Raw genomic sequence first — 56,581 nt, 5'->3', positions numbered from 1 at the left:
CAAGGAGCAGCACACGATCATTTCTTGCAGGCTTTGTCGCGACCGTAGCACTGCAGAGTTCTACGGCCACAGCGCTGATGGTCTCTTCATTTGTTGAGCGAGAACTGATCAAGCCGCGCATGGCGCAGGTCGTGCTGCTGGCAGCCAATGTCGGCACCGCAGTAACAGCATGGATCGTTGCTACCGGAATCGAATGGGTTTCGCCTGTCTTGCTTGCTGTGGGAATCATTCTTTATCGAGGCGGAACAACGTCGCGTCAGGGCGCTGGAACCGCCCTTATCGGTATTGCGCTGATGTTGCTTTCTCTTCATCTTCTCAGTCCAGCGACCGAGCCGCTGCGCCATTCAGCAGCGCTTGCGGCCTTCATCGGGCTCCTCGACAACGCATGGCCGGTCGCCATTATCCTCTCGGCGGCGATTGCCCTTGCATCGTCCTCAAGCCTCGCTGCGGTCGTTCTTATCCTGTCGATGGCGTCTACCGGCATTCTATCCGGCGGCCTTGTCGTTGCATTGGTTCTAGGGGCCAGTTTGGGTGGCGCTGTTCCGCCGGTGATTGCCGCATTGTCGGGATCGGTAGCCGCCCGGCGTGTGACGCTCGGTAACTTGCTCGTACGGGCCATTGGCTGCGTCGTTACCCTTCCCGGAGCGGGAATTCTCGCCGACTGGCTGTCCATGTTACCCCTGCCCTACTCCGAGCTTCCCGTCGATGCGTACCTGGCCTTCAACATCGCCCTCGCGTTGCTCAGATGGCCCTTTTCGCGGCTCATCGCACGGTGGATGACCATTCTAATCCCTGATAAGGCCCAGACGGAAAACGGTCCAAAATTTCTCGACGCCGACGAACTGTCGACACCGATCGTGGCCCTCACCAGTGCTACACGCGAGGTGCTTGGTGTCGGAGATCTGATCGAAAGAATGCTTTTGAAAGTCTCTGATGCTTTTGAGCAGAATAACGCATCGAGGCTAAAGGATATTTCTCAGATCGAACATCAGGTCGACCGGTTGCAACAGGAGGTCAAGGTCTACCTTTCCAAACTTGGTCGGTCCGGATTGTCAGAAGACGAAGGGCGCCGTTCGATCGTCATCATCGACTACGCCACAAACCTCGAACACATCGGCGACATCATAGAGAAAGGTCTCTTGCAGGCGGTAACCAAGAAGATCGGGCACGGCCTCAAGTTCTCCGATGACGGCTTTGTCGAGCTTCAGCAGTTTTTCCAGCTGACCATAGACAATCTCAGGATCGCACAGACGATCTTCGTCACCCGCATGTCAACCTTGCCCGCCAACTCATGGAACGCAAGATCGAGGTGCGCCAGATGGAGAAACGATCTTCCGAGCGTCACCTTGAGCGGTTGCGTCACGGACGCGCCGACAGCCTGCAAACCAGTTCGCTTCATCTCGACATCCTGCGCGATCTCAAACGGATCAACGCCCACCTCGTATCCGTCGCCCATCCGATCATGGACGAACAAGTACTGCTCGGTGAAAGCCGTATCATTGCTCGCGACTCGATAACCTGACCTACACTGGATCAATACGCCTCGTACCCACGCAAACCATCGGAAGTTCAAAATGAAGAACAAAGTACAGCTATTCGCCTATGTCGACCGGTTAAGTGGTGGAGGCTTTCCGAACCTCAAGACCTTGATAGAGAGCAAGTTTGCTGGCTTGTTTGGTGGTCTTTATGCCCTCCCCGCTTTTGCCACGATAGATTTTTCCAACGCCGGTTTTCATCCCATAGATCATACGACGGTCGATCCCCGACTGGGAAGATGGCGGGACGTGCGACGCTTTGGCCGACCTGATTTGGAACACTCCACATCGCTCCCGATCGGCAGCTGTCGGACAAACAATGACGACAAGGATAATGGCAACGATTAGACGGAGATGAAGAATGCAACACTGGCTGGACAAGCTGACGGATCTTGCCGCGATCGAAGGCGATGAATGCATCCTGAAGACGGGGCTGGCGGATATCGCAGAGCATTTCGGCTTCACAGGTTATGCCTATCTCCATATCCAGCACAGGCATATCACTGCCGTGACCAACTATCATCGCGAGTGGCAATCAACCTATTTCGACAAGAAGTTAGTGGCTCTCGATCCGGTCGTCAAACGCGCAAGGTCCAGGAAGCACATCTTTACCTGGTCGGGCGAGCAGGAACGACCGTCGCTGTCGAGAGACGAGCGTTCTTTCTATGCTCGCGCAGCCGATTTCGGCATCCGCTCCGGCATCACCATACCCATCAGGACTGCCAACGGCTCGATGTCGATGTTCACGCTGGCATCGGATAAGCCGGTGATTGATCTGGATCGGGAAATCGATGCAGTTGCATCGGCATCAACCATCGGGCAGATCCATGCCCGCATCTCATACCTTCGCACCACGCCTACGGCAGAAGATGCCGCATGGCTCGATCCGAAGGAGGCGTCTTATCTCCGATGGATCGCCGTTGGCATGACGATGGAGGAGATCGCTGACGTCGAAGGGGTCAAGTACAACAGCGTCCGTGTCAAACTTCGCGAAGCCATGAAACGCTTCGACGTCCACTCCAAGGCGCATCTGATAGCGCTGGCAATCCGACGAAAACTCATTTGAAAGTCAACGCAACAATCGCGACGTGACACGGTGATCGCAATACGCTTAGGTTGTCCAGTTATGTCTCGAAAAAGAGTCGGCGATGAGCCGGGTTGCGTCACACGGAAGGAGGGCTGTGGCCGCGTAATCCTTTGGCATTTGTGGCAGGTCAACTTCTCCCATACCGTCTGGATGCCTGCCCACTGACGCAGGATCACTTCCAACTCTCGGTTATGTCCTCAATACGCTTTGACAGTTGGGCGGAGCCGCAGCGGGCGCGTGGAGTGACGACGAGGACGGCCACGAACTGTCGTGCTATCGATCATGTGTGCCAGTCATCCGTCAGCCCAAGTTCGAACAAGGTCTCAAGGAGAGCGTCCCAAATACCCCGTTCGGCCCAATGGCAGAAGCGTACATAAACGGAATACCATTTTCCGTGGCGCTCATGCATGTCGCGTCAGGGACAACCGGGCCGGAGAACATGCAGCATGCCGTTCAGATACTGCCGATTATCGTGCGACGGTCGAGACTTTCTACCGCGTTCGTTGGGCAGTAGCGCCTCGATGATCCATCATTCCATATCCGTGAGGTCCCCGCGAGCCGAAACTGCCTCCTCAAAGGCAGTCATGAATCCCGCTTCTGGTGACCACTTTGTCATCAGAGCCTAAACCATCGGAAATGCCTTTCGCGACCGGCTGATTTTTCTGTGGAAGGAAGAGTGGTACATCGTGCCAGTCAGACGGCAGGAATCGAGAACCTTTTCCTCACCGGGGCTAGCGGCTTTGATAGCGAGCGGTCCGGTTTTATATCCAACAGCGGTGTTCCATCCAGGCAATCAAGACCACGTACAACAATCGAGTTCCCAGATACCCTCTCCACTTTCACAATCGATGTTCCGATCGGATTGGGCCTCACAGGTGCTCGTAGGGAGAAAGCACCGTGAATCTCTCCATCGTCAGCGGGACTTAGTAGGACGATATCGCGTGGTGACTCGTGCAACCAATATAGAACCTCAAGTTGCGAATACGCCTCGACCCCCTTTAGCGCCACGGCCCACGGTTCTGAAATTTCAAGTGTGCATAGTGGCCCGGATTCACTGCCCTGCCGAGGAGTGTCAGCTCGACTTTTCCAAGGGGTCCGGATCTTTCCAACAAAGAAAAGCGATGCGTCGCCTTCTTCGGGTAGCGTGACCGCGACTTCGTTTGTTCGCAATCTGGTTGAGTGCATGACAGCTCCTGCCAAGTCTAGTGAGCCAACAGATAGAGCTGGCTCGGGAAATCTGCACAGCGGGGATAAGTGGAATTTCTGCCTGACTTCGGCTTAGATGCCGGGAACAGGAGATACCATGACGAGACGACCGCGCCGGAACCACAGCCCGGCTTTCAAGGCGAAGGTGGCACTTGCCGCCATCCGAGGTGAGCAGACGCTGGTGGAACTATCCCAGCAGTTCGACGTGCATGCCAACCAGATCAAGCAGTGGAAGGACCAACTCCTTGAAGGGGCGACAGGCGTTTTCGGCGACGAAGGGAAGACGGAACCGGCAGGCCCGACCGTTGACGTCAAAACGCTGCACGCCAAGATCGGCGAACTGACGCTGGAAAATGATTTTTTGTCCGGTGCGCTCGGCAAGGCGGGATTGCTGGGCGGAAAGAAATGATCGACCGCGAGCACAAGCTATCCGTCGTGCGCCAGGCGAAGCTTCTCGGCTTCAGCCGTGGCACAGTCTACTATCTGCCTCGTCCAGTGCCTGACGGTGATCTTGCCCTGATGCGCCGGATTGACGAGTTGCATCTCGACTACCCCTTTGCCGGAAGTCGGATGTTGCAAGGGCTCTTGAGAGGAGAAGGGCTGGAAGCTGGGCGGCTGCATGTCGCCACGCTGATGAAGAAGATGGGCATCGAGGCCATATACCGTCGCCCGAACACATCCAAACCAGCACCCGGTCACAAAATCTATCCCTACCTCCTGCGCAAGCTGGCGGTGACCCGTTCCAACCAGGTTTGGGCGATGGACCTGACATATATTCCGATGGCTCGCGGCTTTGTCTATCTCTGCGCCGTCGTGGACTGGTTCAGTCGGCGGGTTCTGTCGTGGCGGCTGTCGATCACGATGGAAGCAGCCTTCTGCATCGAAGCAGTCGAGGAAGCGCTGGCCCGTTATGGCAAACCCGACATATTCAATACTGACCAAGGATCGCAGTTCACCTCGATGGACTTCACGGCAGTGTTGAAGAAAGCCGAAATCGCCATCTCGATGGATGGCAAGGGCGCTTGGCGGGACAATGTCTTCGTGGAACGCCTTTGGCGTTCGATCAAATACGAGGAGGTCTACCTCCACGCCTACAAAACCGTGTCCGAAGCCCGCGTCGGCATTGGCCGATATCTGACCTTCTACAATAGTCGACGCCCACATTCATCCCTTGACCGGCAGACGCCGGATCAGGCTTACTTCAACGCGCTGGCACCAATGATGGTGGCGGCATAATCGAGGCGGAAATCCACTTAACGAAACGCCCGAAACTGTTCAGACGAACCGAGCCACCTCTGATATCGCTTCGCTCGCAGAATCTTGTAAGAGGTGAGTTAACGGGTTATTTCAGGTTCGCCGCATTTGATTTCAGTTGTAACATGCTTCTGCCGAGGCAGGCTGTGCGGCATTGCGGTACTCAACCCGCACCGCTCGGCAACGATGACCCCAGATAATCCCGCCTCGCGCAAACGAAAGGGTGCCGTGACAGCCGTTCAAAGCTGATCACTTCGTTGGCTTAGAATATGCGCGGTAACGCCGACAAGGTGTCGTCATTTAACGCTGGAGACCACCAGGTTGACCCCACGCCCGTTGAAGCTTGTTAGAATTTCCGCGCGGCGTAAGGAAAACTAAGGCTTCTTTTTAAGCATCGTTGACAAGGCAAAAACCAGTAATCCCATTATCCAAAAAAATGAGAACTCCGTATAGAACTGACAAAAATATGTATCTCCTGAATCTTCACTATAAAGAGTGAGCAAAATTTTATATAGTGGAAAATATATAAATCCTGGAGTGAAAATTATCGCGGCGTAGACAAGCATTTTTTTGGTCGACGTTTTCATGTTTGCCTCATTCGGCTGCAAGACGCGATGGAGTAATTATCGATAGCAAGAGATTCGTTTCGTTAATAAACTTGGATTAAACACAGCAGTGTTAACGTGCTACGTAGGCCGTTTCCCAGTGGATCAGTATCGCGGCGCCGGACAAGAGAACAATCATCAGACTGCTCATCAATTGGTTCTCGTGGACATGCATCTGGCCCAGTCTATGTTGAAGACGCCGCCTAATTCAGTCGACATTTAATCGCGCGCTACACATGGCGTCGAAATGCTTAAGTGCCCGCTTCGACGTAGGCATCCGTTGAATGCCGCAGTCCAGGCTCTTGATCGTGCATGTTATGCTTCTGAAGCAAGGCTAGGGCACGTTGAACGACTGATGGCATCCGCTTTCAGCCCTTCCCGACATATGTGCGGCAATTTCAATGTGAATATGATGTAGTAGAGCTACGAGCGTAGCTCTCCTTCTTTAGAGAGGTTTCAAGTCTATTAGATCCTCAATATCTTCTAGAATGTGCGTGGGATTGCTGCACGCCAAAGCCTCTCTCTTAGCATAACCCCACGTAACTCCCGCGGAGGCAACGTTTTGACTCATCGCTGCCTCAATATCACGTACCTCATCTCCGACAAGAAGCACTTCATTCCGGGACCTTTCAAACCGACGAAGTATCTTATTGATCCTTTTGCCCTTCCCAAATATTGGCGAGCTGCCCTCTATATAAGCAAAGTATCTCTCCAATGGCCCGAGCACGCGCTGAATATTTTCAACGCTGTTCGAACTTAAGATTGCAAGCTCGACCCCTTGATCTTGGAGGAGAAACAAGACCTTTTCTGTCCTAGGGAACATATCGAACGTGGCTTCGCGAGCCAGATTACGCAAGTCTCTCACGATCAGAGGAATGCGCCACACCGGTACTCTCATCCACTTCAGAACCTGGCAAACTGAAAGGCCCCGCAGATATTCAATCTGAGTGTCGCTGGGCGATACGAATCGGTGACGTTCGGACATTTCCCTCAGAGCGCGTATCATCCAGGCGCCGCTGTCGGCCAATGTACCATCAAAATCAAATATAATTAGCTTATAAGCATCATTTTTAGCCATTCATACTTTCCATATTTCGTATGCACGCCATATTTCCATCAAAAATATATCAGGAATACTAGGGTTGTTCCTGTTGGCGGCGATCTCGCTTCAGGTCTATCACTCCCTGAATGCTGGTTAAACAGAAACTGTGTTTCAACGGTAACATTCGCGATCGGTTTGCTGCCGGGGTATGCTGGGAGCGACATCCCTCGTTACTCAACGCTAACGAATTAAATCACACGGCTAAGAAGTATCTGGTGAGTCAACGCGCACCACCTTTGTGACGGCGCGCTAGGCCAAAGACGGAATTTGCAGCAGTTCGACCATCAAATCGAGCACGCCATCTTTCGACCCCTCATGCGAACTCGGTGGAACAAAGGAGACCGACCAACTTAACGAACGTTTGGAACGCCGGCGAAGTATGTAGCCTTGCTTTTTGTTTCTGCTCGGAACCTGCCAAAATAAATTCAGTGTTTCAGTTGAAACGCGGTTTTTTCCAACATGCATTGCTAGGACTGCTCAATGCACCAATATGCCGACCCAGAAAGAGGGCCAAGCATTGATGTGCAAATTTCTTGAAGCAGCAAAAAGCCTGTTGATGAGACCATGGCGGGTGTCCGTCAAACGGGAAAGGTCATCAAACTCTTCTTCGTGCACGATTGTGTATATCTGTGAGGCAGAGTTGCAGGTAAGAGATTGCGTGCAATTATGCATTGATCGAAAAGTCGACTATTTGATAGTCGAAAAATTTAGCCACCATCGTTTTGATAGACATTCTGTTTTTGTCCGCGGGTATCGCGAGCTTTGCATTGAGGTCGAATTTGCTGACCTTCTCGTTATTGTTCGTGACTTTTATGACAACGGATTTGACGTCCAAGACGTTTGATTAGGTGCACCGACAGATCGCGTTCCGTAAGGAGATCGATCAACATATAGAGCGAAGTCTTAGCCGTCTCAATTCTTGCGCTGGGTACTATGGCCGACCGCGGCGGAAGGCAAGTATGCCCATCATCAAGTCCGCCATCCACGTTCCATCACAACTTTCGCCACCCAACTGGAACCAGTCATGTTCAATACCAGAAGACCCTTCGAGTCTGCGCCGCAAGGAAATCTGATGGTGACAAAACACCTGAATGCCGACAGCGCCGCTGCAAGGGTTGGCGACGAAAGTGTCCAGCAATTTAGCCGCGAATATGCTCGAATGTTCGAGGCTCCGCCCAAGCGGGATGGGATGTGCAAAGCGTCTGGCGCGGCCTACCGTAAGTGCGAGCAACATGTGCACCGACACAAATTCCCGAAGTTTAGATCGCCGGAGGCGTTGAAATCGACGGTATCCTTACCTTGGCAGACGCTGGATTTGATGTGCTAGGAGAAGTTTCCTTCTTGGGGGACCTTCGGTTGATCGAGGCGAATTTCTGTGAAACAAAGCAAACCTGAGTGGACAAATGATATTGCGGCTCGGTGAGCCAAAACGTCTCACGTACCCCACGAGAGCGCCTTGATCTTTTCGCCAACACTGTCGATAACGCCGGATCGCGCGACACATGGTTCTCGTCGTCGTCTCGTAGTTCGCAACAATTCTACGAAATAATTGAGGTTACCTCCCTCGGACGTCGGGGGCGCGGCTTTTGAGTTCTTCACGCGCGAGATTGAGGGTGTCACTTATAGTCTGTTGCAGGGGCCTTGCAGAGCGCATCTTCTCAAGGTCACTGCCTTGACCGAGGCTGAGATTGCTTCTAACTGAACTTTCTATGTCTGCCAGCCGCTCATCGACAGTTGGCTTTTGCGTGGAGCGCCAAGTGGCCTTCTCGTACTCATCTTGCGCCCTCAACCAATCATAGCGTTCCTTCTGCGATTGAATGAGTGCTGCCATATCAGGATTATTGACCACGGTATCAAGCATCCTCGCCTTCAGGCTATCTTCCATGTGGGGCAATGCCTTGAACAAGGCGTAAGTTCCACTGAAGTTTTCATCGCTTGGCAACTCATCGGTAAAGGGGGTGGAAAAGTGCTCAAGCATTTTCTCGACAAGACGTCGACGATCTTCCGAGCTAAATTCACCGACATGGGGCGCAACATACTCAAGCGCGTGACCTTGATCGTACGGTTCTGCGATATTCAATATATGATCTACGAGCGCTGATTTTCGTTGCGGTGTTTGCAGCTTTAAAGTTCCCCCGATTGCATCAATTCTCTCCCCGGCCAGGGCGTAGTCCCTTGGCAAGGCTGGACGAAACTCAGGATGCTCAGAGAATCCTTCTGTGGGAACCGCGTGGTCATATAAGGCCTTGCTTGCTGCGCCAAGTCTATTGATTTGTCCGTGAAATCTTCCTCCAGCACTACGCTCAACACTTTCCTTTACAGATTTATTAGAGAGCTTAAGGTTTGAGATATTCCTTGCAGTCTCAACAGGATCGTTAGTGACCATGCCATCCACGATCCGGGAGATCAGATCGTCGCTCATTACGCGATGGAAGGGTGACACCTCTTTTTCTATGGGTTGCCGCTGTGTCTGTGAATTGGATACAATATTCTGCATATATCTCACTCCGCGGAAATCTTGCGATCCGACCACAATATCAAATAAGACCGCGCCGGTTATAAGAATAACGTTTCAACTGAAATTTCTGTTTGCCGTCATGCCGCGCTGTCTGAGTGATTTTCGAGCGGATTAGGCTGTTGAACTGGAAAATCGAAGGGGGCCTCGACGCTGGAGTCCGAGCCATCAAACCTATCGAATATAGCGGTGGATCGTAAGCGTCCGGTGAGCCTGTAGTAGAAATTTTCATCGAACATCGGAAGTTACGTCCATAACTTTGTCGTCAGCGACGTCATCGCGGATAAACTATGGACCTTATGAAGATTTTGACAGGGGTCGAGCGTCGGCGTGACTGGTCTGATGACGATAAGCTACAGATATTGGAAGAGGCTGCCGCTTCAGGCGCAAGGATCGTGGATGTCGCCCATCGGCACGATATCCGTCCCCAGCAGATTTACACCCGGCGCAGGGAAGTTCGCGGCGACCAACCCAGTGGTTTCGTTCCTGCTGTTGCGCTGATTGCGTCGGAGCCGATCAGTGAAGCGGAGCGGCCGAATGCGACGGCCAAACCTACGACTGCGAAGCGCTCGGTAAAACCATCGCGCATTGAGATCGGTTGCAAGGGCGTTTGTGTTTTGAAGGTCGAGGCTGATACCGCACCTGACGTGCTGAAGGCGCTGATCCGCTCGTTGAAGGGGCATGATAGTGAAGGGTGCAAATTCCCGGGTCACTCTTGCCTGCGGCGTAACCGAGATGCGCAATTTAGCGCCGCCAATAATTATGCGGAGTCGGAGACGACGATGGGCGCAGGAAGGGTCACTGTCAATCGGGCCTGTGATTGTGACTTAGTCAATTCTGTTTTGTCCGAGCCGGGGTCATGGTCCTTTACTTTTACGAGAGTTCGGATGCCGCCGGTGAGGCAGTTCACCAGTTCAAGCGCGAGGCGGCCGAGTATCCTGAATTTGGAAATCGGCTTATCTCGTGAAAATTCAGATCCGCGCAATTTCGCCGGATGTGGCGCGTGTGTCACTGAATGAAGGCATCTAGAGGCTCATCAAAACCTACGAAATAATCGAAACGATTGACGACACAGATCAAGCCGGCACCCGCTGAGGAACACGATGGGCGACGCCACCACTAGACGCGCAGCTTAAGCACGTAAACCAAGCGATACAGCCATATCCGCCCTCACACGATGATTGTCCGCACTTGACTTTGCCAGCTGTCAGTTGACGACGACCTTGGGAATGAAGCCAAGAATACTGATCAAGGTTTTCACGGCGCTCATCTGCGCATGCATTTCGATGATCGCTTCAATGTATCGAACATGCTGTGGGCCGCCGGCTTCTTTTCCGGTTTTGTAGGTCTCCGGGAGAGCCTGGAAGAGTTCATCGGCTTTTGCCACCAATCGCCGGTGCGTCCTGATAGCGTCAACCGTGATGGTTTCCAGATCCGCCGGAGGTAATCCTCGCGTCAGCCCGATCAATGGGCGGAGCTCGACCTTATTCGTTACGATTGCATCTTCCAGTTCCATTCCTCACCTAACCCTGGTTGGCCGCGGTACGCCCCCGCTGACGTTGAACCCTGTGAACCCTTGCCGGGGGTTAGAATCCGAGATGAATCGGCCCTGCGACCTTTAGCCGGAGCCTGGACATACGCCGCAGGCCCCCGGACACAAAGTCAGAGGGTTCCTGGCGCCATTCCGGTCAGCGCCAACCGTTCATCTGCGGATTCTAAGCCGCAACGCAGCGCGTACTGCGTCAACCACCCTTATAAGAGTCATTCCATGGAGAAGCCAGTCGTGATGAGGATCGCGTAGGTGCAATTTTTCACGAAACCGCCGTCAGAGATGATTTCACGCGCCTGTCGGATTAGTTTTGAGCTAATTTTTCGCTTTCACGTTGCTCGCGGCGCTGCTTGCGTCGTTCCTGAACGATCAGGAAAGTCTGACGGGCGTTCAGCCGATCCTCATCTCTGACGGCGCCGAAGGGTTCACCAACATATCATGGCGCAAGGCATCCGGCCGCGCGGTCGCATAAAGATACGCCGCACTGTGCGTGTACCGGCGCAGCGCTTTGTGCAGATCCGACAGTGCCGCACCCGGTCTCAACAATCTCTCGATGTCATCATTGATCCCGATCCTGAACGGCAGGACTATCTCCCCTTCAGCCGAAGGAAGAACTGCAATTGGCCCAGTTAACAAGGCGTTTACCGCCTTGGCCGGTCCAAACGAGTACCGGTCGACCTTGATCGGACCGCGGGAGGCTTTCCATGGGCTGAGAGGCTTCGAGTTGCTGCCGTTAATTCATCCTGCCTTAGACGCGTTAGAACTAACTGAAATTCGCTGGATTGTCGAAGAACGCTTCGCATTTCGCCTTGTTAAGCCGCACATCAAAGCTCCCAAAATAGAAGTATTTGAAGCTCTTGATGAAGTGCTTGTATCCAAGTTTGTCGTAGTCCCGCGTCTGGCGGACATATGCGAAATCGAGCGTCGGCGAGCGGGAAGTCCTGCTTGAGCCGACATGCGGTGCGCGATCAGCCTCGACAATGTCGAAATGCGCGAACTTACCGTCGGGTGTCAGAAAATACTCGACGCGCCAGTTAGCGGGATCCGGTTTGGGGATCTTGATGCGGCGGGCTTTACGGAGGATGTCGGCTGCCTGCTTTGCAAGACCGCCCCTGAAAAAGTCATCCTGCTCCATCGCCCAGAAAAAATAGTCCGGGTCCGTCAGCAACAACTGCGGTAGCGTTTTACCCTTATACTTACCTATTGGCATCTCTAACCACATGATCGCCTCCGCATACACCGTGCGAAAGATATTGTGTTGATCTGGAGCGTCTTCAATGATCCGTCCGAGCTGAATATGCTGCAGGCAGCGGCAAGCCTGCAGGGAGTCCGGGTGGCGCGATTCCAATTTCATCGCACTCTGGCGGCAGGCTTAACGCTCTTGAGCGCCGATCCCCGACAGGTCGATCCTGATGCCGGCCTTGTTTGGATCAGACGAGACAGCTTCGGATGAAGCATCTTCATCTCTTGGATTTTCGCGAGAGTCGTTTTTTGTTTCGGCTTCGTCACTTTGGGTTGAAGCGGGTTGAGCAAGTTTTCCCTGACCAGGATCTTCGGCCCGAAACACCGCCAGCCCCTCAAAATATCCCGTCTGCCAAGCGATGACCGCATCATCCATAACCTGTGGCAGGACGTCTTTTGCTGTGGGATTGCCGTACCATTTAATGACGATGCGAAAGACCTTGGCAAACAGTGCTGTCCCCATGCGGATATTCTCACAAGGCTCGACCATTTCCGGCTTCAATTGACCGGCCTCGACGATTCCGACCCCTGCCGGATACTGGGTGATGCCAACGCGAACGGTGTTGCGTCCGAGATTGTCGCGGATGAGAGCCAAAGCCTCTTCCGGCGTTGTCGGCTTTGGCACCAGAACCATGCTGTTGCCTGAGCGCACGGTGACAGCCAGCGGATCCTGCGATCCTGCCTTCGCGATGAATTTCTCGACGATTGCTGGCTTCAGGGAGGGGTCGGCGCATTGCTGGACAAGGACGGCATCGAGCATCCCGGGTACTCCCTATGTGTTGAAGGTCATAACGACGGGCAGGTCAAAGAGCCTTGCCCAGGCTGAGACGCTCGCTTTTTGGATTGCGACGATCGATGTGTTTTCCGTCCACCAGCCATTGCCGACGGCAACGATCACCTCGGGCGAGTGCAGCATCGATTGAAGGATCGGCCAGAGAATGAGCTGCTCGTAGCAAATCAGCGGCGCGACCCTTGCTCCGTCAACCTCAACCACCGGATTGCCGAAGAAGTCGGCCCGCGCGCCACCTCCTTGCCCGGTCCATGGCAACCATGGTTGCCACATCGATCCGGGAACCGGCATGCGCTCGCGATAGAGGATGTTCGATTTATCGGCCGATATCGCCACCATCACATTGTCGTAGCCTTTGGGATCGACGACGGCAGCACCAGCGATGACGATGCGGTCCGAGCCGCGGAGACCTTCACGCCAGAGCCGCGCAACGGTCGGCGTCCAGAAGCCGAGCGCACTTTCGGGCAGCACCGCAACATGTACGTCCGGCTGCTCAGCAATCGTCCGACGCACTGTCGCGATCAGGTCACGGTGATAGTTAAGCGAGCCATCGCGCCCAAGGTCTCCCCCTCGTTTCAGATCGACGGCCATCCATCCGGGTGTTAGTTTCGGGGGCGTCCAGTTCGTGGCGGACCAGACGTAAAGTCCTCCGAGGACTGCGACCGCGATTTGCCATCTTCGACCGGTCATGAGGACCAACAGGATCGCGGTCGCGCCAAGGCCTGACCAACCCCGCCCGGGAAACAAGACGCCGGCGGCTGTCAGCGGATGCGCCCAGCCCGTGATGCCAAATGGCGGCAGTCCTGTCAGCGCCATGGCGAGCAGATAGCGGAGCGCTCTCGCCGCGTCCGTCCCCCTCTTCCCCGAAGAGTCTCCGCCACGAGGTTTCGTCCAGCACACTGCATGGACGATGACGAAGGATGCGGAAGCCATCACCCAAAGCGCCAGACCGGGCCAAAGATCGGCGGCATAGAAGTTCGCCACGCCCTGCGGCAATCCGCGCGAGGCCGCCAGGAAATAGCCCGCCGCAACAAGTGCGGCGATCATACGTGACGGCGCCATTGCCCAGAGCAACGGAAAGAACATGGCGAGCGGGAGAAGAAGCACCTCGCCGCTCCAGCCGATCCTCCCACAGGCAATCGAGGCGATGATCAGAAGGATGGGTTTCCAGCGCTCGTTCCTCTGGTCGTCACCGCGATCACGGATCGAAGGTGAGGACCGGCCGCGCCAGGCCGACCAGACCGGAATCCGGAACCGGGCCAAAGTATCGACTATCATAGGAGCTCGCGAAGGATGAGTGAAGGAAGAGATGATACGGCGGCACAACGCCGCCGGGATCAGGCAAGAGCATCCTGCCCTCGCCGTCCGTGCGCCACACAGACGATGCGGGAACCAGACGACCGTCGATGAACACGCGATCGGTGATGTCGACACGCTGTCCGGGAAGTGCTGCGACCGTCTTGATCAGCGGCGCAAAGCCGCCGGCGCAAAGCCCTCGGCGCAGATATCCGCGCCGCCATGCGTCTGCGAAGACAGCTGTCATGGGTGGGCATAAAAACACCAGATCGCCGATCGCGACCGGACGCTGAAGCTCTTCGATACGCCAGAGGCCGAGCGGCTCGCTTGGGGTCAGGTTCAGGCGATAGCCACCCGTGAACGCCGTCGCCGTCACTACGGACATGACGACGGCGGCGCCCGCGAGAAACTGAAGAATCCTCTTCCGTCTCATTGCTTCAGCACCGGTGCCTGGCGCTGGGTTAGACGCTGTTCCTCGGCTTGCCTTAGCGATTGAGCGGTGCGCTCGTGGGCCGCGAGCTGTTGCGCTGTCCGCATCACCGGCCAGGCTTGTTTGAGCTGCTGCTTCTGCTCCGGCGTCATGCCCTCAGAGAGTTTTTCGTACAGCGTTCCGGAAGGCTCGCGCGCGGCGTTGTTCAGCAGCGTTCGTTCCCCGAACCGCTCCGTAACCGACTGACTGAACCCGTCGATTTCGAGCTTGGTTTCACGATTGCTGAGCGCGTAGGCCATCGCCGCCGGAAGATCGTTGCGGTCGATGGCGTCACGCACCCGCTCCAGCACAACACGCGCTGCCGGCGACAGTGCCGGAATGTCGATCGAGACCCGCTGGCGCAGCGTCTGCTCGTCCGCCTGGTGCCGCATCGTGGCAGTCTCGCGCATCTGAAGATATTGCTCAAGATCGCGCTTGAGAGAAGGCACATTCACCTCGGCGATGCGACGTGCCTCGCGCTCTGCCTTGCCTGCCAGAATGCCGGTCTTGCCCTTCAATGGACCGATAGTCTCCGGCTCCGCCTCAAGCTTTTGGAGGACCTGCTTCGCCATCTCCTTATCTGCCAGAACCGTATCGAAGTTGATGGCGCGGAAGGCGGTTACGGGATCGGCGAAGACGTAGCGGAAGCGCGCCGAGACCTCCTCCCATTGCTGCTTCAGCGTGGGATCGGCGCCGAGCTTGTCACCGATCGTGTCGGCAACAGAGCCGGAGAATGTCTTGATGCCTGCGACCATGGGCGCGGCCTCCTTCATCGTTTGGGTTTTTGGGGATTGGTCGGAGCCGAGGCGCTCACCGAGCGCACGAAGCCTATGAACGAGATCGGAAACCTTTGTTTTTTGGCGCAGCGTCCAGTCGAGCCGGTCGCGCAGCATTGTTCGAGCCACCTGCATGATGTGCAGGCCACGGTTTTCGGCAAAGCGGAGGGCCTCGCGGTAGAGTTTGCCGCGCTCGTAATCGAGCGTCGTCTCCTTGGCGTTCTTTCGAGAAAGAACCTTTGCCAGGCCACCGTTGAAGGCGAAGGAACGGCGCCCGTAATAGAGCTGAAGATCCTCGCGATGGCGGGTCATCGCGACATAGGTCAGATGCCGATCGAGCGACAGAGAGGCCAGCACCTTGACCCTGTCGACAGTGGCGCCCTGAGACTTGTGGATGGTCGTCGCATAGCCGTGATCGAGATTTCTGTAGAAGCGTTGTTCGACCACAACATGCCGCCGATGATCCCGATCCCCGACCACCGCAACGATGCGGTTCGGCGCAGCCTCAACGACATGGCCGATCATGCCGTTCTTTACCCCAAGTGAGGTCTCATTCTTCAGGAAGACGATCTGATCGCCTGCGTCGAAACGGCGTTCGCCGTCAGCCGTTCTAAAGACGTGGCCCTCGCCGACGATGCCGCGCTCGACCAGCTTCTCGCGCGCCATGACGTTGAGCATGCGCACGTCGCGGCGCAGATGGGCGAGGATCAATGTCGTCTTCGTCTGGTCGTAATCATGGTTCCAGTGGGCGATCAGGCGCTCAACCGCTTCCGCCTTCAGACGTTCGCCAACAATTCCCGCATTGGCATTGTAGAGCGCCAACGCCTTCTCGACATTGCCGCGCGCCAGATCGAGCGACGCCTTGCGCATCCAGTCCTCGCGCTGGCGATAGATCGTTTCGAGTTCAGCGTAACCAATCCGATCGACAATGGCGCGGAAGGCAGCGCCCGCCTCAATGGGCTGCAGCTGTTCGGGGTCGCCGACCAGCACGATCTTTGCCCCTGCCCTGACGACGGCATCGACAAAGCCCGCCATCTGTTTCGAGGCTACCATGCCGGCCTCGTCCATGACGAAGACGGTCTTATTGTCGAGCACGTCACGACCGCGGTTCCAGCGCAGCTCCCAGGATGAGAGCGTGCGGCTCTCGATGCCGGCTTCGCTCGAAAGGCCCTCCGCCGCTTTGCCGGCGAGCGCGCCACCAACGACACGATATCCGGCCAGCTCCCACGCCTCCCGCGCCGCCTTCATCATCGTGGTCTTGCCAGCACCCGCGCGTCCGACGACGGCGGCGATACGGGCAGGTCCTGCAATGCGCTCGATCGCTGCTTTCTGCTCGTCGGACAGCCGCTCATGCCGCTTGAACGTGGCTTCGAGAGCGGAGTGGGAAACGCCCCTTCCCTCCCGGTTCGACAGCCATGTTGCCTGCCACGCCATCGTCGCTTCCAGCCGAATCATCGCTCGCGTCGAATAACGCGCCGGCACTTTCTTTGCGGTCGCAAAATCGATCGTTTCGCGCTGCAGCCGCAGCACTTCCGGGTTCAGGATGATCCTGACCATGAGTTGTTGGAAGAATGCGGGATCGTCGATATAGCGATGCAATACCTTGGCTATATCGCGCTCATCGAAGACGCTCTTCTCGCGCGTAATCAGGTCAAGCACGATGGCTGGGTTGTTCAGAATGCGGCGCGTGTTTTCGCTTCGCCGCTCTTCGTTCAATTCGATGCGCTCAAGCTCTGGCCGGACGCCCTGGTCCTGCGCCTTGCGCTCGATCGCCTTGGCGCCAACGCCGAGATGGATGGTGGGCTCAAGTTCGATACCCTGCTTCTCGTAGGAGCGTCCATCGATGCGAAGATCGATCTCGGCAAGCGCCAAATGATGGTTCAGCCGTTCGAACCAACCGTCGCGCAGCACGTTGAAGTCATCCGTCGATCCGGCCCAGAGCTCATAGAGGATTTTCCCGGACTTCGTGCGGACAGGCTGGCCGTCCTTGGCGGTGACCGCCACCTTCTTCGATCCGAAACCATCTTCGGTCAGCGGCCGCAATGTGGTCATCAGGTGGATATGCGGGTTGCCGGGATTGTCGTGGTAGACCCAGTCGGCGACCATGCCTTTCGCCCGGATGTGTTTCTCGACGAAATCACGGACCAGGGCGATGTTCTGCTCGGGTGTGAGCTCCAGCGGCAGTGCAATCGTCAGGTCGCGGGCCAGCTGCGCGTCGGAGCGTTTTTCGAAAGCCTCGACCTTGTTCCAGAAGGCTTCGACCGCGCCCGAAACCGCACGATCCGCAATGAGCGCTTTCGCCCATTTCGGGGCATCGGCAGGAAGCATGAATTCCTCATGCAGCAAGCCCTGCTTGCGCGTGTAGTCGATGGTGCGGGCTTCACGCTCGTATTCCATCTTCGCGCAGTGCCGGTAGGCCGCGGACAGCACCACGCTGCGGCCGTCGCCGCGGCTGATGATGCTGGCTGAGAAGTGTGCGATGGCCACGGCGATAAAAGCTCCCGGTTCGAACCTTGTTCGTCGGGAGCGGCCAGGCGATTCCGGGCCTCTGAGCAAGACGTCGCGCCACGACGTATAATTGCGCCCTTGGACCCTTGGAGCCATTCCTTCGGAACAGTCGGGATCATCCACCAAAGCGAGCGATCTGCCGATGTGCAGATCTGCACATGTCTTTTCCAGCGCATCCGGGAGACTCTGGGCGTCGCAAGAGCAACGCCCAGAGTTCAAAGGAGCAACCGGAATGAAGAAGCCGTCATCGAAGATCAGGGAGGAAATCGCAAGACTCCAGGATCAGCTCAAGCAGGCCGAGACCCGTGAGGCCGAACGCGTTGGTCGCATCGCACTGAAAGCCGGCCTCGGGGAGATCGAGATCGACGAGGCGGACCTTCAGGCGGCCTTGGAGGAGATCGCCAAACGGTTTCGCGGAGGCAAAGGTATTGCAACCGGAAAGAAGGATTCCGGAGATGGCCGAAACGCAAGCGGGGCCTCCACGGCGCAGTCGTCTGGCGCGGATGCGGGCGGCATTGGTGAGGCTTGAGCGGATGGCAAAGACGATAACATCAGATGCGCGCAAGAAGGGCACGCGCGAAAAAATCGAACTCGGCGGCCTGATCGTCAAAGCCGGACTGCGCTACGAGAAGCGTTCTCTGCTGCTCGGCCTGCTGATCGACGCCAACAGACGGATCAGGGGCGACGAGACGGAGAAGGCCCGGCTGGCGGCAATCGGCGCGGAGGCCTTTGGCAATGAGGGCGAATAGGCTGCTACTGGCAATCCTGCCCGCGGCGATCATGCTCGCGGCGATGATCCTGACGTCAGGCATGGAATATCGGTTGTCGGCGCTCGGAACATCAGCGCAAGCGAAGCTGATGCTGGGAAGGGCTGGTCTCGCCCTGCCTCATGTGGTGGCTGCCGCGATCGGCGTCGTCGCGCTCTTTGCCGCCAATGGTTCGACGCATATCAAGGTGGCCGGTTTGAGCGTTCTGGCAGGAAGTGCTGTGGTCATCATCATCGCCATGACACGCGAAACGATCCGCCTGGCTGGTGTTGCCGGCAATGTGCCAGCTGGCCAAACGGTTCTCGCATATGCCGATCCGGCAACGATGATTGGCGTTGGCGTCGCCTTCATCGGAAGCGTCTTTGCCTTGCGGGTTGCGATCAAGGGGAATGCAGCCTTCGCAATGGCTGCACCAAAGCGGATCGGTGGCAGGCGTGCAGTCCATGGCGAGGCCGACTGGATGAAGATGCAGGAGGCCGGAACGCTGTTTCCTGAGCACGGCGGCATCGTCATCGGCGAGCGGTATCGCGTTGATCGCGATAGTGTTGCCGCCATGCCGTTCCGGGCCGATGACAAGCAAAGCTGGGGCGGCGGCGGCAAGGCGCCACTGCTCTGCTTCGATGGTTCCTTCGGCTCGTCGCATGGCATCGTCTTTGCCGGTTCCGGTGGATTCAAAACGACCTCAGTAACAATACCGACCGCGCTCAAATGGGGCGGCGGTCTCGTTGTGCTGGATCCGTCAAGCGAGGTTGCTCCGATGGTCAGCGAGCACCGGCGCCAGGCCGGCCGGAAGGTGATCGTGCTCGATCCCACAGCGTCTGGTGTCGGCTTCAATGCGCTGGACTGGATTGGCCGTCATGGCAATACGAAGGAAGAAGACATCGTCGCCGTCGCCACCTGGATCATGACCGACAATGCACGCACAGCGTCCGCCCGCGACGACTTCTTTCGCGCCTCGGCCATGCAGCTTCTAACCGCACTCATCGCCGACGTTTGTCTGTCCGGCCATACCGATGAGAAAGAGCAGACGCTGCGCCGTGTCCGGGCTAATCTTTCCGAACCGGAGCCCAAGCTTCGGGCACGTTTGACGAAGATTTATGAACAGTCGGAATCCGACTTCGTGAAGGAGAACGTCGCGGTTTTCGTCAACATGACGCCGGAGACGTTTTCCGGTGTCTACGCCAATGCGGTCAAGGAAACACACTGGCTGTCGTACACGAACTATGCCGCCCTCGTTTCTGGTGACAGTCTCTCAACTGACGATCTCGCCGAGGGCGGAACGGACATCTTCATCGCACTTGATCTGAAGGTGCTGGAAGCGCATCCCGGCCTGGCGCGTGTCGTCATCGGCTCGCTGCTCAACGCCATTTACAATCGCAATGGTGATGTGAAGGGGCGCACGCTATTTCTGTTCGATGAAGTGGCCCGTCTCGGATTCCTGCGCATCCTTGAAACGGCCCGCGATGCCGGTCGCAAATATGGCATCACGCTAACGCTGATCTTCCAGTCGCTCGGCCAGATGCGCGAGGCTTATGGAGGGCGTGATGCGACGAGCAAATGGTTCGAATCCGCATCCTGGATTTCGTTTTCTGCAATCAACGATCCCGACACCGCCGACTATATCTCGAAGCGCTGCGGCGACACCACCGTTGAGGTCGATCAGACCAACAGATCGTCCGGAATGAAGGGATCGTCGCGGTCGCGGTCCAAGCAGTTGAGCCGCCGACCACTGATCCTGCCGCACGAGGTGCTGCGGATGCGCGCCGATGAACAGATTGTCTTCACCTCGGGCAATGCACCCCTTCGATGCGGGCGCGCCATGTGGTTCCGGCGCGAGGACATGAAGGCCTGTGTCGCAGAGAACCGGTTTCAGAAAAACTCTTTCGGCACGGACAATCCGGCTTTGAATTAGATCGAGGGAGCAACCATGAGATATTGGGAAGCCTGTGAAGCACAGGTCACAGCTGAAGAGGCAATCGAAGAATGCCGCATCCACGAGATCGACGCCGTTGCCCGCCAGCTCGACAGCGCCATCATCGATCTGCAGACCGGTGATGTCATCGCTTATGTCGATGAGGCGGGAGAATATTCTGGCGCCGATATTCTTGGATATCTGGGATATTGATGATGAACGGTGAAGTGAGGTCCATGGCCTCGATGGCAAGGAACGAAACCTGTCAACCAGCTCACAAAATCCGGCGTTCGTCACGGAAGTCAGTGTGGTTGCTCGTGCTGTTTTGCGCAATGATCGGGACGGCACAAACGGGCGATCAGCTCCGAGCGTCGTTCACGCTGTGCGATACGGGAAGACGGACGACCTGCGTTGTGGACGGGGACACCTTCTGGCTGGAGGGCGTCAAGATCCGCATTGCCGATATCGACGCGCCGGAAATCTCGCAGCCGGCCTGTGAAGAGGAACGCCTGGCCGGCGAAGCAGCAAAGTTGCGATTGCTCCAGCTGCTCAATGCGGCGGCCGAATTTTCGCTGGTGGCTGGTGTACGGGACGAAGATCCTTATGGCCGAAAGCTGCGTATCGTTTCACGCGCAGGCAAGTCGCTCGGCGAGCAGCTGGTGCGGGAGAAGCTTGGCCGACGCTGGGGCAGCCCCCGGATCGATTGGTGTGGCGGCGATATGCACTGAAAGGTCGCCTGCCTGCATCCGCCGTAGTGTTTCCGCGAGAGGATCGTCACCGGAATCGGCCGAAACCGCGTTGCGGGTTCGGTGAGCGGAGCGAGTAGAACCGTGCGGCGAAGCCGTCTCACCCAACCGGAGCCGATTACCGATATTCATCACGAAAATGAATCGAAAGTGGCCATTCGATTCAGAAGTGTCGTTGGACCGTAGCGTGAAGATCGACGATCATGCGGGGATGGGTATTCATCACTACCAGCTTTATTGCCAGAGGATCGACGCCAACAGGAACATGGCCCGATATTACGCGCTTGCGATCCGGCCAACCCTGTTCGGAGAAACCGCGTTGGTACGGACATGGGGACGGATCGGCAAGGCGGGCGGGGAGATGACCGAGGTGTTCGGCAATGAGAATGATGCGATATCGCGCTTTCTCGAATTGTTACTGCAGAAGCGCAAAAGGGGCTATCAACCGGCAAGAAGCTGTGGAAACCCCTGCAGGAGCGCCACTCTAAGGACAACGCCGCATGACAACGTAACGATCGCCTGAAAGGGTTTTCCCGTCTTTAACGAGGAAACCGTCATGACCACAACCAATGAAATCGCCGAAAAGATCGCATCCGAACAGAACCTGACCAAAGCCCAGGCGAAATCGATCGTCGAAACCGTCTTCGCGTCGATCACGACGGCAGCCACGTCCGGAGCGGAAACATCTATCCCGGGATTCGGCAAGTTCAAGATCAAGGATACCCCGGAGCGTGAGGCTCGCAATCCGGCAACCGGCGCCACCATCAAGGTTGCCGCTGCGAAGAAGCTTACGTTTCAGCCTGCCAAAGCACTGAAAGATGTGCTGAACAAGTGAGCCGCACCGCGGTAAGCGGGGTCATCAGGGGGGAGCCGCCAAAGGCAGACGGCGCAGCGTCATCGGCGCTGCTTGCCATCACGCTTAAGCTGATCTCGATCTCGATGGCAATCGGACGGTGGTGGCAGCATTGCGGGTGTATGCCACCCTCAGAAGGGCGGCACGGCGTCAACGGAACCGTCCTGCTCGGCCATGATAACGGCCAGTTCGGCCAGAGCCAGTTCCAGCTCCGCGGCAATCTGGCGACGCTCGTCAGGGTGGCAATGGTTCATCTCGGGGCGCAGTTCTTCGATATGTTGTTCCAGTAGCATCGTCATCTCCTTGACGTTTGAGAAAGATGACGCCGCGGGGCGTGAGGAAATGACGGGGTCAGGGATCGCGTCGGCGACCGCCAGAGGCGGCGAGTGGGGTGCCGGTTTTGTTGAAGCGCAGGGAACCGGAGCGGAAGCAAAATCGGGGGGCCACGCGAAGTCCTTGAGGCCGGCATTTGCTCGCGGCACGATTGGTCACTCTGAGCAGACCCCGCCTCTCCGTATCGCGACCGGAAGAAGAAGCGGGCTAGATGCCCGGTTCCTTCTTGGTTTGAACAAGGGAAAAGCCCCGCCGTTTCCGGCAGGGCTTCCGTCTTTGATCAGGCGTCGCGCTTCGGGCGGTTCCAGACCAACGTATAGTCGCCTTCCCTCTCGGTCGGCCAAAGTGCCGCATTGATCGGGGCCGGAAAGCTCGGATCGTCGAGCTTGACCGAGATGTAGGGCTCTCCGTCGCCGGAAACCTGGCTCCAGGCGGCGCCGACTTCGGCCGCTCCGGACATGATCCGGAAGTCGGGAGCGTCGCGGGATGTGCGTTCGATCGGGTTCAGGCGGGCCTTCATGGAGACCGTCAGAGTGCGTACGTGGCCGAGGATGGTGTTGCCGTTGGTGGTGAATTCGCCGATGATTGCCATTGTCGTGATCCTTTCGGTTTGATCGGGCCGCGACCATCGCGTCCTCGATGACTGTCGATTTGATCGGGGACGATCGGACCGCATCCCCAGGGACCGGAATGCAATGGAGGGCGGCGGGAGACGGCTTTCTTGGACCGCGAGGAATGCGAACGCAGGTCGCAGGGGAAGAAAGGTGGCGATGCCGTTGCGGGCGAACGATCGAGGCGCAGCCGCTCTTCGATCAGACATGTCAAATCGAGGCCGCGTTGGCCGCGCCCACTTCCTATGCCCGAATGGATGGCAGCAATGGCCACATCGATCGTTTGGGAATTTGCCGGGCCAATGCGACGAGTCCGCAGAGCGTCGCCGAACTTTCCGTCTCGATGGCGGCTCCGGTTTCAGATCGGTTACATGTCGTCCATGCATGCTCTTGTTCGCCAAAAATTATCCGTTGTTGGCAAGACGCAGGGGCCAGTCACAACAACATCGTTTCGTGCCCGCACGAGGTAAGATCGTGTCCGCTGACACCGGACCGGACAAGCCGCGCTGTCCGTTCCAGAATTTGCGATCAGCATATTCTGTCCTGCACTCAATCGCAGCTGATTGATGCCGCCCCCTCGGTCGACGGTGGGTGTGTCCACGGATCCATGTCGCGGCCATGAACGAAAGTGAGGATACCTCTCAAGGAGAGCGAGCGCTCCGGACCGAGACACCGATTTCCTTCAGTGCAGGAACTAGGCCCGGGTGTCGAAGAAGCTCGATTGCCGGCGTCGCCGCGAGCTTGCGCGTCACCGCACGGTCGTAGACCGCCAGACAATGGGCGCCTGTCAACCGCGATGCGTACAACAATCCGTCGGCATCGAAGGACCCGTAGACGGCCTCGCTCAGCGCCTGCCCATCGTTGTGTGTTTTCGCACGGGCAGCATCGGTACTAACTCCTAGCTTGAGCAGACCGGTGGTTCTCAGATCGAGGACGGTCAAGGGATCGACAGCGGAAACCTCGGCAATCGCCCAGTCTTCGAACTCTGTTTCATCAAGCACCCGGTCGGCGCTGCCCTCGAAGCGGTCACGCACGATCGTTTCGGCAATCGCCGTCGGCAGATCCTGCGCGATGTAGGCCAGGCGAAATCGCCTGTGTGGGCTGGAAAAGCGGCTATTGCCAAAGCCCATGCCGAGTGGCGTCGCCATGTGAGCACGCGGCAAAACGCGCAACCAGGCATTCGGCCGAAACGCCAGTGCGAGATCGGCAACTGTTTTGGGATCGAGCTTCACAGTGTCAGCCGAAATCACGCTCGGCCGCAGCAAGGACCTCGTCCAGACGACCATTTTTCATGAGATCCAACGGTGAGCCGCCGATATCGGGCTTTGTCCGGATCAACCACTGCCAGGCGACACGAGGATTGGCGATGATCCGCGTCACCTGAGCCATGCCCTCTACCGGGCGTCCATCGACGAACTGCGCCAATGGAAAGACATGCTTGCGTTCGCCCCTCAGCAGGCCAATCACCGCGCCACGCCTCTGCCAGTCGTGCAGCGTCGACCGTTTCGTGCCAAATGTCTTTTCGATCTCGGCCGGTCCCGCGACAGGACCGGCCCAGTCCTCGAGACGCGTCGGCTCTGCAAAAGCTGCAAGTCTGCGCCTTCCTTCATCGAGATCGACGGGCGCGGGAAGACCGGCGCCCTGACTGACCTCGACGGACTTGCCAACCGCAAGCGGCGCGAGGCGGACGTCCGCCTCCGCGATGAGGCCAGCGACCGCGACCGCGACGGCTTGCGCCAGCTCGCGCTCGTCGGCAACGAGCCGGCGTTGCTGGTCGGCGGCAAGACGTGCGGTTGCTGCGGTGACTGCGGCGACGACACGCCCCGTCGCGGCAAGCGCCGTCTTGGAAAGACGTGGATTATGACGGGCGAGGACCTCGACGACGTCGGCAATGGCCGCCGGGTTCAACCCAGACAAGGAGGTTGCTGACGATTTTCTGACGGATGTGACCATGTTCCTGCTCCTATCATCTACCACGATAGATAGTACAGATTGTCCGGAATGTCTAGATTGTAGGTCACATTCCCATGGGGCGGATAGGTCCACAGAAAGCTATTGTTTTGCTCGAACCAAAGGACGCCCAAAAAGAGACGAGCGCGATTACGCTACCTCCCTCGTCGCGCAGGCATCCGCCCTTGGCTGAAGACCGTGGAGATAATTGACCGCCCGCTGCGCATGGGCGGCCGCCTGGAAAATTGCCCGTTTGTCGTTGGCCAGCACCGAGAGCCATGACTGCAGATAGGACGCGTGATCCGGCCGCGGCTCAAGTTCCGGCGCGATACCGAGGTCAGCGCAGAGGAAGCAACTGCCAAGTTCGGCAATGAGTTCTTCCCGCGCTCGCTCCGTCCGGTCCTTGGCATAGCGCGACAGGTCGCGTCCCACGCGATGTTCTGCCGCCGTCCAGTGGGTCGCCTCATGGCTGAGGACTGCCGCATACCCGGCGGCATCGCGGAAGGCTTCGAACGGTGGCATCTGGATATAGTCCATGGCCGGAGAATAGTATGCCTGTTTGCCGCCGTGCCGAATGACTGCGCCGGTATTGCGGAAGAACTCGTCGGCGTGACCGATGCGCTCGATCGGGCTCAGGAGCGGTTCGGGTACGCCATGATAGTGGTCAGGCAGGCCGTCGATCTGCGCCACGTTGAACACCGTGTACGATTTAAGGAACGGAATATCGCGCTCCACCTCGCCGCCATTGCTGTCGGTCTCCGACTTGGTGAAGCGGCTTGCATAGATGACCGTCGTTCCGGTCTCGCCCTTGCGAACAGCTCCATCCAGCTGCAAGGCCTGTTTGAACGTCATCCATGTCGGCGAGACATAGCCCCTCGCTGTGCTCTCCGACCACAACAGCAGCACGTTGAGGCCACTATAGGCTTCGCCATTGTGGCGTAGCGGCCGGCTGATCCGTCCCGTCGTGTTTACGGCCGACCACGGCTTCATCCATGGACGCACGCCTTTTTCCAGGTCAGCGACGATCCTGTCGGTGATCCGCGCATAGAGATCGACGCGTTCGCCCTGCTTATTTCTCTTCATTTCGTTGAACCTCCGTTTTCGGAGGTCGCGACCATCGCGACCCCGTCGCGGTGGTCCAAAAGCCGGGCAGATCAGGGATGAGCGCACGCGGAACGCGCCGTAACAACGTGAAGGAGGGCGAAGCCCTTGCGCGAAACCCTAGCCCCGGCAGGACCGGAGGCGGGACGGGTCGCGATGAGACCGATTATTGCGCCTCTTCCTCGGCGCGAGCGAGCGACTTCACCAGCAGGACAACTTTCTGCCGCACGGCAGCCGAAGGGATCTGCATAAAGGCGCGGTTGAGATTGAAGCCTTCCCTCGAAGACAGGAACAGCGCAACCTCGTCGGTCTCGCGTGTGATATGGGGATTATCGTCGTCTTGCCGCCCACCCTGGTTTCCGTCGAAGAAATAGGACATCGGAACATCCAGCGCCGTCGCGATCTGGCTGAGGCGGCTGGCGCCCACGCGGTTGGCGCCCTTCTCGTATTTCTGGACCTGCTGGAAGGTCACGCCAAGCTTGCCCGCCAATGACTGCTGGGACATCCTTAAAAGCTTCCGCTTCAGCTTAATACGGGCGCCGACTTCGACGTCGATCGCGTGCGGGGCTTTCCTTGTATCACTCAATTATCCGGCTCCTTCCGCATGTGATGGCTGCAGAATGAAGCAACAATTGTATCCGTTGCAAGGCCGCATTCTCATACGCGCATGATCGAAGGGAGGATTTCCCCGGCTTTGAAACTACTTGTCCGGGCTTGGCCCGGTTGCAACCTCTTCGGTCCGCCCAGCCTCTGCCGACGTCTGTCTCTCTCGCCGGATTTCCTCGACGCGCAACTGCGCTGACAGGCGATCCGCCTCATCGACCGGAGTGACAGGTGTACCGGTTGCATCATGACGCATGGCGTCCGGCTGCGCGCTCGCCAGCAGATAGTTCTTCGAGCGCGCATAGGCGGCAATCGCCCTGCGCAGGCGCACTGCCGGCACATCGGGTTGCAACGAGGAGCGGAACGTATCGAATATGCCGATCACAAACGGTAGGATCGGATCACCGTCTTTTACGGGAAGAACCGGCGCCGGGGTCGAAAGAAGCGCGTTGATGGCCGCGGCCTTTCGCAAATCGGAGGCGTTGGCCAACACGGGTCCCTGTGACTTCGGCCAAGGTTTGGTCCTGGGGGCTGAAACGGTTTCCATGGATATCCTTTCGAAATCGATCTCCTCGCATATAAGCATGCAGTTCTGACGAAAACAGGACAACCGTCTATGTGAAGGTCTGGCGGGGCTGGAGCCCCGCCGCGATGGGTGTTACTCGAAGGCGGATAGCTGCGCTGCGGCTGCCTTGCGGTCGAGCGTCTGGCCGGGGTTCTCGACCGGGCGGTCGAACGGCTTCCAGGTTTCGCCGACCACTTGCTCATAGGCAGCAACAGCGCCGACGGCTGCCATTCTGAGCGCATGCGCCTGGATACCCATGTCAGCTGCGAATTCGCGCTTGCGCTGGGCGGCGCTGTCGTAACCGACCGGACCGTCGAGATCCTCGTCGCGGGCATCCGCAGCACTCTTGGCGGTGGCGTCCCGCGCCTCAGTGACGGCGCGGGAGTAGAACTGGCCAGCGCCATGGGCCGATCCGACATAGGCGCCGACGATGCGCTGCAGATGGATCTGCATCGCCCGTTCGCCAAGGCCATCGGAAAGAGCAGTTGCGGTCTCGACGATCAGGCGCTCGTGCATGTCGCGGATGCCGTCGCTATCGAGAATGGCGGTGCCAAAACTTTCGGCGATCCGGAGCGCCTGGGTTTCGTCGGGGCATGCAAGGCGGACCATTTCGAGGGTGGCGCCTTTGCGCAGCGGCACGACGCGCGCGGAGGGGCGAGCTGATTGGCGGGACTGGGTGGTGGACTTTGCCATGATTGGTTTCCTTCTTGCTTCACCGAAGCGTCGGCCCCCTGGCCGTTCCGTCCTTCGGTGCGGCGACAAGGAACCGGCGCAAACCGGGCGGTTCAGGGTCCGGGCAGGCCAGATCGAGCGAAGAAGGCATGCGGTCAAGCGGGGCTGCCCAAGCCCTTGCGAAGCCCGCGTGCCTGCTTTGTCGAGAGCGGCATGACCGGCCGCCCCGCGGCGCGACAGCGGCCTTGAACCGAACGGGCGCCGGTTCAGACCGCCACGAAACCGAAGGACGGAACGGCCAGAGGCAAACCTCGGATACCGAAGTGGAGAGGAAACCATGCAAGACCTGCGCCAGGCCAGGCCAGGCCAATCCACCCTTCCTACCTCCCTGCCTTACTTGCCAGCCATCACAGGCGCCGGACGTCACCGCTGGCTTGCGGCGCAGTTTGACCAGCGTTGCCGGGGAGAGCTGTACGGGCACGCAAGGATGCAATTGCCGCTTCCTGCCGCGCGAGCTTCCTCGAGAGCGCATCGATTTCCGGCTGCCGCTCGGCGGTGATGGCGGCGAGATTGGTGCGATAGCGGTTGAGGAACGCGTCCGGCTCATGCGGTCTGCCACGTCGATTCCTGGGTTTGCGCGCGCCAAGCGATGGTATCAGGGCGGTCATCTTGCGGATGATCTGACGCTCGATCATGCCGATCTGGTGCCGCGTCTGCCGGCAGGCGTCCTCCATGCGCCGCAATTCCACGTGGTGGTCGATGGAGGAGATCATGCCGCATCCCTCCCGTTCCATGATGCGAAGCTCGATGGGCCGTCAAATGCCGCATACCGGGTCTCGTCTATGACGAAGCCGAAACCGCCGGCCTGATAGTCTACGGACGGCACCAGAAAGCGGCGTTCCTCCACACCGTGATCGCGCCTGCCACCACGCGTGGCGATGACCTCCGTCATGCCGGGATGATGGTCCGAGCGAAGCGCGGAGATCACGACCCAGTCGTTGGCATGTCGCAGCTCGAAGGCCCGCCGATCTTTTTCCATGGATTCACCGGGAACGAGAACCCGGCCGAAGACTGCCTCACATGCGTCCGGCCAGCAATCGCGGATCATTTTGTCTGCGCATTTTCGCTCGAACACGGTGAAGAGATCCGGAAACGTCAGCGCGACGATGGCCCACTCGGCATCCTCTTCATAAAATCCGCTGTCGCGACCCAACATCGGATGGACCCGGGCGTTGCGCTCAGCCGAGAGTTTGAAGCCGCCATGTCCCACCGTGGTGTGGAAAACCACACCCTCGGCATAGATCGTCGCGCCTTGCGACGGACCCCAGGGCGTGTTGCAGTGTATCCGCGCGGGTCTGCGTGCAAGGAGAAGCAGCTCGCGGCTATGCTCGGCCTGTTCGAACATCCGCGCACGAAATACCGGCTCATCCTCGATCCTCCCGTGATGAGAATAGAAGTCCTCCCGTTTGAGATCGGCAAGTGGCCGTGGAACCTGCCATGCGGAGCTCAGAAAATACTGACCGTTCCGCGCTGGCATCATGGCGAAGACAAGGTCTCCGATGCGCGCCACGGTGAGGCCGTCTGCACTTCTTCCAAATTCGATCCCTGATGTGTCAGGGGTGGATGGACTGGCCGTTTCAGGAGTGGGACCCTTCATCCTGCGACCCTCCCTTCGACGACATCGGCGGCGATCTCGTCGGCGGTCACGTCTTCAAGGACTGCGGACGGGTAACCGTGCCGCGACAGCCAGTCTTTCGCCGCCGCGCGGTTCGCCGCCAGATGCACGAGTTCGGCAGTGTCGCCGGCACGGTCGAAGACGCGGCAACTGCCTGTGGCAGGACGCTCGACAACGCGGAACGTCAATTTGGTTTCAAGCGAGAACGTACGGTGGATGCGGATGGTAATAACACCGCCGCCGCCAAAATCGCCTTCGTGCAGCGTGACGTTTGCCGGCAGGATGATGCTGCCGGTGGCGCGCTCGTCCTGCTTGCGGATCAACCGGCCGGAGCTATTGTTGGTCTTCCAGGCGAAAAGCTTTTTGCGATGCCGTTCGGGTGGCCGCGGCGTGCCGTCGGACCATTGAAGGATGGTGCCGATCGGTGCCAGAAATGCGAGATGTGCAGACATGCGACTTCTCCCTGAATTTGAGGGGATGCTGGAAACAGAAGCGCCGCCGATAGAGACCATCGGCGGCGGGGCTGCATTCGGAGAGGAATTGGAAGCGGCTATTCCGCGGCGATCCCGTAAGCGTCCTGTTCCTCGTCCGGCGCGCCGGCTTCGGATCCCTCGTCGAGCGCATCGGGAAGATCGTCCTCACCTTCGAAGGGATCGGCACTCTCTTCCTCAAGGGCCGCAGTCTCAGTGCCGCCCTCGATGTCGGCCTCCTCCTCATCCCCCACAGCCTCGCCGTGTTTGATCAGATCGGTGACGTCCTGGCGGTCGGGTGCAAAGAGCGCGGAAGCGTGGACAAAGCGTTCCTGACCGAAATGATCGACAAGAGCCGCCCGCGTCCCCCGCACCTTCTCGCGCGGGAGCACGTTTGCCTCCTTCGCCGCCGCCTCCAGCGCCTGCCGCGACAGGCACAACAGAAAATCTTCCGAACCCATGTTGGGCAGGAAGCTGTCGGCGCCGATGGCGTCGCCGGCGATACGCGACACCACGCCACTGTTCGACATGCCGCGCCGGCATGACAGCACGTCGATCAGCACCGAGCGGGCAGCGACACGCACCGTCTCCATGTCGAAAGCGAGCTTGCCGTCCTCGGAGAGCAGCCGGGCGGCATGGCGCCCGAAGCGCTTCGGCCCGTACACGCTGTCGCTGACGCCGGAATCGACACGGACGTTCCGACCGGCGAAGGCAAGAACAAGCAGCGCCATCAGCATGTCGTCCTCGATTGGCGCGCGGCCGAGCGCCTCGTGCAGGGCATTGGTGCGGAAGTCGCCGATCATGTCCTGACCCTTCTGGGTGACATCCGGCCGCGGCTTCGGTGCGTCGATGATCGGATCATCGACTGCTCCTGCCGCATCGTTACCAGCGGAAGCATCACCCTTACTCTTCTTCTTGTCTTCGGGCATGCGGAAAGCAACCGACTGCACCTTGCCGTCACGGTCAAGATACATGGCAATATGGTCGGACTTCGACGGCTTGCCGTAAATGCGCTCGGCCTTCTTCGGCAGTTCCGGCTGACCCCAGTTATTGACCTCGACGATCGCGCCCTTCTTGGGAAGGTTGCTGGTCATCCATTCCTGCTGGGCGCCGAGGAAGGCCTCGACATTGGTCGTGTAGCGGCTGTCCTGATCGGCCGGCGCGAACAGGTCCTCGACCCATTCGATACCGTAGGCGGCAGCGAGATCGTCGCCAAAGCTCGCATCCTTAGCGAGCATGCGGGTCTTCGAAAGCGCCCGTGAGATGTTGTACCAGTCGGCGCGCTCGGCCTTCTTCGGCTTGTTGGCCTTCCAGACTTGCCTCTGTTCCTCGATCGATGCGGCGGCGATGGTGCGCAGCTGCTGCTCGTTCGGCATGTCGCCAAGCGCCATATGATCGAGCATGGACGGCAGAACATTGGCGAGAAGCCGCAGTTTGCGGATCTGGCGGACGGGCAAGGCGAGCGCCACGCCAATCGCTTCCTCGGTCCAGCCGAGGGCAACGAGCCGTTCGATGCCGCGCCACTGATCGATAGGATTGAGCGGCTCACGGGCGATGTTCTCGACCATCGAGCGCATGGCGCCGTTGTCATTGGCCGCCTCACGGACGATCACGTCGATTTCCTCGAGGCCCGCGGCTATCGCCTGGGCGACGCGCCGATGCCCGGCCTGAATGATGTAGCCGTTTCCGCCATCGGTTTCCGGCGCGACGATGGGTGGCTGGATGATGCCAACGGCTTTGACCGTCGCCAGCAGCAGCGCATCGGCCTGCGGTGACGATTTCGACCGGCGCGCGTCGTCGGGATTGTTCTTCAGCGCACGGGGATCGATTTTGAGGATCTGCATGGGATTTGCTCTTTCGGGGTTTCGGGGCGGCGGTCGCCACCACTTCCTGTCTTCACTTCTTTGCGAAGACAATTCCCGGACCGCAGAGCGGACGGACCGGCGCAACTGCGCCCGAGCGGCCCTGCCCGTCAGTTCGAGCGGGGCGAAGCCTTGCGAGAACTACGGACAGGGTTGAGGAGGGAGCGGTTGAGCGACAGCGGCGACGAGACGGCCGGTGTGCGAATAAGGTTTTCTCTCCTTGCTTCTCCTTGTTCTTTCAGTTCGCTCCTGACGTTTGCGTTAAAACAGCCGCCATTGAATCATCAGGGGAATTTCGGCCCGCAGAACTCGGAGTTTCGCGACCGTCTCCTGCAGCAACCTAGCGAAAGGGAGCCTATGCTCGAAATCCGCCCGGCAAAAACTATCGATAATGAGAGCATCGTCCAGTTCTGGCACCAGGGACGGCACGACGCACATGCCGACATCGTGCCTTCTGAGGTGTTGGCGTTTCGGACCAAAGACCATTTCAGTCTCTGGCTAAAGGAGGCTCAAGACACGTTCTATGTCGCGACCGAAGACGATCGCGTGCTCGGGTTTGTGTCGGTGAAGAGAGCTGAGGTCGTCAAGCTCTATGTCAGCACACGCGCTCGCGGGACCGGTGTAGCCCATGCCTTGCTCTCACACGCGGAAAGACTGCTGCATGGCGCGGGGATAACGAGGGCAGTGCTGTTCTGTACGGCGGGCAATGTCCGAGCTGAACGATTTTATGAGCGGGAGGGATGGATTCTCGCGCACTCTTTTGAAGATGCCCTTTGGACACCAAAGACCGTCGATAAGAAATTCATGGTGTCTACCTATCGCTTTGAAAAGGATCTGACACCAACCGCTTGAAGCACTTTCGTAAATGTCAGGATGTTCTCATCGCTGTCGTCGATCGCCGCTTGCTGAATACTGAAATGGCCAGACAAACACCGCAAAACTGCATAGATGCCCCGATTGCTTCAGCAGGGATTGGAAAACGGCCCTCAAACATGAAGCCGTAGGCGAGGCCGAAGATCGTCTCAGCTACAATGAGTTGGGCCGCGAGCGCCAGCGGCAGACGACGGGAAGCGACCACCCAGCACCAGGTTGCAAACCACGAGCCAGCCAGCCCCATCACCAGCGCCCATACGAAAAAGCGAGCGGTTTCCGAAGCGGATGCCGTGTCCGCGAGTTCGAACGAAGCCAACGGCAACAGGAGTAGACTTCCGATCGCCGCACCGATTCCCTGCAACCCTGTCCATTGCAGTCCGTCCGGTGCGTCTGCCGATCGCATGACAGCCGCATTCGCCAGACCATAGGCGATCCAGATCGCCAACGCCGCCGAACTGGCGAGCTCCGAGTAAGATCGATGACTTATCCCCAACGTCGGCCGTGCTGATCGTCGCAGCGTTCACAATCGCCACGCCGATTGCGATCAGTGCTAGGGGAAGCGGGAGCGCCTTCCATGGTGCGGAGCGGTCCCTGATATTGGCGGTGATGGCCAGAAACACCGGCATTGTACCGATGATGACTGGCGGCACGGCTGCGCCGGCGAGTTGAACGGCAAAGGCCACACTGATGAAGTATCCGACATATCCAGCCCCACCGAGGAGCAAACCGATCAGGAGCCGTGAGCGAGCAATGCCGGCAAGGGCCGAACCGTCGATCAGCCACCAGCAGCAGACAGGTCAGGCCGAAAATGCCATAGCGGGCAATCGTCAAATCCCATGCCGTGAACGGCGTGACGGCACGCGGGGCAATGAAAGTGCGCCCCAGGGACGACATGCTCGGTGTCCAGAGCCCCAGATTTGTAGAATTCCCACATCTTGCTCATATATGTTCTTGCTATGTTCTGTCCGATTCCATAAACCCCCGTCTTCATCATAACGTTTAGGGGCGCAGAATGGATAACGACCGGGACATGAAGCAACAGACATCTGAACACCGAGAGTCCATGCGATGGCAGCCGTTCGTCCAAACGCTTCTTGCAACATGCGCGTTGGTCGGTGCCGGGATTGGCGGCATGCTTCACTTCCTGAACGTCGGCGAAGGACACCCTGCCTATCAGATATTTGTGCTGCGCCTTTCGGCTTTCGTGTTGATCATTATCTTCTTTTTTCTGGTACTCGCAAATATAATAGTTTTCCTCATGGAATTTGGCCGACTGGACAGAAAGCACGCGGATATAAAATACGTAAGATACGTTATTCGCAGCTTCACAATCGTGTTCACATTGATGCTGGCGGTATCCGCTTACGGTATATTTTTTGCGGGAACCGAGTTTTTCGCAAGGGGTTTGCAGGAGTATATCCAAGTCCTCAGAACTGCTAAGTCCTAGACACGTTGGTCCGCCTTTTTTCAGGACCTAGAAATTATGAATTCTTCATTTTCCCTTCTCAACCTTGCCGATCTCGTCATTAAATGGGACTCCACCCCCTTTTCTTCTGCTTAAGTTCACAATGGCAGGGCCGATTGCGTTAGCGCAATCCCGGAGGTTTCGACCAAAACACCGCCGCAGGCTGTCGGCGCGGTGAACTGTTTTCGAGATGATTAGCGTTAGCTCCTTCTGGAAAAAGAGAGATAGCGAGGGCGCTATAATGAGAGAACAGACGCATACCCCTGACTTTGCCCTTTGCTGTCAAATTCCCGAACGTGCCCAAAGTTTATGATCGACTTTTGAATCGCCCGGGCTTTAGGAATCCCGCACCGGATTGAAGTTTGTGGCGGCCAGTTCGTGAGCGTTCCGCCACTGGTATCGGACGAAAATCAAGTCCGGGTAGCTGGCCATCACGCTTCGATTTTCCTCAATGATCTGGACATTTAATTTCTCGTAGAACCGGCGCGCCGGATGATTGTCGGCCAGAGTCAGCAGGTGTACAGGCCCGTTTCTTTGTTGCGGTGAAAACCGCTGAATACCCGCCGCCAGCAGGCTGCGAGCGACACCTTTCCCCTGATAAGCGGGGGTCGACATACAGATTATGGAGGTATGTTCCGAACTGCGTTTCCTGATCAAACAGGAAGAAAGAAAAGCCCGCCAGTTCATTGTCAAAATGCGCCAGGGTCACACGCAATCTCTCAGGGTCTGAACTCTGCGAAAGGCGCTTCTCCCAGAGGCGAGCTTTTTCATCAGGCATCGTATCCGCCAGATAATCCGCCGCGAGCATGCCCGAATATGCCCGTTGGCTGACGCGGACTTGGAGCGCTATTTGCCTCCCTGTCATCCGGCGTCGCGTCTCTGATTGCCGTTTCGATGCCCACGCGCTCTACCTCCATGCCCAATTACCGACTGGACCCACTGTATGCCAGTCACTCGCGATTGGCGTAGTGCGCTTCAGACCCGGCGCAGGCCCCATTCCCGCTCAAACGCGTCGCTGAACGCCTCCTCGTCTTGAGGCTGAGTGGCAGGAGCGTGCTGCACAGCCTTTTCAACCGGCACAGGCCCCACATCTTTCGCCGTGACCTTGCCGCCCTTTTGCTCGACACCATAGTGAAGCCGCAGACCGGGCTGAAGCGTGGGACAGGCCGGGTCGGCTATGCTGCTCAGGTGCAGAAAAACATCCGGACCACCATCGTCCGGCGTAATGAAGCCAAACCGCTTGGTGGCATCGAACCACTTGACCTTGCCTGTCGGCATATTCTTCTCCCTGCTAGCTGGGCTTTATCTGCGATTGTTTGGCGGACCACATTTCATAATCGCGGAGCAGATCTTCGGCGATCGACTATTGCGGATATTCACGCCGCAAGATCTCGTTCTGCTGCTCCACGTCCGGCGATTGTTGAATGGCTTTGCCGAAAACGGTCAAGTACACTGTGACGCATCAGGGCCAGGCACTCCGGCGAGGCCAGATCACGTGGCAAATGTTCGAGCAAGCCGCTGACGATGACCACCCAGTTGTTGACCACATACGGCCGGTGGACCTCTTCGACCTTGCTTGTGATGTCCTCCAGCATCGAGAGAAGCGCGACAAACCGGACGGGCCAGGTTTCGGGCAGAAATTCCAGCGCCATCATCTCGACCGTCTCACGAATGTCCTCGGGAAGGGCCTCGCAGAACCCATGTCTCGAATATTCGATCAACGATTACTCCTTGCCACGCGGTTCTTCCGCCATATTCAGACGATCTTTGATCTCCTTGCCGGCGCGGAAGAACGGCACCCATTTTTCCTCGACGAGCACCGCGTTGCCGTTGAGGGGATTGCGCCCCGAGCGTGCGGGACGATGCCTTACGACAAAGGTGCCAAAACCCCGGATTTCGACGCGCTCTCCCCGTTCGAGGGCGCCGGTGATTTCATCGAGAACGGAATCGACGGCATTCTCCGCATCGCGACGATGGAGGTATGGATTTCTCGCGGCAAGGAGATCAACAAGCTCGGATTTAATCATGACAGACTTTTTAGCGAAAACGAGGCATTTGGGAAGCCTGTAGGGCCTTCTCAACGACAAACCGTGCGCGGTTCGGCTAGGCCTCGTTACCGTGGTGTTCGCCGCAGCGGACCGCGCCTCATGGAGGTGATCTCATGCGGCGAGTTCGTTCGTCTCCACATCACCGCGCGCCGATTTTCCCAGCGCCTCCTCAACCTTTCGCAACGCATGGCGCTTTTCCGCCAGTTCATCCGCGAATGCAAAGGCGCCACCCTGCCGTGACTGGTAGGAGATCAGCCGGCGTTTGTATTCCTCCAGCCGCTGGCGATAGCGCTCCCGCTCCTCCCCGAACCCGTCGAGCGCATGTTCGAGACGAGAGATAGCTCCAAGCGGCGCGACGGTCACCGGCAACTCAATTTCATAATCCGCGCCGGTGCGTTGAAGCAGGGTCTGATAGTGGTAATTGTCACCACGCCCGGACGTTTCGGCATCGTAGACGAGATCGAAGCCACCGATGGAAGCAATGTGAATCTCCCCTTCATGCCGCAACTGGACGAGGGTGAGGATTTCCTTCATCAGCGCCCTCCCCGCCTCCTTACGCTCTCTATAGGTCTCGCCCTTGACGTTGATCGCAAAAGCATCACCTGAGGTCGGCACAAGCCGCTCGATATCAACTGCGATATCGCCAAGGCGACGGCCGGCGGTTTCGATCTCGCGCTCGGCGTCGCGGACCTGCCGTTGCACGGCAAAGAGATCGTCGTCATGGGCGGCACGCAGCCGTTCCAGCCGCGCAATGTCGGCCTCCGGCCCCGCCTTTTGCATCAGGCGCTCGTCACCACTTGCAATCGCCTTGGCCATGGCGAACTGGTTGGCCTGCCCCTCGTTCAGGTCCTCCAGCCGGCGGATCGAGGTATCACCCGAAAGGGCCGCGGCAATGAACCTCGCCTTGCGTTCGTTGTTCTGCCACATGGTGGCGTCGAGTGAGCCTTGCGTGGCATAGGGGTAGATCTCGACCTCGTCGTGCTGGTTATCCTGTTACTCGGTGATTAATCGAAAGGTCTCGTACGCGCCTCGGTGATTGGCATCGCATGAATTCCGGTATCGACAGGAAGAAGCCGCCATCAAAGCAGCAGCGGCGCCTCGGGCGCAGCTTTCTTTTTCGCCCATAGCTCGCTTGTCCGCTCCATCGTCACCAACTCGGGCGGAAATGTCCGCTTCCGGAATGCGAGCGCAGCTGCGGTGGCTGGCCGAAGCGCAGCCTGATGTCGTCTGTCTGCAGGAACTCAAGGCGCCGGACGAGAAGTTTCCCCGCCGGGAAATCGAGCGTGCCGGCTACGGCGCCATCTGGCATGGTCAGAAGAGCTGGAAGGGCGTTGCGGTCCTTGTCCGGGATAGGAGCCGCGCGAGACAAGCCGCGGCCTCCCGGGCGACCCCGACGACAGTCACAGCCGTTAAATCGAGGCTGCCATCAATGGCCTGATCGTCGGCTGCCTTTATCTTCCGAACGGCAATCCAGCACCAGGGCCAAAGTTTGACTACAAACTCCGCTGGTTCGAGCGGCTACATTCCTATGCCGCGGGGCTGTTGGAGCTTGATGTGCCCGTCGCCCTTGTCGGCGCTTTTAATGTGATGCCGACCGATCTCGACGTCTACAAACCCGAGCGCTGGCGAGACGATGCCCTGTTTCGGCCGTAAGTACGGGCCGCCTATGCCGAGTTTATTGCCATAGGCTGGACGGACGCCGTCAGGCTGCTGCATCCCGAACAACGGATCTATACGTTCTGGAAGTATTTCCGGAAAGCCTTCGCGCGTGATGCCGGTCTGCGCATCGACCATTTTCTTCTCAGTCCGTCACTACGGGAGCGACTGCAGACCTGCGGTGTCGACAAACATGTGCGTGCCTGGGAGCACACCAGCGACCATGCCCCGGTCTGGATTGAACTGGATGATGATTAGTCCGTTGTCGCCAAACCCATCGATGACAGAGGAGCAGACAGACAATGGCAGAGGGACAAGAGTTTGATGATGCGGAGTTTGCAGACCAACTTTCCGCGATGACCGACGAAGAACTGTTTGCGCTGATGCAAAAGCTCGAAGACGAAAGCGAAAATACCCCCTCCAAAGACCGTGACAGCAGCGAGGTCTTTGTCAGGATCGCCATGGTTGAGATCACGATCGAAGAGCGATTTCCCGGACAGCTATTGGTGCCATATAAGGACTGGCAGCAGCGGCGGATCGATATCTGAGGAGCGAAGATCGTGACAAATGGACCCGACAATGCCGAACTACTGTTCAAGCGTCTGGATGATCTTGTCGCCGAGATTATCGACCGGTTTGCGAATGAGGGCCATCGAACGGTCACGGTGATCGAAACGCTCCAAGACGTCATTGCAAAACATCGCTTGGCTTACGACCGTGACCCGATCCGGCTGAAGACGTCGAGGAGTCAGCGAACGATTGGCCCGCCGCGGCGAGCCCCGTCTGCGGGAGCCAACGTTCAAAGCCGATATCTGCGTCGGCCCGCTGACCTGCACCTCAGCGGTCCGCGAGCAGACTTGATGGTCGCGTCGGTTCTGGTGCGATGCAGTTCCCTGCGGGCGGCCCATCTTCTGCGAACAGTTCGACAAAAAGTTGGTCTGGCTCGCTCTGGCCGCCGCACTCAACCGCTCGAGACGATCGACCACCGTCTTGATTTGCCGCATAGCAGCATACCAGCTGCAGCTTTTGCCAATCTCGTCTGATGATGTCGGCGACAATCTGATAGGGGGTAGCGGGGCCAACCTCAATTGCCGGCCCTTTGCTGCGGGCGATTGCGGCCTTGCCCTGCGACGCGCTTAACGAAAATCATGTCTTTTCGTCAACCGATGGGAGATCCTTTGACTGGACCTCGGCGCGGCTTGCCTTGCGAACGTCCTTCAGATGAATATGAACGATGCGGTCGCCGAACCGCTCGATGAGCTTCGCGTAGTCGAATCCGGCTGCCGCGGCGTGTCCGGTGTCAAGAAGAAGCCCAGTTTCCGGCCCAGCTTCTCCAATGATGTCGGATATCTCTTCGAAGGTCTCCGCGACCATCATGAGGTGGTGATGATAGGCAAGCCTAGACGCGTTCCACCTTAGAACCCTCTGGAGGTGGAACGCTCTCTTGAACGTGAACCTTCGAAAATCATAGACCTCGCGCATTCGGGCTTCGGTGAAGGAACCGGCAGTGGCACACTAAGCAATTGATTCAGCAAATTTTCCTGTTCCGAAGCTGACAAATGGTAATCTTCCGATGGAATTTCTGGCCCCGATTTTGGACCTCTCGATAAGTCCGGTTCACCGAACAACGATTGCGGGTCAATAAACCCGTTAGTAGTATTGATCGAATAATCCCGTACCAAATGCCCTTGTACATCTTCGTCGAAGATACTCTCCGACATTGAACTCGTTCGCCCTGAGCTACCTCTGAAAGAGCCGCCGGGCGCCTCCCCCGCAAGTCGCTCTTGATCATCATGTATTGCCACAGAAACTGGGGCTGGCGCATTAGGAAGGAAACTTAAAAGTTCTTGCTGTCCTGGAGCTGGCTGATGATTGTCCGAGGATGAAGACATCACCGGTCCTTCGCAAGCCGTTTCTCCAACCGCCGTGTGCAGATTTCCACTCGGGTGTGCCGGCTCTCCCCGCGAGCCAAACACCTTAGTTATTTCCGGCGACCCGGGATGCGGTAACACCAACGGCTCTGGCTGGGAGAAATGTCGCAGCCGCTGATCATTCTCCTTGTGCCCGTCAGATTCATTATCGCGCCGGAGGGTGAGATGAGCTAACCCTTCGTATGGGCGAGGTCCGTTCGCTTGAAGGTCTGGATTTGACAACAGCATGTTTGCTGGCTTGTATCGTGATTGAGAATCTAACCATCCTTCCAAGTTCCGTTGGGGAGACGATGATGTTTGTCCAGCAACATCAACATGTTGATCTGTCACACGCGTGACGTCAGCTTCGACGTGATCAGGGTTGGCTTTGGCTAGGTGCGACTGCTGTGCGAAATGAATGTCATCAGTCTCCGGGAGGGGCGAACCGGGAATCGCTGCCCGCTCCTGCCAGATCTGGCGATGCGCACCGGATTCAAAACTACGCAGTCTCTCAGCCTCGGATTCTCGCTCGCTGAGCGCCGCAAATTTCCGGTAGACCGTCACCCCGAGTATCTTTTTTGAAACCTTCTTGAGGCCCGCGCTGAGATATTCGGTTTCGCTCCTGTAGATCTTGCCGAAGGTATGCTTGGCACTCTTCAATTGTCCGGTAGCTTCATCGTAGACAGCAGACCGCTTGTTATAGAGCCGTCGATGGCTCAAAATATCGCGGCCCATTTCATTGCCCTCCTTGTCCAGAAGGGACCTAAAAGATTTGTTGAAAGCGCCACCAAGTTTTTGAATCTTCGTCTGGGAGGTTTGACGATTGGGTGCCTTCACTGAAATCTTGGAAAAGCCGACATGGTTGCTGCCGATACGCTCGAGGTTTCCGTGATCGTCCCGTTCGAATGTCTCCCGTCTGAAACCGTTTCGACGGGTTAGATCGCGATAGAGCCGGTCGTCAGGGCCGCTCCGATACGGCGCGCCCATTTTCTCGGATACAGGTTGAAAGAGCCTGCCACGGTTGGCGTACCTTGTGCGGATCAGGTCGCCATTTTCGTCGCGCTCCCATTTTTCCTCAAAACGTCCGTCTTTGTATTTCACGTGCTTCATGCGGAGTGTGCCGTCCGCAGCATACAAATGGCTGCTGACACTTAACCAGGACTTCCTTTCATATAAACCCAAATAGACTTCCTGCGTCACCGGGTTACGCTTCAGAACCGTTTTGGTTTTGCGAAGTCTACCGTGCTCACGCGTTAATTCTTTATGGTTGTCTACTCGAAGCCGGTTATTTCCAAGAATTTTATAGCCTATTTCGCCTCGAAACCCTACGTCGAGTTTGTCGACTATCGCCATATCAGCAGCATACTTTCGCTTCCTATCGGGACTCTCCAGTCTGGCTTGCCGCTTGAGCGCCTCTTCTTCGGTAATCAATGCTTTTCGCATTTGCTCGACAACGCGCTGAGCAGAACGGCGCATATCTGCCGTAAGCGACTTCGCAAAACTTTTCTTTGTAGTGTTCACCATGATTGAGCCCTTTCATTGGCAAACCCGGGTCAAACGAGCTTCCTCGTTGACGCGGCAGCAGGAACGTCAAAAGCTGTTGACGCTTTGGCTACGCGGTCGACTTTCGTATATCCTGCGGCTGTCACTGATTGGACGCGACGCCGGCTCTGGCCGAACGAAATCACGTGAATATTTGTCAGTTGCTTCACCAAGCACCCCCGCTGCATCGGGTGGCAGCCTTAACTGCAAGCGCTCATATTCCGCGACGCTGGTGTACGTGCCAGTTCTCTGACCATTCTCATTGCGATCGGCGACGATGACATCTTTGGTGGACAAATTTTGCAGTTTTTCAGGAGACAAGTCATGAATGTCACGTAACTCTGGGCCATTTAAGACAATAACCGCTGCCTGCGCGTCAAACTTTTCGAATTTGATACTAGCCGCATGGCTTTGCCGACCCATCGATGCGGGTAAACCAACCCGGTTCATCAACTCGGTGAAATGTGCAGGGTCAGAATATTCCAATCTGGGCGGCGACAGATAGCGGTTGCCGTCGCGAGCAAGCAACTGAACGCGATCCCACAGTTCTCCCTTTTTCAAAGCTTGCGCCCAAGGCGAATTGGGTGCGCTTTGCATTAGGAAGTCAACGCTCACATGACGGTCGCGGGTCAAACCGCCCTGCCCGTCTGGCTGCTGTCCCATATTTACTGTCGCAGTTGGAAACTGCCGATTGTGAGCTCTATTTTCCCCAACGAATTCCGCGAAGCGAATATCCGCACTGCCCCGTTCCCAGGATTCCAGATATTTCGAGTCATGCATAATGCCTGACTTTGACTTCAATTTGATCTCAGTCTCGTCGCCATACCTGCGCTTGACGGTGTGTTCAAACTCGCTGAACTGTTTGTTGGCGTAATTGTCGCCGGCAAACCTGTACACGAAGTGGATGTCATTTTGGGGAGTTTTGATCATAATATCGGGCAGCAGCGAACCAGCCTGGAGTTCGTGTTGATATCGCTTTTGAATTTCCCGGCGCCCGTATTTTTCTGTTTGTACGTATCGGTCTTCAGGTCTTAGTTTATAATTCCGGTCGAGCTTTATGTTCTTATCTGTTTGATAAAAGATCTCTGTGCCCGTGATCCCCATATCAGCGTGCGCATGATTCCATACGTCCAACTTGTACTGAAACCGCAGTTTGTTACGTTCCTTCGCCTCCATCATCCCCCATTTTTCCTCCAGTTGCTCTGGAACGCTAATCTTGTCGAATGCGAGAGGTGGCGGGTAGTAATTACCGGCTCCGTCCCTGTAGAGACGGCAGCACGCGTTAAATTCCGCCTTGGTGGGCATTTGGTCGAGGTTGCCTTTGGCAATACCAGTAAAAGCATCTTGTCCCGTTTGATGCACGAGAATGTATTCGTCCGGGCGCCGATCGTTGCCTGGCAAAGACATGTTCGAGAACAAGACGGACAGCTCTTTTTGAATCTCAGCTTGATTTCCGTGCTCGCTGCCAGAATAAAGGCTGGAGGAGGAGTCGACCGATCCATAATCCAGACGTGGGCTTACAACTTCCGTTCGGGTAGGGCTCCCTGATTGTACGTCTTCGCCATTCGTCATCTGAATATCGGAGATGGTGTTGGAACTGATATTCGCCTTCTTCCAACGCCTGGGGTCAGTGTCATCATCATTTTCGATGTTGTGACCGCGACCCACATAGACATTCTCATTGCTAGACGGATCCATCGTCTCACTCCTTCTGACCAGCAAGATTGTCTTCTGGGAGCGGGCACCGATGGACAAAGTCCTCCAGCTCGATCATAGCGAGATCCAGGTTGGTAAAACCACTCGGCGGATGACTGCCGCTCATTTCCTCTATGAGAGACTCCGGTCTCTCTATCGGCGAGGTTGTCCTATTTTTGTTCACATGCGGCTTGATGATGGCCATATGTTCTCTCCTGCAAAATTGCGGTTTTCTAGAAAATCCTCCGCAACCCGAGACAAAGCTGCTTTGCTACTTTGAGCAAAGCCGGGGGCGGAACTGTTTTGATCGGCGCCACCACTAGACGATCCACTTATAAGGTCCGTCGTCCGTAACCTCTTATCGGAATTTTTAAGTCTCCGACCGGGAAGTCTGGCAAGTGCTCATATCTCCAAAGTACCATCCATACCCGGGTCTTGAAACGGATATCGCGTTTCAACTGCAATGAGCAGGCAATAAATGATGCCACAATCGAGCTAAAAGGGAGGAACTGGAAAGACAGGACGCACGCGGCCTGACCGAGGCCATCGTATCCCTGTGAGCATTTTTGGCGACGAGCAGCCGGTCGACCAGCGGCAGAATATCAACCAGCGATCGATGCGAATACTGCAAATGATCACTATATTGGCGACTTATCAGCGTTTAAACGCTTTGTCTTGAGCTCGATCACGCGGATCATAAACTCGTCGATCATCGAGCTCGTCAATGGCTTTTTCAGTCTCTGCTTTGGATCGAGCTTTCGAAGGCGACGTGCTTATCAAGCGCGCAGTTCGGTCTAACGCAGAAATAACTTCTTTTTTTTTCCGTCTTACGCCGACTGATTTGGCCTCAAGATCTTTTTTTACGTCATATAAGGCCAAAAACTCGCGATACACTTGCTGCTCACGCTCGAGAGTCGGCCATTTTCCAGTCAATGCTGTTTCGCGGGCAAGAACAGCTTCGGTTTGACCACGGGGACCAAGATGCAGCAATTGAGGGGCTTCGTTTTTATCCGGCGGAACAAGGACAGGATCGCGGCTCACTGTATAGTTGTAGCTCGTTGTTGCCACTTGAATTGGCAAGGCAACACCATCGGGCGATTCACTTTGCAGGCCATCGCTAGCGAGTTGGTGCGCGTAACCCAATTGGTTCAATTGATACCCATTTGAGGCCGTCGCGCCTTCCGAGCGCGCAACGGGGTCCGACAGAGTTGCCCTTTGATCCGAGCGATAGCTTGTGTCATCCGGCCATCCGCGCCCGACAAGTTTGGTCCGTCCTCTCCCGGTGCCAATATGTTGGCGATGAAGCCCCTTATCCTCAAGGTAGGCGGGCATGGGCCTTTCGAGACGCCGGCCCTCTTTCGTCGCTCTCGCAGTATCGTGGACAGCCTTGAACCCGAAAATATGCTCCGACTCATACGCACCGGTTTCGGTCGCGAGCCGCGCTCGTTCATTTTTCCGGCTCCCATAGGTGCCAATATTGTCGCTTCTTAAGCGAACAGTCTTTTCTGGCGAAGGGCGCGGAGCCTCCGATCCAAATTCGTTAAGCAACAGTCGCCTTGTGCTGGAATTCACGTCATGGATAGAAGCTGTAACGGTTCTGTCGCTTTTGGAGCCTAGCCGCTTAACTCCACCCGTGCGATCGACGGGATCGCTGGCGGTGATATTTTCCGTATTGTTTGCATCTGACCCAGAAGCAGTAAACCATTGCACAGGCCTCGTTTCAGATTCTGAACATGCTGCGAATTGCCTTTGAGACGATTCTGGCACCTGCTCCCTTACTAGGTCGGAACGACGATAGATTGATTGATCGTCTAAAGGGACGTCTGATCTATCCGTCAAGCTTGTGTACGACGGGCGACCAAGCGCGTCGCTATCATCAAGCGGATCGCGCTCATCGGCAATCCAGGCTGAGGGATCGATTTCTGCCAGACGAGCGTTCACTACAAGATTTTGCCATCGCGGTTGGGCTGGCTGCCGCCATTTTTCGTAAGCCTTTCGTTCCCTGTCTCCGAGCGACTTTCCTTCATATAAGAAAACCGGTGAGGACGACTGACCAATCGCTTGGGTCGTAACAGCGTCACTTTCAGTCCTGGCCTGGTGTGCATCTAAGATGAGATCTTCCCAAGTCGGGCGTTCCCTCTTACTCCAGCGTTCATAAGCAGTTCGCTCAGGTGCTCCGAGCCTTGTGCCATCATACACAAAAGAATCGGAGGAATCTGTCCGTTGACCAATGGGGCGTTGCGAACCGCGTTCCGACGCGGGCAGAGCCTCCCCGCGCTCTTCAAAGCAACCTTTTTGACCTTCAATCCAACCAGCATGGCAAAGTTCTGCCATACGCGCGTTAACAACGAGATCTTCCCAGGTAGGCTGAGCGTCTCCTTGCCATTGTCTGAGAGACTGCCGTTCCGGCTCGCCCAAGGGAACACCGTTGTATTCAAATGATGATGAAGATGTTTGTGAATCAAAAAGCCAAGCAGAGTCATTGATCGAGGAAACGCGTGCCCTCAATACCAAATCTTTCCACGTGGGTGGCTCCGCCTCGGCCCAGTCACCATATGCAGAACGCTCGGCTTCCCCGAGCTTCATCCCGTCATATGAAAACGATCCGGATGAATTCTCATCATCAATTAAGTTGCTCCGCTTTCGCTTCAATGAAATTGAACTTGTATTCTTCGATCCTGCGAGGGATGTATACTCGCCGGTAATCCCGTGTGGACGGCCAAGTTCCGTCAAGCGTGCGCTGACAACAAGGTCTTCCCATGTCGGCTGAGCGTCCTCTTGCCAATTTTCGTAGGCCTGTCGTTCCCCGATGCCCAGAGGCATCCCTTCGTATCTGAAGGTTGAGGGGGTGTCCTCTTCTAAATCTCGGAGCCAGGTCACATCGTCAATCGGATCGACACGTGCCTTGATTATAAGATCTTTCCAAGTGGGCCGGCCCGGTTCGCACCAGTTCTCGTAAGCCGCACGCTCGGCAGGACCAAGTCCAACACCATCATAGGTAAACGACACGGAAGTAGACTGGCTGTAGTCGGTTTGGACCTCAAACGAGGCATCAACCTGATCCCGAGAAGGTTCGGTTAAAAAAGGGGCGGTAGTACTTCCGCCAGGAACGTCAGGAAGCGCGTCAGCCGAACCTCTTATGTGAACTTTCGACTTTCCTGTCATACCGACACCTCGTAAAGGGCCAATTTGGATCTGGCGTACACTTTGTTGAACCGCAACATGCCGCCTGAAACGAATTGCACCATTAAGATCATTTCGCAGGCTATGCCGGTGCGGACCTCGATCTTTGCTGAAGTGCAATAATCTGGTCCAACAATTGCTGTTGAGCGGTCAGAGCGAGCGTCAATTCTGGAGGCACAACCGATTCCGGCGGTATCTCGCCCGCATCGGCTTGTTCCTCGTCACCATTTATTCCCATCACGCGTTCAGGGATATCAGCACCGACTTTAACACTTCCATGGTCCTCGGCCACAGTTCTGTTTTGCGGTGCAGCATCCTCATTAAAATTTGCTATCGGAGCCAAGTGGTATTGAACTTGATCGTTGCTATAGTCGGAAAGCATCAAGGGTGCGGGCTCAGGCAGAGAGCCCATCTGGCGTTCGAAAAGGCCTTTCAGCGTACGATCGGAATAATACTGCACCTTTCGTAATTTGAGTGGAGGTCGCCCTTTGATGAGAACGATTTCACTCTGATCGTCTAGCAGGCGCACTTGTTCGGGGCGCAAAAGGGCTGCACCTTGATCAGAAATCTGGATGTTGTGGTCGAACATTCTGGCTTGACTGTAAGAGGTCGAACGCGCTTTAAACGTATATTCGCCGATAGCTTTTGAGATGTAGGTTGGAGTTTCGTCATCAGCCGTGGCCATAAATACTTGTACGCCAGTATTGCTCAGAAAGTTTTGTTTTCCTGCGTCATCGTATGTGCCCGACAAGGCCGAAAGACTTTGAATAATAAACATAAAGCGGCCTCTGTAACCGGCGATGGTTGTGATCGCGGTCTCTATGGCCTCAAGCTTGCCCAGGTGTTTGAATTCGTCGAGGAGAAATAAAACTTCATGGCACTCGTCTTCACCTGGCAGCGATCTCTGCAAGATTGACACGAGCTGCTGAAACATCAGGCGCATAAGTGGTGCCAAGACCTCCAGATCGTTGGGACTGACACAAAGATAAATGCAGGTCTTCTTCCTCCGGAGATCGTAAACGGAAAAGTCTGACCGGCTTGTCGCTGCTTTGATAAGCGGATCAGCCCACAGGTTCAGTCCACCGTCGCCCAGCACAGAGGTGTACGATGTCAGAATTTTCGTGTCGTTGCCCGCCATATTATCGAAGATACGCTGAGCCTCTTTGTTTAGGCTTTCCTCCGCGAGTTGCGCAAAAAGCTTATACTTTTCGCCAGGCTGCGCAAATAGGTCATATACCGCGCCAATCGTTGGTGTGCCACGCTCAATGCAGGTAAGGATTCCCGCGACGAACAGGTCACGTGCGCCGTCAATAAAGCCTTCTGCTCCCTTTCCCTTAGCCGTAATAAGGTTCGCAGCTAGACGGCGTGTTTCAGTGAACTGGCGTTCGGGCGGAAGTGCGGCAATATCCAGGACCGGATTGTAACAATGAGTCTTCCGCTCAGGATCTAGGGGGGAGAACTTGAAAACTGCGTCGCCGCTCGCTTTGCGTGCTCTGGACGTCAGTTCAAACAATTCTCCCTTGACGTCAAGGGCGATTACCGAGCCCTTGAAGGTCAACAGCGTTGGAATGACGATGCCGACGCCTTTGCCAGCACGCGTTGGCGCGACGACAAGACTGTGTGGCTGTTCGCCATTGGTCAAATAACTGCCGAACCAAAGGGGACCACATGTCTTTCCAAAGATCGGCCCCTTGATGCGACTGTAACGCTGCAGATAACCAGCATGCCGCATTTCGCCAATTTCTGCCCAACGAGCTGTCCCATGATGCTTCTGATTGCGCAGCGATATGATGAGCTGACTTGAAAGAACGATCAGCGAGGTAAAGATGACAACAGATAAACCACGCCAGAAGACGGTGCTGGCATAACCCAAGTAAAGCGGGGTCTCATACCAAAAAGCGAAAACGTCGAACGTCATCATCGCTTTGCCGTTGAAGCCCCGGCGGAACGTTACATAGCAGCTGGCCGCACAAAAACCGGCTGCCAGCGAACATACGATGCTCAGGGTCATACGCTGGGGCGAAGTCTTGCTGGAGTTCATGACTTCACCGAAATCTTTGCACCCATCGTCAACGCGCTCCGGGTCTGGCAGCAACTGCAAACAATATAGTACGTATGCTTTCGCAATCTTCGAGCAAACGCGGTTCCAATCTTTTCATGTAAGGTTGGCGTCGCACCATGACTGCCACGTCCTTTCTGGGGGTCGCGCGTTTCAGGGCGGTCTTCTGCGTCAGCGGGCAGTCTTCGGTCGGAATTGACCCTTGATATACGTGTACTAAGGGGTACGGATGCGAGCGTTTTGCCGAGCCCGCCTTGCTTGGGAACAGGGACTGCCCTGCCGACTTTGGCAGTCACATTTCTTGCGTTATTTCGCGTCTCAAAGTCATAAGCGGCCGGAGCCAGGTCATTGCTGTTTATTAGCGATAATGGCGCGATCGCAGACCAATGAAGAGTAGCCGCCATGTACCGCAGACCAGTCGACGCTCTTCCCGAGGAATCACGCAATATGGCTGCATTTGGTAATCTTGATGAGCTAGTTGGAATCGGCCTATCCCTAACATTTCCTTGAACATTGGACAGTGCAGAGCAAGAGGCGGATGCGGCTCCACGCCGTTCGCCTGTCAGCCCGACGGAGGCCGGGCGAGCAGAGCGTATCGTGAACTGACCATTTGCCATTATTCCGTCCTTCCTGTCTCTAGGTCCCCCCCGCGCCCATCGTCGCGACGATTACCTCTTGCACGTTTGCGTCCACCCAATTCTCCATCGTGACGGTCACGCGGACGCGTTGGAGAAGCTTCCGGTTGCTCGGTACCGATGGAAGCAGACACCGGATCAGCCGCCTTGTTGCTGTCATCGCGACCGTCGGGCTCACCGACATTTGCCTCGGAATCAACTTGCGCAGCCTTCAATCTTTTACGGTTTACTCCGCTCGGACCTGCCTCCTCGTCATGACGTCGTTTTGACCGCTGCTGGCGCTCGACTGTGTGCATGGCAACGTCAGTCACCGGGCGAGAAGTATCGGAATTGCCGCTTCGTTTGGGCACGCTGGCTTCAGCGACATACGAAGTCTCAATCCCGAAATGCCCAATTACAGGGATTTTGGACGCGGATGGTTGGGCACTCCGCTCGCTCTCCAATGGTACGCGGATCCGTGCGTCGGCTTTGATGCTGGAGCCGGCGGGCTCCTGGAAACGGGCGTGCGGTTCAAGCGGTTGTCTGTCATGTCGGGTTGCACGGTCCGGTTCGCCGGTAGATGCGTCCGATCGAAATGGATCGAACGATTGACTGAGGTCCCGACGATCTTCCTCAGGCGAGGTCTCATCAAAATCTGTATCTTCGAGTTGAATCTTTTGAGCCTGCATCCGCTCAAGGCGTCGATACTCAGCATATGTGATTGGTCGCTCTGCTATTCCCCTTTCTGCTCGCGAAGTCGCATCCAGGACTATGCCGTGACGAAGTGAAATCTCTGCCATCTTTTTCCGTAAGCCGTCATAATTCAGCTGGGGATGGCGCCTGGATATTTTCAGCCACCCCTGCCCCAGAAGTTCCCGACGATTGACCACGACATGTAAATGTGGATGATCGCGGTCGACGTGGTAGGCTGTCAGATAGTTATAGCGGCCACCCCCGTATCCTGACCCAAACATCTCGGCTGCCCATTCCCGGCTTGCTTCATAAGCTGCGGTTTGGTCGGTACCTGCGGGGAAGCTTACAATAATGTGTGTTGTTAAGTCTTGTTGCCTGTCATCGTCTGACTGACTTTCGTCATAAATCCCGGCCTCCGTAACCCAGCTTTGGGCAAGCTCACGGATTTGATCCGGCGGAACGGGAATATCGAGATGCCGGGCTGAACGCTGCAGTTCCAGCTTTCCCTTTCGGGACAGGTACTCCAGCTGATTGATTATCTGCTGAAGGCTCTTGGTTCCACCTCCTGGCACAATGCGAATGATTACTTGAGCGCGATCGGGCATCCAATTTTCTCCCGTCAGGTGCGTGGTCAAGTGCTACAAGGCACCTTTCAGTAACGAGCGACCGTCGATCCGTCGCCGGGATACGGACAAAATGGAGCGCAGTAGTCCATCGAGGGCGGCGAAAGCCTCGCCAAAAGCAATACGTTCATCTCGCACAGCCTCCAGATCCGATCGAGGGTCTTCGGCGTAGGCAGATAGAAGCATGGATACATTGCTTGAGAGTATTCCGATGGACTGAAGTATGGCTTCCATCTTTTCTCGTGTGTCTGCATCTATTTCGAGAAAGCCCCCGATGCGGCGCACCGCAACGCGAATTGCCATACTATCCGAAAGTCCCAGCAGGCGCGCTTGATAGCAAAAGGTTTCATACTCGGCCGATCGCAGACGGGCACTCACGACCTTGAACCCTTCAACTTTCAGGGATCGATGCTGGTTGATGGTAGTCTCACTCGACGTGGCTCTAGTGTGTTTTGACATAGCTTCCTCCAAAGAAAGCGGAAGGTCTGGATACTCCAGCACGAAATGTGCCCGGGTAGACGGATGGAAGTCTAGCCCTGCTCAATATGAAATCAACAGTACATTTACAGGCAATACTGAATATACTTGCTACATTTGCAATTGTCTTATAACGAATGTGAAATAAAAATAGTGTAGCAACGCTTTTACTCATCGATAATCACAAAAACATTTATACGAACAAAAATACAAATGCACTCCGGTTTCACAGGATAGGCGGGATCAGAATATGCAACTTTTGACGTTTTGTTCTTTCAAAGGGGGTGCTGGCAAAACCACCGCACTCATGGGCCTTTGCGCTGCTTTGGCAAATGACGGTAAACGAGTGGCCCTCTTTGATGCCGACGAAAACCGGCCTCTGACGCGATGGAGAGAAAACGCCTTACAAAGCAGTACCTGGGATCCTCGCTGTGAAGTCTATTCCGCCGACGAAATGCCCCTTCTTGAAGCAGCCTATGAAAATGCCGAGCTCGAAGGATTTGATTATGCGTTGGCCGATACGCGTGGCGGCTCGAGCGAGCTCAACAACACAATCATCGCTAGCTCAAACCTGCTTCTGATCCCCACCATGCTAACGCCGCTCGACATTGATGAGGCACTATCTACCTACCGCTACGTCATCGAGCTGCTGTTGAGTGAAAATTTGGCAATTCCTACAGCTGTTTTGCGCCAACGCGTCCCGGTCGGCCGATTGACAACATCGCAACGCAGGATGTCAGAGACGCTAGAGAGCCTTCCAGTTGTACCGTCTCCCATGCATGAAAGAGATGCATTTGCCGCGATGAAAGAACGCGGCATGTTGCATCTTACATTACTAAACACGGGAACTGATCCGACGATGCGCCTCATAGAGAGGAATCTTCGGATTGCGATGGAGGAAGTCGTGGTCATTTCGAAACTGATCAGCAAAATCTTGGAGGCTTGAAGATGGCAATTCGCAAGCCCGCGTTGTCGGTCGGCGAAGCACGGCGGCTTGCTGGTGCTCGACCCGAGATCCACCATCCCAACCCGACACTTGTTCCCCAGAAGCTGGACCTCCAGCACTTGCCTGAAAAAGCCGACGAGAAAGACCAGCAACGTGAGCCTCTCGTCGCCGATCACATTTACAGTCCCGATCGACAACTTAAGCTAACTGTGGATGCCCTTAGTCCACCTCCGTCCCCGAAAAAGCTCCAGGTTTTTCTTTCAGCGCGACCGCCCGCGCCTCAAGTGTCGAAAACATATGACAACCTCGTTCGGCAATACAGTCCCTCGAAGTCGCTACAAATGATTTTAAGGCGCGCGTTGGACGATTTCGAAAGCATGCTGGCAGATGGATCATTTCGCGTGGCCCCGAAAAGTTATCCGATCCCTTCAACTACAGAAAAATCCGTTCTCGTTCAGACCTCACGCATGTTCCCGGTTGCGTTGCTCGAGGTCGCTCGAAGTCATTTTGATCCGTTGGGGTTGGAGACCGCTCGAGCTTTCGGCCACAAGCTGGCTACCGCCGCGCTCGCGTCCTTCTTTGCTGGAGAGAAGCCATCGAGCAATTGGTGAAGAGGGACCTATCGGAACCCCTCACCAAATATTGAGTGTAGATTTGAGGCCGCTGGCCGCGTCCTCAGTCACCCTTTGAGCCAGATAATTAAGAGCCAAATGCAATTGGCTCAGGCTGCCATCGTCCCCCCGTGCGAAACCTGCACGTCCGCGTCAAAGAAATAACCGGCACCTCTTGCTGTTTTTATCAGTTGAGGGCTTGACGGATCCGCCTCAAGTTTGCGGCGCAGCCGCAAAATGAGAACATCTATACTCCTGTCGTAAACCTCCTCGTCGCGTACTCGACTGGCAATGAGAAGTTGCTCGCGCGATAGAACGTCGCGGGGTTTCTCTAAAAACGCGAGGAGAAGATTGAACTCACCTGCCGTAAGTTTCACCTCACCGCCAGCTTCGGACATCAAGCGACGTTGCCTGAGATTAAGTGTCCAGTCAGTAAAACAAAAAGACCGTCGGTCTTTGGAGCGGACAACGTTGGGGCGCACGCGCAAGGCAACCCGAATGCGTGCAAGAAACTCTCTCGTACTAAACGGCTTAGCGATAAAATCACTTGCTCCTAGCTCGAGTGCAACAACTTTATCCGTCTCCTCAAGGCGGTCGCCACTGATAATTATGATTGGAATATCAGACTTTGCCGCCAGATTTCGAACGATCTCAAGCCCATCTTCACGACCTAAATTTAGATCAACAACCACGACATCGACCGTCGCGGAAGAGAGTACTCTAGTGAACTGGGTGCTGTCGGCTACCGCGGTCACTTTGAAGGCGTGGATCGTAAGGTATTCGATAATAAGATGCCGCATAGCGACATCGTCATCGATAAGAAGAACGTGTTTCAACGGCTCACCTTTCAATCTAAAATCTGAACCCTTGTTCACAGCGCTTGAGAAATTTTCACGTGAAGGATGTACAATCATCTCCAGCTAAATGGGCAGTTCGTCAGAATTGCGGCTGACCGCGGATGACGAAAATGCGAACCAAGTATTTCAATTTTATGACAAAAATTCTCAACCGTTGTTACAAGTGAAACGCTTCGAGGTTACAGCTACTATTGATTAAGGAGATCGCCTATGGTCTCGCCCCGGCGTCGTGCGTCCGCCGCGAGCCAGATCTCGCCTACTTCATAAACGTCCTCATAGGCACGGAATGGAATGATGACATCGATCGCCGTAGAGAGCATGTCAATCAGTGTGCGATCTTCCAAGCTAGCACCTTGGGCGCTACTTTTGACAAGGGAAAACAGTTTCTTGAATCCTTGGATTGGATTCGCGCCGTGTATTGTTGAAATCGATCCCGGATGTCCCGAGACGACTTCACTCATATAAGCCCATGCTGCATCGTCGCGCATCTCGCCAAGCAATATCCGGTCCGGCCGCATACGCAGACTTGCTTGGAGCAAGTGCTCGGCGCTCACAGCACCCAGCCCAACACCGTTCTTGGAGTAGAGTAGTCTAACATGATTATCGTGTGGAATGACGAGTTCGAGCGTATCTTCTATGGTGATTAGCCTTTCCTGGGGGGGGATGGCGCTGATCAAGGTCTTGCTCATTGTTGTCTTGCCGCTTCCGGTAGGGCCACATAGCAACATCGTCAGTCGGCTGACGACGCATGCGTGCAGAAACGCTTCCAAATCCCCGTTGTCAAAATGCTGAAGGATAGCTTCATCATCCTGATTTTGGCGTTTCCTTCGTGTCTGCCACTGGTTCCACCTCGAAGCATCATAACGGGAGGAGACTTCTTTAAGAGCAGAAACACGCGAGCTTGGCCGTCGAATGGTCAAGCTGACGGTGCCCGAGGGAACGGTCGGCGGCAGACAGATTTGTAGTCGTTCACCACCAGGAAGTTCAGTGGCGCAGAGGGGGTTACGTGGTCCGACATCCTGCTTTCTCAGCGCGCCCGCTAAAATAGCGATATCTTCAAGATCATCATAAGAGACGGGCAAAGGCATCTTGGTAAAAATGCCGGCTTGGCGCACAAATGCCTCTCCAGGTCGATTGATCGCAATTTCTTCAGTCTTCGGGTCATCGAGCCATTCCAAAATCGGCTTCAGAAGAAAGCGTAGTTGCGGATCCACTTCCATTTACAATGTATCCTGTCTCTAAGCGGAAATTTGAATTCATTAAGAGCGGCGGTTCCTCCCCCGCGTGGCGCCGCCAGTCAGGCGGAGCTGGTAAACACCAAAGAAATCGAGGTCCCGTGCTACGAAAATGGAAACGGTGTCACCCTGATTCTTCTTCAGGGTTGGCGGTATGTTGATGGTTGCCTTAAGGGCTGTCTCAGTTGTCTGCTCACCGTTATTTTGAAAGCTGTTGAAGCTCATCCCGCCACCCGAGCTGCCGGCGTAGGTGCTAGCTGCCTGGAAGGCGCCTTGAACAACACTCAAGAGCATAGCTCCGCTAAAACGCTGCCAGAAGTGGCTGTCGACCGAGCCCGGCAATCCTGAGCGACCGAGTTCGTCCGCGCTTGGCGATGTTAACGAGATCATCGCATGGTCAGGTGTCTCGGCGCGATCCCACAACACAAAAACGCGCCCATCTCCCTGTTGCAAGCCACGCTGTATTTCGCCAACAACGGTGGTGCCACGATCAAGAAGCACGATATTGTTCGTTGTTCCACGAATATCCTGAGGCAAGACACACTTTACATAGCCTGCCAAATTTGTGTCGATTGCGGTTTGCAAGATGCACGGAATTATTGTCCCTTGCGTTACCATAAAATCGGGGTGCGGCAAGAGCGTGGCCCTGCTGGGCTGCAGCTCGGTGGGTTTCATACGTATCGACAAATCGTTCTCGCCGGACACTTCGCCATTCGGCAAGGAGTTGTCGTCACGCTTGCCTTCTTGTCTTCGGCCCGTGTCGCCCTGAATGGCGCGTTTGCTGACCCCTTGATCGCCGCTGCTATATGCAAAAATCGGTGTTTCTTCCGGCCGTGGCTCATGCCGCTCCGGTTCGCCCCTCGGCGGTAGAGGAGCAGCAGGCTGAACAGCCTCTTGAACCGCTGGAGGATCCGGCGGCACCTCAATCGGAGCTGGATGAAATGGCTTGGTGTTTGTTGCGATCAAAGTTGACGGCGATGCGTTCTCATTCACCTTCTTTTGGCGCCCACCTAGCCAAATGAGGCTTAATGATAACGCGAGAACGACACCTCCGACGATCAATTTCTGAGACCCCGAAAGACGCCGGCCATGTTTGTCGGAGACCAGGGATCCAGATGCATCAACCTCATGTGCCGCTTGCTGACTATCGTTATTCATCCCTTCGCCCCCTTCAGGACGCGTTTCACATCGGGCCTCACCGTGCCCGTTTGCGGCCTTTGGCCAACGGGATCGTAAGCGGTATTCCAGATACATAGGACTGTGTGGCCATCCCTCAGACGCCAACCTCGGGAGACCGAAGAAATCTCGACATCGCTCCCTTTAACTGAATAGTTGGCAACAGCTTCCTTGCCATCAGGATTGATGGTGTAGATGGAGGGTATGCGTACATTGCCCGGAAAGTGGAATACCGTCGTAAATCCATTGTCGAAGACTTCGAGTGGCAACAGCGAACGATCGCCTTGGGCGACGTAGTGCCAATTACTGTCCGCCGCACCAAGGGCTGTGACAGGCTGATCCAATAAATTCTCAGCTTTCCGTTGATATTGTGCTTCCGCGTGTAGTCTGTCCACAACAGCCTTCTGTTGTGCCTCCCTTCGCCGAGCCGCCGCATCGTCGGCGGGGTAGGCGAATTGGACGCTGTAATAGAGATCGGGCTGCTCTTTATCGAGGTGGGACAGAGTCTTGGAACTTATACTGAAAACATAACGGCGCATCCCGGAGTCGCTTGCGGTTAGCACGATTACTGGCTGAGGCGTGAGGACCTGGCTTGCCTTGAAAAATAGATAATTTCCCCGCGGTAGGGCTGCTAGATCTTTGCTATTTGAAACGGCAACCGCTGTCACCGTTTCGTTCGTGGCGAATGTGACGACCAAAGTAGCTCCAACCGCCGTCGAGAGGCGCACCACTTGATCGGGATTGTAAGCCAAATAACGCATGCGCGGATCTAGCTTGCCCGCCATTGGAGTGTCTTCAGCCTCCGCACCAGTCGCAGCGGCAAATAAACATGCTAAAATGAAAAGTGCTTTTCTGATCATGGTT

General features: G+C 56.3%; 58 protein-coding genes and 4 pseudogenes (2 of these 62 only partly in view). 20 read left to right on the top strand and 42 right to left on the bottom strand.

The genetic code is table 11. From position 1 onward, the window contains the following. The 3 genes and pseudogenes from G6L28_RS21690 to traR form a co-directional block, all read left to right on the top strand. Positions 1-1,522, top strand: a pseudogene (locus G6L28_RS21690) (Na/Pi cotransporter family protein) (it extends 130 nt beyond the left edge of the window). A gap of 52 nt (positions 1,523-1,574) precedes the next feature. Next, entirely contained in the window at positions 1,575-1,883 is a 309-nt protein-coding gene (locus G6L28_RS21685) for a hypothetical protein (RefSeq protein WP_065657609.1), read from the top strand. Positions 1,884-1,896: 13 nt separating this feature from the next. Beyond that, positions 1,897-2,601: an autoinducer-binding transcriptional regulator TraR gene (gene traR, locus G6L28_RS21680; RefSeq protein ID WP_065657608.1), complete on the top strand. Its 705-nt coding sequence runs from the start codon at positions 1,897-1,899 to the stop codon at positions 2,599-2,601. Between the two features lie 278 nt (positions 2,602-2,879). On the opposite strand, the pseudogene G6L28_RS23250 reads toward traR, so the two are convergent. Next, positions 2,880-3,148, bottom strand: a pseudogene (locus tag G6L28_RS23250) (transposase); the annotation flags it as partial. 167 nt (positions 3,149-3,315) lie between these two features. After that, positions 3,316-3,807, bottom strand: a complete 492-nt coding sequence (gene tsaA, locus G6L28_RS21675; protein WP_172690302.1) for a tRNA (N6-threonylcarbamoyladenosine(37)-N6)-methyltransferase TrmO — start codon at positions 3,805-3,807, stop codon at positions 3,316-3,318. A gap of 118 nt (positions 3,808-3,925) precedes the next feature. On the opposite strand from tsaA, the gene G6L28_RS21670 reads away from it, so the two are divergent. Further along, positions 3,926-5,064, top strand: a protein-coding gene (locus G6L28_RS21670) for an IS3 family transposase (protein WP_172691065.1) whose coding sequence is annotated in 2 segments (ribosomal slippage) — positions 3,926-4,184 and positions 4,184-5,064 — 1,140 coding nt in all. Because the reading frame shifts where the segments join, the coding sequence is not laid out codon by codon here. Between the two features lie 1,068 nt (positions 5,065-6,132). Here the strand turns inward: G6L28_RS21670 and G6L28_RS21665 are convergent. Then, the gene (locus G6L28_RS21665; protein WP_172691054.1) at positions 6,133-6,765 is read right to left on the bottom strand and encodes an HAD-IA family hydrolase; all 633 of its coding nucleotides are present in this window, start codon (positions 6,763-6,765) and stop codon (positions 6,133-6,135) included. A 1,048-nt stretch (positions 6,766-7,813) separates the two neighbouring features. Between G6L28_RS21665 and G6L28_RS21660 the strand changes: the two genes are divergently transcribed. Beyond that, on the top strand, positions 7,814-8,116 hold the full coding sequence (locus G6L28_RS21660; RefSeq protein ID WP_139103031.1) for a hypothetical protein: 303 nt from the start codon (positions 7,814-7,816) through the stop codon (positions 8,114-8,116). 228 nt (positions 8,117-8,344) lie between these two features. Here the strand turns inward: G6L28_RS21660 and G6L28_RS21655 are convergent, their stop codons facing one another. Then, entirely contained in the window at positions 8,345-9,286 is a 942-nt protein-coding gene (locus G6L28_RS21655; RefSeq protein WP_012478144.1) for a hypothetical protein, read from the bottom strand. A 308-nt stretch (positions 9,287-9,594) separates the two neighbouring features. Here G6L28_RS21655 and G6L28_RS21650 point away from each other — a divergent pair, with 308 nt between their 5' ends. Next, on the top strand, positions 9,595-10,323 hold the full coding sequence (locus tag G6L28_RS21650; RefSeq protein WP_012478143.1) for a transposase: 729 nt from the start codon (positions 9,595-9,597) through the stop codon (positions 10,321-10,323). 188 nt (positions 10,324-10,511) lie between these two features. Here the strand turns inward: G6L28_RS21650 and G6L28_RS21645 are convergent, their stop codons facing one another. From G6L28_RS21645 to traA, 7 genes are all read right to left on the bottom strand, one after another. Further along, on the bottom strand, positions 10,512-10,820 hold the full coding sequence (locus G6L28_RS21645; protein ID WP_035258696.1) for a transcriptional repressor TraM: 309 nt from the start codon (positions 10,818-10,820) through the stop codon (positions 10,512-10,514). Between the two features lie 423 nt (positions 10,821-11,243). Then, complete coding sequence (locus tag G6L28_RS23245; RefSeq protein ID WP_158006765.1) at positions 11,244-11,489, bottom strand: ProQ/FINO family protein; 246 nt, start codon at positions 11,487-11,489, stop codon at positions 11,244-11,246. A 127-nt stretch (positions 11,490-11,616) separates the two neighbouring features. Continuing rightward, positions 11,617-12,207 (bottom strand): hypothetical protein, encoded by a 591-nt coding sequence (locus G6L28_RS21635; RefSeq protein ID WP_065657600.1) that lies wholly within the window; start codon positions 12,205-12,207, stop codon positions 11,617-11,619. Between the two features lie 18 nt (positions 12,208-12,225). Continuing rightward, the gene (locus tag G6L28_RS21630; RefSeq protein WP_065657599.1) at positions 12,226-12,855 is read right to left on the bottom strand and encodes a TraH family protein; all 630 of its coding nucleotides are present in this window, start codon (positions 12,853-12,855) and stop codon (positions 12,226-12,228) included. 12 nt (positions 12,856-12,867) lie between these two features. Further along, the gene (locus G6L28_RS21625; RefSeq protein ID WP_081307303.1) at positions 12,868-14,163 is read right to left on the bottom strand and encodes a conjugal transfer protein TraB; all 1,296 of its coding nucleotides are present in this window, start codon (positions 14,161-14,163) and stop codon (positions 12,868-12,870) included. Further along, positions 14,084-14,566: a conjugative transfer signal peptidase TraF gene (gene traF / locus G6L28_RS21620; RefSeq protein ID WP_410171771.1), complete on the bottom strand. Its 483-nt coding sequence runs from the start codon at positions 14,564-14,566 to the stop codon at positions 14,084-14,086. The genes G6L28_RS21625 and traF overlap by 80 nt, the downstream gene beginning before the upstream one ends. Positions 14,567-14,610: 44 nt before the next feature. Next, positions 14,611-17,913: a Ti-type conjugative transfer relaxase TraA gene (gene traA / locus G6L28_RS21615; RefSeq protein ID WP_172691051.1), complete on the bottom strand. Its 3,303-nt coding sequence runs from the start codon at positions 17,911-17,913 to the stop codon at positions 14,611-14,613. A gap of 253 nt (positions 17,914-18,166) precedes the next feature. Here traA and traC point away from each other — a divergent pair, with 253 nt between their 5' ends. From traC to G6L28_RS21580, 7 genes are all read left to right on the top strand, one after another. Further along, on the top strand, positions 18,167-18,463 hold the full coding sequence (gene traC, locus G6L28_RS21610; RefSeq protein ID WP_065657596.1) for a conjugal transfer protein TraC: 297 nt from the start codon (positions 18,167-18,169) through the stop codon (positions 18,461-18,463). A 4-nt stretch (positions 18,464-18,467) separates the two neighbouring features. Then, positions 18,468-18,683 (top strand): type IV conjugative transfer system coupling protein TraD, encoded by a 216-nt coding sequence (traD, locus tag G6L28_RS21605; protein WP_065657595.1) that lies wholly within the window; start codon positions 18,468-18,470, stop codon positions 18,681-18,683. Beyond that, positions 18,670-20,613: a Ti-type conjugative transfer system protein TraG gene (gene traG / locus G6L28_RS21600; RefSeq protein WP_065657594.1), complete on the top strand. Its 1,944-nt coding sequence runs from the start codon at positions 18,670-18,672 to the stop codon at positions 20,611-20,613. Before traD ends, traG begins: the two co-directional genes overlap by 14 nt. A gap of 15 nt (positions 20,614-20,628) precedes the next feature. Then, positions 20,629-20,826: a hypothetical protein gene (locus G6L28_RS21595; RefSeq protein WP_012478133.1), complete on the top strand. Its 198-nt coding sequence runs from the start codon at positions 20,629-20,631 to the stop codon at positions 20,824-20,826. 2 nt (positions 20,827-20,828) lie between these two features. Then, positions 20,829-21,341 (top strand): thermonuclease family protein, encoded by a 513-nt coding sequence (locus G6L28_RS21590; RefSeq protein WP_234902686.1) that lies wholly within the window; start codon positions 20,829-20,831, stop codon positions 21,339-21,341. Positions 21,342-21,570: 229 nt separating this feature from the next. Continuing rightward, positions 21,571-21,882 carry a WGR domain-containing protein gene (locus tag G6L28_RS21585; protein WP_172691063.1) on the top strand — a complete coding sequence of 104 codons (312 nt, stop codon included), beginning with the start codon at positions 21,571-21,573 and terminating at the stop codon, positions 21,880-21,882. 33 nt (positions 21,883-21,915) lie between these two features. Beyond that, on the top strand, positions 21,916-22,194 hold the full coding sequence (locus G6L28_RS21580; protein ID WP_003517400.1) for an HU family DNA-binding protein: 279 nt from the start codon (positions 21,916-21,918) through the stop codon (positions 22,192-22,194). 149 nt (positions 22,195-22,343) lie between these two features. On the opposite strand, the gene G6L28_RS21575 is transcribed toward G6L28_RS21580, so the two are convergent. The 12 genes from G6L28_RS21575 to G6L28_RS21520 form a co-directional block, all read right to left on the bottom strand. Further along, the gene (locus G6L28_RS21575) at positions 22,344-22,505 is read right to left on the bottom strand and encodes a hypothetical protein (protein ID WP_174000891.1); all 162 of its coding nucleotides are present in this window, start codon (positions 22,503-22,505) and stop codon (positions 22,344-22,346) included. Positions 22,506-22,825: 320 nt separating this feature from the next. Then, positions 22,826-23,137 carry a DUF736 domain-containing protein gene (locus G6L28_RS21570; RefSeq protein ID WP_003517402.1) on the bottom strand — a complete coding sequence of 104 codons (312 nt, stop codon included), beginning with the start codon at positions 23,135-23,137 and terminating at the stop codon, positions 22,826-22,828. A gap of 660 nt (positions 23,138-23,797) precedes the next feature. After that, positions 23,798-24,421 carry an RES family NAD+ phosphorylase gene (locus G6L28_RS21565; RefSeq protein WP_080728845.1) on the bottom strand — a complete coding sequence of 208 codons (624 nt, stop codon included), beginning with the start codon at positions 24,419-24,421 and terminating at the stop codon, positions 23,798-23,800. Continuing rightward, positions 24,393-25,109, bottom strand: a complete 717-nt coding sequence (locus tag G6L28_RS21560) for a hypothetical protein (RefSeq protein WP_065657593.1) — start codon at positions 25,107-25,109, stop codon at positions 24,393-24,395. The genes G6L28_RS21565 and G6L28_RS21560 overlap by 29 nt, the downstream gene beginning before the upstream one ends. Before the next feature lie 147 nt (positions 25,110-25,256). Beyond that, complete coding sequence (locus G6L28_RS21555) at positions 25,257-26,189, bottom strand: ArdC family protein (protein ID WP_065657592.1); 933 nt, start codon at positions 26,187-26,189, stop codon at positions 25,257-25,259. A 184-nt stretch (positions 26,190-26,373) separates the two neighbouring features. Beyond that, positions 26,374-26,793 (bottom strand): helix-turn-helix domain-containing protein, encoded by a 420-nt coding sequence (locus G6L28_RS21550; protein ID WP_065657591.1) that lies wholly within the window; start codon positions 26,791-26,793, stop codon positions 26,374-26,376. A gap of 114 nt (positions 26,794-26,907) precedes the next feature. Then, positions 26,908-27,303 carry a ProQ/FINO family protein gene (locus G6L28_RS21545; RefSeq protein ID WP_233284305.1) on the bottom strand — a complete coding sequence of 132 codons (396 nt, stop codon included), beginning with the start codon at positions 27,301-27,303 and terminating at the stop codon, positions 26,908-26,910. A gap of 165 nt (positions 27,304-27,468) precedes the next feature. Then, on the bottom strand, positions 27,469-28,068 hold the full coding sequence (locus tag G6L28_RS21540) for a hypothetical protein (RefSeq protein WP_065657590.1): 600 nt from the start codon (positions 28,066-28,068) through the stop codon (positions 27,469-27,471). 386 nt (positions 28,069-28,454) lie between these two features. Beyond that, entirely contained in the window at positions 28,455-28,820 is a 366-nt protein-coding gene (locus G6L28_RS21535) for a hypothetical protein (protein ID WP_065657589.1), read from the bottom strand. Continuing rightward, positions 28,817-29,704, bottom strand: coding sequence for a DUF7007 domain-containing protein (locus tag G6L28_RS21530; protein ID WP_065657588.1), 888 nt, complete (start codon positions 29,702-29,704; stop codon positions 28,817-28,819). Before G6L28_RS21530 ends, G6L28_RS21535 begins: the two co-directional genes overlap by 4 nt. Then, positions 29,701-30,174, bottom strand: a complete 474-nt coding sequence (locus G6L28_RS21525; protein ID WP_065657587.1) for a hypothetical protein — start codon at positions 30,172-30,174, stop codon at positions 29,701-29,703. The genes G6L28_RS21530 and G6L28_RS21525 overlap by 4 nt, the downstream gene beginning before the upstream one ends. Before the next feature lie 98 nt (positions 30,175-30,272). Beyond that, positions 30,273-32,036 carry a ParB/RepB/Spo0J family partition protein gene (locus G6L28_RS21520; protein WP_065657586.1) on the bottom strand — a complete coding sequence of 588 codons (1,764 nt, stop codon included), beginning with the start codon at positions 32,034-32,036 and terminating at the stop codon, positions 30,273-30,275. Between the two features lie 186 nt (positions 32,037-32,222). On the opposite strand from G6L28_RS21520, the gene G6L28_RS21510 reads away from it, so the two are divergent. Then, a complete protein-coding gene (locus tag G6L28_RS21510; protein WP_234902685.1) occupies positions 32,223-32,906 on the top strand; it encodes a GNAT family N-acetyltransferase in 684 nt (227 codons plus the stop codon). A 170-nt stretch (positions 32,907-33,076) separates the two neighbouring features. On the opposite strand, the gene G6L28_RS22995 is transcribed toward G6L28_RS21510, so the two are convergent. Beyond that, positions 33,077-33,610 (bottom strand): hypothetical protein, encoded by a 534-nt coding sequence (locus G6L28_RS22995; RefSeq protein WP_234902684.1) that lies wholly within the window; start codon positions 33,608-33,610, stop codon positions 33,077-33,079. Between the two features lie 329 nt (positions 33,611-33,939). Between G6L28_RS22995 and G6L28_RS21500 the strand changes: the two genes are divergently transcribed. Continuing rightward, positions 33,940-34,374 (top strand): hypothetical protein, encoded by a 435-nt coding sequence (locus G6L28_RS21500; RefSeq protein WP_012478109.1) that lies wholly within the window; start codon positions 33,940-33,942, stop codon positions 34,372-34,374. Between the two features lie 354 nt (positions 34,375-34,728). On the opposite strand, the gene G6L28_RS21495 is transcribed toward G6L28_RS21500, so the two are convergent. The 5 genes and pseudogenes from G6L28_RS21495 to G6L28_RS21475 all read right to left on the bottom strand — a co-directional run. Beyond that, positions 34,729-35,079: a GNAT family N-acetyltransferase gene (locus tag G6L28_RS21495; RefSeq protein ID WP_234888328.1), complete on the bottom strand. Its 351-nt coding sequence runs from the start codon at positions 35,077-35,079 to the stop codon at positions 34,729-34,731. Positions 35,080-35,367: 288 nt separating this feature from the next. Next, a complete protein-coding gene (locus G6L28_RS21490) occupies positions 35,368-35,670 on the bottom strand; it encodes a cold shock domain-containing protein (protein WP_065657585.1) in 303 nt (100 codons plus the stop codon). 98 nt (positions 35,671-35,768) lie between these two features. Continuing rightward, positions 35,769-36,113 carry a hypothetical protein gene (locus G6L28_RS21485; RefSeq protein ID WP_012478106.1) on the bottom strand — a complete coding sequence of 115 codons (345 nt, stop codon included), beginning with the start codon at positions 36,111-36,113 and terminating at the stop codon, positions 35,769-35,771. Between the two features lie 3 nt (positions 36,114-36,116). Continuing rightward, positions 36,117-36,419: an integration host factor subunit beta gene (locus G6L28_RS21480; protein WP_012478105.1), complete on the bottom strand. Its 303-nt coding sequence runs from the start codon at positions 36,417-36,419 to the stop codon at positions 36,117-36,119. A 132-nt stretch (positions 36,420-36,551) separates the two neighbouring features. Then, positions 36,552-37,433, bottom strand: a pseudogene (locus G6L28_RS21475) (lactate dehydrogenase); the annotation flags it as partial. 172 nt (positions 37,434-37,605) lie between these two features. On the opposite strand from G6L28_RS21475, the pseudogene xth reads away from it, so the two are divergent. The 3 genes and pseudogenes from xth to G6L28_RS21460 all read left to right on the top strand — a co-directional run bounded on the left by xth (position 37,606) and on the right by G6L28_RS21460 (position 39,139). Further along, a pseudogene (xth, locus tag G6L28_RS22990) lies at positions 37,606-38,354 on the top strand (exodeoxyribonuclease III). A gap of 44 nt (positions 38,355-38,398) precedes the next feature. After that, positions 38,399-38,644: a hypothetical protein gene (locus tag G6L28_RS21465; RefSeq protein WP_012478103.1), complete on the top strand. Its 246-nt coding sequence runs from the start codon at positions 38,399-38,401 to the stop codon at positions 38,642-38,644. Between the two features lie 12 nt (positions 38,645-38,656). Next, positions 38,657-39,139, top strand: a complete 483-nt coding sequence (locus G6L28_RS21460) for a hypothetical protein (protein WP_174018307.1) — start codon at positions 38,657-38,659, stop codon at positions 39,137-39,139. A gap of 103 nt (positions 39,140-39,242) precedes the next feature. Here the strand turns inward: G6L28_RS21460 and G6L28_RS21455 are convergent, their stop codons facing one another. The 8 genes from G6L28_RS21455 to virD1 form a co-directional block, all read right to left on the bottom strand. Beyond that, positions 39,243-39,578, bottom strand: a complete 336-nt coding sequence (locus tag G6L28_RS21455) for a TIM barrel protein (RefSeq protein ID WP_234900486.1) — start codon at positions 39,576-39,578, stop codon at positions 39,243-39,245. Then, entirely contained in the window at positions 39,512-41,530 is a 2,019-nt protein-coding gene (locus G6L28_RS21450) for a virA/G regulated protein (RefSeq protein WP_172691048.1), read from the bottom strand. The genes G6L28_RS21455 and G6L28_RS21450 overlap by 67 nt, the downstream gene beginning before the upstream one ends. Positions 41,531-41,596: 66 nt before the next feature. Further along, positions 41,597-43,246: a type IV secretion system single-stranded DNA binding effector VirE2 gene (locus G6L28_RS21445; RefSeq protein WP_012478091.1), complete on the bottom strand. Its 1,650-nt coding sequence runs from the start codon at positions 43,244-43,246 to the stop codon at positions 41,597-41,599. A gap of 4 nt (positions 43,247-43,250) precedes the next feature. After that, positions 43,251-43,448, bottom strand: a complete 198-nt coding sequence (gene virE1 / locus G6L28_RS21440; protein WP_012478090.1) for a type IV secretion system effector chaperone VirE1 — start codon at positions 43,446-43,448, stop codon at positions 43,251-43,253. 449 nt (positions 43,449-43,897) lie between these two features. Then, positions 43,898-46,408: a virA/G regulated protein gene (locus tag G6L28_RS21435; RefSeq protein ID WP_172691047.1), complete on the bottom strand. Its 2,511-nt coding sequence runs from the start codon at positions 46,406-46,408 to the stop codon at positions 43,898-43,900. Positions 46,409-46,508: 100 nt separating this feature from the next. Further along, a complete protein-coding gene (gene virD4 / locus G6L28_RS21430) occupies positions 46,509-48,467 on the bottom strand; it encodes a type IV secretion system ATPase VirD4 (protein ID WP_172691062.1) in 1,959 nt (652 codons plus the stop codon). Between the two features lie 634 nt (positions 48,468-49,101). Then, positions 49,102-50,397, bottom strand: a complete 1,296-nt coding sequence (locus G6L28_RS21425) for a T-DNA border endonuclease VirD2 (RefSeq protein ID WP_065657580.1) — start codon at positions 50,395-50,397, stop codon at positions 49,102-49,104. Between the two features lie 33 nt (positions 50,398-50,430). Continuing rightward, entirely contained in the window at positions 50,431-50,874 is a 444-nt protein-coding gene (gene virD1 / locus G6L28_RS21420) for a T-DNA border endonuclease subunit VirD1 (RefSeq protein WP_065657579.1), read from the bottom strand. A gap of 268 nt (positions 50,875-51,142) precedes the next feature. On the opposite strand from virD1, the gene G6L28_RS21415 reads away from it, so the two are divergent. After that, positions 51,143-51,838, top strand: coding sequence for a conjugal transfer ATPase VirC1 (locus G6L28_RS21415; RefSeq protein WP_012478084.1), 696 nt, complete (start codon positions 51,143-51,145; stop codon positions 51,836-51,838). Between the two features lie 2 nt (positions 51,839-51,840). Then, entirely contained in the window at positions 51,841-52,449 is a 609-nt protein-coding gene (locus tag G6L28_RS21410; RefSeq protein ID WP_012478083.1) for a conjugal transfer protein VirC2, read from the top strand. Positions 52,450-52,559: 110 nt separating this feature from the next. On the opposite strand, the gene G6L28_RS21405 is transcribed toward G6L28_RS21410, so the two are convergent. The 5 genes from G6L28_RS21405 to G6L28_RS21385 all read right to left on the bottom strand — a co-directional run. Then, positions 52,560-53,363, bottom strand: coding sequence for a response regulator (locus G6L28_RS21405; RefSeq protein ID WP_012478082.1), 804 nt, complete (start codon positions 53,361-53,363; stop codon positions 52,560-52,562). A gap of 131 nt (positions 53,364-53,494) precedes the next feature. Further along, entirely contained in the window at positions 53,495-54,526 is a 1,032-nt protein-coding gene (virB11, locus tag G6L28_RS21400) for a P-type DNA transfer ATPase VirB11 (protein WP_172691046.1), read from the bottom strand. 39 nt (positions 54,527-54,565) lie between these two features. Then, positions 54,566-55,699: a type IV secretion system protein VirB10 gene (virB10, locus tag G6L28_RS21395; RefSeq protein ID WP_065657577.1), complete on the bottom strand. Its 1,134-nt coding sequence runs from the start codon at positions 55,697-55,699 to the stop codon at positions 54,566-54,568. After that, positions 55,696-56,577 carry a P-type conjugative transfer protein VirB9 gene (gene virB9 / locus G6L28_RS21390; RefSeq protein WP_012478079.1) on the bottom strand — a complete coding sequence of 294 codons (882 nt, stop codon included), beginning with the start codon at positions 56,575-56,577 and terminating at the stop codon, positions 55,696-55,698. The genes virB10 and virB9 overlap by 4 nt, the downstream gene beginning before the upstream one ends. Then, positions 56,574-56,581: the final stretch of a type IV secretion system protein VirB8 gene (locus G6L28_RS21385; protein WP_065657630.1), read on the bottom strand. The gene runs 706 nt beyond the window's last position; the window shows 8 of its 714 coding nt (coding positions 707-714); its start codon lies off the right edge, out of view; the stop codon is at positions 56,574-56,576. Before G6L28_RS21385 ends, virB9 begins: the two co-directional genes overlap by 4 nt.

Origin of the sequence: Agrobacterium larrymoorei, from assembly GCF_013322225.1 — a bacterium.
Classification (GTDB): domain Bacteria; phylum Pseudomonadota; class Alphaproteobacteria; order Rhizobiales; family Rhizobiaceae; genus Agrobacterium; species Agrobacterium larrymoorei_A.
Note: the sequence above shows the minus strand (reverse complement) of the source record. Positions and strands in the feature narration are given on the sequence as shown.

Coding starts and splice junctions, on each gene's coding strand:
- G6L28_RS21685 (WP_065657609.1), top strand. CDS start 1,575: ATGAAGAACAAAGTACAGCTATTCGCCTATGTCGACCGGTTAAGTGGT.
- traR (WP_065657608.1), top strand. CDS start 1,897: ATGCAACACTGGCTGGACAAGCTGACGGATCTTGCCGCGATCGAAGGC.
- tsaA (WP_172690302.1), bottom strand. CDS start 3,807: ATGCACTCAACCAGATTGCGAACAAACGAAGTCGCGGTCACGCTACCC.
- G6L28_RS21665 (WP_172691054.1), bottom strand. CDS start 6,765: ATGGCTAAAAATGATGCTTATAAGCTAATTATATTTGATTTTGATGGT.
- G6L28_RS21660 (WP_139103031.1), top strand. CDS start 7,814: ATGTTCAATACCAGAAGACCCTTCGAGTCTGCGCCGCAAGGAAATCTG.
- G6L28_RS21655 (WP_012478144.1), bottom strand. CDS start 9,286: ATGCAGAATATTGTATCCAATTCACAGACACAGCGGCAACCCATAGAA.
- G6L28_RS21650 (WP_012478143.1), top strand. CDS start 9,595: ATGGACCTTATGAAGATTTTGACAGGGGTCGAGCGTCGGCGTGACTGG.
- G6L28_RS21645 (WP_035258696.1), bottom strand. CDS start 10,820: ATGGAACTGGAAGATGCAATCGTAACGAATAAGGTCGAGCTCCGCCCA.
- G6L28_RS21635 (WP_065657600.1), bottom strand. CDS start 12,207: ATGAAATTGGAATCGCGCCACCCGGACTCCCTGCAGGCTTGCCGCTGC.
- G6L28_RS21630 (WP_065657599.1), bottom strand. CDS start 12,855: ATGCTCGATGCCGTCCTTGTCCAGCAATGCGCCGACCCCTCCCTGAAG.
- G6L28_RS21625 (WP_081307303.1), bottom strand. CDS start 14,163: ATGATAGTCGATACTTTGGCCCGGTTCCGGATTCCGGTCTGGTCGGCC.
- traF (WP_410171771.1), bottom strand. CDS start 14,566: ATGTCCGTAGTGACGGCGACGGCGTTCACGGGTGGCTATCGCCTGAAC.
- traC (WP_065657596.1), top strand. CDS start 18,167: ATGAAGAAGCCGTCATCGAAGATCAGGGAGGAAATCGCAAGACTCCAG.
- traD (WP_065657595.1), top strand. CDS start 18,468: ATGGCAAAGACGATAACATCAGATGCGCGCAAGAAGGGCACGCGCGAA.
- traG (WP_065657594.1), top strand. CDS start 18,670: ATGAGGGCGAATAGGCTGCTACTGGCAATCCTGCCCGCGGCGATCATG.
- G6L28_RS21595 (WP_012478133.1), top strand. CDS start 20,629: ATGAGATATTGGGAAGCCTGTGAAGCACAGGTCACAGCTGAAGAGGCA.
- G6L28_RS21590 (WP_234902686.1), top strand. CDS start 20,829: ATGAACGGTGAAGTGAGGTCCATGGCCTCGATGGCAAGGAACGAAACC.
- G6L28_RS21585 (WP_172691063.1), top strand. CDS start 21,571: ATGGGTATTCATCACTACCAGCTTTATTGCCAGAGGATCGACGCCAAC.
- G6L28_RS21580 (WP_003517400.1), top strand. CDS start 21,916: ATGACCACAACCAATGAAATCGCCGAAAAGATCGCATCCGAACAGAAC.
- G6L28_RS21575 (WP_174000891.1), bottom strand. CDS start 22,505: ATGCTACTGGAACAACATATCGAAGAACTGCGCCCCGAGATGAACCAT.
- G6L28_RS21570 (WP_003517402.1), bottom strand. CDS start 23,137: ATGGCAATCATCGGCGAATTCACCACCAACGGCAACACCATCCTCGGC.
- G6L28_RS21560 (WP_065657593.1), bottom strand. CDS start 25,109: ATGGTCACATCCGTCAGAAAATCGTCAGCAACCTCCTTGTCTGGGTTG.
- G6L28_RS21555 (WP_065657592.1), bottom strand. CDS start 26,189: ATGAAGAGAAATAAGCAGGGCGAACGCGTCGATCTCTATGCGCGGATC.
- G6L28_RS21540 (WP_065657590.1), bottom strand. CDS start 28,068: ATGGCAAAGTCCACCACCCAGTCCCGCCAATCAGCTCGCCCCTCCGCG.
- G6L28_RS21535 (WP_065657589.1), bottom strand. CDS start 28,820: ATGATCTCCTCCATCGACCACCACGTGGAATTGCGGCGCATGGAGGAC.
- G6L28_RS21530 (WP_065657588.1), bottom strand. CDS start 29,704: ATGAAGGGTCCCACTCCTGAAACGGCCAGTCCATCCACCCCTGACACA.
- G6L28_RS21525 (WP_065657587.1), bottom strand. CDS start 30,174: ATGTCTGCACATCTCGCATTTCTGGCACCGATCGGCACCATCCTTCAA.
- G6L28_RS21520 (WP_065657586.1), bottom strand. CDS start 32,036: ATGCAGATCCTCAAAATCGATCCCCGTGCGCTGAAGAACAATCCCGAC.
- G6L28_RS21500 (WP_012478109.1), top strand. CDS start 33,940: ATGGATAACGACCGGGACATGAAGCAACAGACATCTGAACACCGAGAG.
- G6L28_RS21495 (WP_234888328.1), bottom strand. CDS start 35,079: ATGAACTGGCGGGCTTTTCTTTCTTCCTGTTTGATCAGGAAACGCAGT.
- G6L28_RS21490 (WP_065657585.1), bottom strand. CDS start 35,670: ATGCCGACAGGCAAGGTCAAGTGGTTCGATGCCACCAAGCGGTTTGGC.
- G6L28_RS21480 (WP_012478105.1), bottom strand. CDS start 36,419: ATGATTAAATCCGAGCTTGTTGATCTCCTTGCCGCGAGAAATCCATAC.
- G6L28_RS21465 (WP_012478103.1), top strand. CDS start 38,399: ATGGCAGAGGGACAAGAGTTTGATGATGCGGAGTTTGCAGACCAACTT.
- G6L28_RS21455 (WP_234900486.1), bottom strand. CDS start 39,578: ATGCGCGAGGTCTATGATTTTCGAAGGTTCACGTTCAAGAGAGCGTTC.
- G6L28_RS21450 (WP_172691048.1), bottom strand. CDS start 41,530: ATGGTGAACACTACAAAGAAAAGTTTTGCGAAGTCGCTTACGGCAGAT.
- G6L28_RS21445 (WP_012478091.1), bottom strand. CDS start 43,246: ATGGATCCGTCTAGCAATGAGAATGTCTATGTGGGTCGCGGTCACAAC.
- virE1 (WP_012478090.1), bottom strand. CDS start 43,448: ATGGCCATCATCAAGCCGCATGTGAACAAAAATAGGACAACCTCGCCG.
- G6L28_RS21435 (WP_172691047.1), bottom strand. CDS start 46,408: ATGACAGGAAAGTCGAAAGTTCACATAAGAGGTTCGGCTGACGCGCTT.
- virD4 (WP_172691062.1), bottom strand. CDS start 48,467: ATGAACTCCAGCAAGACTTCGCCCCAGCGTATGACCCTGAGCATCGTA.
- G6L28_RS21425 (WP_065657580.1), bottom strand. CDS start 50,397: ATGCCCGATCGCGCTCAAGTAATCATTCGCATTGTGCCAGGAGGTGGA.
- virD1 (WP_065657579.1), bottom strand. CDS start 50,874: ATGTCAAAACACACTAGAGCCACGTCGAGTGAGACTACCATCAACCAG.
- G6L28_RS21415 (WP_012478084.1), top strand. CDS start 51,143: ATGCAACTTTTGACGTTTTGTTCTTTCAAAGGGGGTGCTGGCAAAACC.
- G6L28_RS21410 (WP_012478083.1), top strand. CDS start 51,841: ATGGCAATTCGCAAGCCCGCGTTGTCGGTCGGCGAAGCACGGCGGCTT.
- G6L28_RS21405 (WP_012478082.1), bottom strand. CDS start 53,363: ATGATTGTACATCCTTCACGTGAAAATTTCTCAAGCGCTGTGAACAAG.
- virB11 (WP_172691046.1), bottom strand. CDS start 54,526: ATGGAAGTGGATCCGCAACTACGCTTTCTTCTGAAGCCGATTTTGGAA.
- virB10 (WP_065657577.1), bottom strand. CDS start 55,699: ATGAATAACGATAGTCAGCAAGCGGCACATGAGGTTGATGCATCTGGA.
- virB9 (WP_012478079.1), bottom strand. CDS start 56,577: ATGATCAGAAAAGCACTTTTCATTTTAGCATGTTTATTTGCCGCTGCG.